Below are 57,671 nucleotides of genomic sequence, written 5' to 3'. Positions count from 1 at the left end.
TCACCGCATCCTCAAGGAGATCGAGATTCCCTTGCTCACGGCCGCGCTCGCCGCAACCCGCGGCAACCAGATCCGCGCCGCCGACCTGCTCGGCCTCAACCGCAACACGCTGCGGAAGAAGATCCGGGATCTCGACATCCAGGTCTATCGCAGCGGGGGCTAGTCCGCCCCGGGCGGTGGCTCAGCTCCCCCTACCAAAGCGGAGCTGAGCCTGTCCGGATCGCGCCCACCTGGATGGTCGGCGCGGTCTGCACAAGTCGGAACCGGCGTAAAATGCGCGGTCGCGCAGGCGATCGCTTATCGGACCAGCCGGCCCGATGCCGGCATGACAATGGCGACGTCCGCTGACGGCTGCTGCGGCGCGGGTCCGTGGACCAAAAGGTCCGAGGCCGCGATCAGCAGCAGAAGGGCGCAGACCATCATCGCGAGAAAAACTCTGTCCATGCCCGGTCAAGCCGGGACACCCGGATTCGTTCCCTGCAACCGCCGGGGGCTAGCGACTCAAACGCGCGCGCCAGATCGGCTTCAGCACTTCGAGGCCGATCAGCACAATGGCGGCCGCAGCAACGGTGACGAGCAGATCGTCGCCATGCAGCGGCCCGAAGCGGAATAGCGATGCCGCAGCCGGCCAGAGCATGATTGCTGCAAGCCCAGCTGCGATCACCAGCAGGATCCAGACGAGCATGGCGTTCCGCCGACGGAACGCCGAAACCAGCGAGGCGCTGAAGGAGCGGTTGACCAGCACCAGGCTGACGACCGTCAGGACGAGCGAGAAGAAACCCAGCGCGCGAGCCTCGTCCTCGGGCAGACCCCGCCAGAGCGCAGCGATGTAGATCAGCGCGATGACGCCGAAAGCAGTCGCGCCCTGGAGCACGCTCCAGGCGATCAGCGGCCACGAGAACAGCGGCGCATCAGGCTTGCGCGGCGGCCGGCTCATGACGTCACGCTCGTCGGTCTCCGCCTCGAACACCAGCGAGCAGACGGGATCGATCACCATCTCCAGGAATGCGATGTGGATCGGGCTGAAGAAGATCGGCAGGCCCAGAACCAGCGGCAACAGCGCCATGCCGGCGATCGGCACGTGCACGGCGAAAATGAATCCCATCGCCTTGCGCAGATTGTCGTAGATGCGCCGGCCGAGCCTGACCGCGGTGACAACCGAGCCGAAATCATCGTCGAGCAGCACGATCGAGGAGGCTTCGCGTGCCACGTCCGTGCCGCGGCCGCCCATGGCAACGCCGATATGAGCGGCCTTCAGGGATGGCGCGTCGTTGACGCCGTCGCCGGTCATGGCGACGATCTCGCCATTGGCTTTCAGCGCTTGCACAATGCGCAGCTTCTGCTCCGGCACGATGCGCGCGAAGATGTTCACGGTTTTGACCGCGTCCGCCAGGGCGGCATCGTCGAGTTTCCGCAGCTCGTCGCCCGTCAGCACGCCGGACATATCGAGCCCGGCAGCCTGCGCTATCGCCTGCGCCGTTGCCGGGTAGTCGCCCGTGATCATGACCACGCGGATGCCGGCCGAACGGCAATCGGCGATCGCCGCGGGCACGCTGTGGCGTAGCGGATCTGCAAGACCGACGAGGCCCAGGAAGCGGAAGGAAAATCCGGTCTGCTCGTCCGGGAGCGGACCATTCTCGTGGCTTGCACCGGCCACCCCCAGCACGCGCAGGCCGCTCGCGGCCATCGCATCGACGGTACGGCGCAAGGCGGCGATCTGCGGCTCTGAAAGCCGGCAGAGGCGGGCGATGGCTTCGGGCGCGCCCTTGCTCGCCACCACGAGCTCGGCGGCATCAGGCCTTTGCCAGACCTGCGTCATCGCCAGAACGTCGGGCCGCAAGCCGTAACCCCGTACGAGGCGCCAGCTTGAATCGGGCAGGCGGTCGCGCGCATCAGGCATCTCGCGCGCGAAGGCATGAAACGCCTTTTCCATGGGATCGAAAGGTTCTGCAGCACTCGCCAGCACGCCGTGCACGGCGATGTCCGTGAAGGCGGCGGCAATTCCGCCAGACGCCGCGTCGGCGCTGCGCAGCGCGGCTCCGTCTGGTGTTCGCAGTTCCGCGATCGTCATCCGGTTCTCGGTGAGGGTACCGGTCTTGTCGGTGCATAACACCGTCGCCGAGCCCAGCGTTTCGATCGACGCGGCACGGCGGGTCAGCACGCGCGCCTTGGAGATGCGCCAGGCACCCATCGCCATGAAGACGGTGAGCACGACCGGAAATTCTTCCGGCAGCATCGACATGCCGATGGCGATGCCGGCGAGCAGTGCATCGAGCCAGCCGCCGCGCAGCGTCCCGTAGAGCAGGACGGCGAGGACGCTGACGGCTGCTCCTCCAAGCGCGCAGAGACGGACGAGGGCGGCGGTCTGGCGCTGCAGCCGCGGCGGTTCGGCATCGAGGCTTTGCAGCGTCTGGCCGATCTTGCCGATTTCGCTGCGCGGCCCGGTCGCGATCACCTCCGCAACACCGCCGCCGCGCACCACCAGCGAGCCCGAATAGACGAAGGGCTGGTCATCGCCGCCGGCATGCCGATCGTCCGCAGTCGTTTCGTTGACGGCCCGTTTGCGCACCGGGACGGACTCGCCCGTCAGCAATGACTCGTCGATTTCGAGGTCCTGGGCATCGAGAAGCGAGGCGTCGGCAGGAACGCGGTCGCCTTCGGCCAGCACGATGAGGTCGCCGCGGACGACGTCACGCCCGGCGATGCGCCGGCGCTCACTGTTTCGGATCACCAGTGCCCGCGGGCTGGTCAGGTCGCGCAGCGCCTCCAGCACGCGCTCAGTGCGGGTCTCCTGGACCACGGTGATGACGACCGACATCGCACCGAAGGCCAGCAGGATCAGCGCTTCCTTGAGATCGCCGAGCAGGAGGTAGATGAACCCGGCGCCCAGCAGCAGCGCCAGCATCGGCTCGCGCAGGACGTCGAGCACGATACGCAGCGGCGTCCGCCGGTCGTGCCGGGGCAGCTCGTTGTAACCCTCGGCCTTGAGCCGGGCCTGGGCTTCCTGGTCGGTGAGGCCGGCGAAGACCCCGACTGAGACGGATGTGGCGGGCATGAGTGCTGCGTTGCTGTTGCGCGTATGGACGGGTCGGCAGCGATCGCTAGTCGATCGTTCCGAATTCTGTCACGGGCAGAATCCAATACACGAGCTTGGTTCCTGCAAGCGAGAGGCGGAGCCGGTCGAGCAGGGGAGCGGCATCGAGCCTGGGAAGAATGATCCGCACCACCACCTGAACGGCGTGTCCCCGGACGCGCTCGGCCGCGGTCTGCAGTCGGACGTCTGCGCCGTGTCCGTCGGCATCGGACGCCGTGAATCCCGTGACAAGGTCGGTCTGCTCGCTGAGATAGTCGAACAACTCGTCGCGGAGCTGGCGCGGCGCGATCAACGTGAGACAGACGGTGTCGCTGGTCATTTGGCCTCCTTCGCAGCCCCGCCGTAGCGGCGATACAGGATCGGCAGCAGGATCAACGTGAGCAGGGTAGAGGACAACAAGCCGCCGATCACGACGATGGCGAGCGGACGCTGGACTTCCGATCCTGGTCCGGAGGCCAACAAGAGCGGGATCAATCCCAGCGCCGTGATGCTGGCCGTCATCAGCACCGGCCGGAGCCTGCGCTTGGCGCCGTCGACGACGATGCGCGCCTCGCTTAGCCCATGGGCGCGCAATTGATTGAAATACGAAACCAGCACGACGCCGTTCAACACGGCGATGCCGAGCAGGGCGATGAAACCGACAGATGCCGGCACCGACAGATATTCGCCGGTCGCGACCAGCGCGAACACGCCGCCGATCAGGGCGAAGGGGATGTTGACCAGCACCAGCAAGGCCTGGCGGACCGAGCCGAATGTGGTGAAGAGCAGGACGAAGATCAGACCGATCGCAATCGGCACCACGACGGACAGGCGCGCAGCGGCGCGCTGCTGGTTCTCGAACTGCCCACCCCAGGTCAATCGATAGCCCTTCGGCAGCGGCAACTCGGTCGCGACCTTCTGCTGGGCTTCCTGCACGAAGCCCACCATGTCCCGGCCGCGGACGTTGGCGCGAACCACGCTCATCCGGTTGCCGTCCTCGCGGTCGATCTTCACCGGACCATCGACGCGCTGGATGCGGGCGACCTGCGACAACGCGACGTGCTGCCCGGAAGCGAGCGTGAGCGGCAGGGTTGCAAGCAGGGTCGGCGCCTCCCGCGTCGTCTCGCTGCCGCGGACCAGGATCGGGGTACGGCGGCCTTCCTCCAGCGCCGTGCCGATGGTCCGGCCTTCGATCTGGGTGCGCAGCGAGTTGGCGATGGAGTCCACCGTCAGGCCGAGACGGCCCGCTTCCATCCGGTTCACGGCGACCGTGTAGTACTGCGCACCCTCGTTGAGCGTCGTGTAGACGTCCTCCGCACCATCGATCCCCGACAGGACCGTAGACAGCTTTGCGGCAATCTCGTTGAGTCTGGCGATATCGGGGCCAAAAATCTTGACCGCGACGTCACCGCGCACGCCGCTGATCATTTCTTGCACGCGCATGTCGATCGGCTGGGTAAAACCGAGCGAGAGGCCGGGAAAATCGGCGAGCACCTCGCGAAGCTTTGCCAGCAGCGCTTCTCTGTCTTCGGTGGTCCGCTGGTCGGCTGGCTTCAACACCAGGAACGTGTCGGTCTGGTTCGGGCCCATGGGATCGAGGCCGAGTTCGTCCGAACCGGTCCGGGCGACGATACCGGCGATATCAGGCACTGTGAGCAGCGCTGCTTGCAGCCTGGCGTTGATTGCCAGGGATTCATCGAGGTTGACGGAGGGAAGCGTCTCCACGCTCACGATGACGTCGCCTTCGTCCATGGTCGGCATGAAGGTCTTGCCGAGTTGGGTATAGGCGTATCCCGCGGCGAAGAGGCCGACGAGGGCCGTTGCGACCACCTTTCGCTCGTTGTTGAGCGCCCAGTCCAGCGCAGGCGCGTAGACGCGCTGCGCTGCGCGGATCAGGACGGGGTCGTCGTGCGGGGCCGATTTCAGGACGAAGGAGGTCGCGACCGGAATGACCGTGAGCGCGAGCAGCAGGGAGGCGGCGAGTGCGAAAATGATGGCGAGTGCGACCGGGATGAAGAGCTTGCCCTCCAGTCCCTGGAGGGCGAGCAGGGGCACAAACACGATAATGATGATCAGGACGCCCGAGGCGACCGGTTGCAGCACCTCGCACACCGAGCGAAACACGATGTGAATCACCGGGGCGGTTCGACCCGGCTCCTGCTTGGCGAGATTGCCGACGATGTTTTCGACCACAACCACCAGCGCGTCGATCAGCATGCCGATGGCGATCGCAAGACCGCCGAGGCTCATCAGATTGGCCGACATGCCGACCGCGCGCATCACGATCAGCGCAATCACGATGGCAAGCGGCAGACTGAGTGCGATGACGAGCGAAGCGCGCCAATTGCCGAGGAACAGCAGCAGCAGGACGATGACGAGCACGGTGGCCTCGCCGAGCGCGCGGACCACAGTGCCGACGGCGCGGTTGACCAGCCGGCTTCGGTCATAGAACACGTTGATGGAAACACTCTTGGGCAGCGAGGGCTGGAGTTCCTCCAGGCGCGCCCGGACATCGCGGACGAGCTGGCCGGCATTGGCGCCGCGCAGGCCGAGCACGAGCCCCTCGACCGTCTCGCCGCGGCCGTCGGCGGTCACGGCACCATAGCGCGTCAGGGCGCCGATCCTGACCCGTGCCACGTCACTGACCCGGATCGGAATGCCGTCGCGGGTGTCGACCACGATGGCGCGGATATCGTCGATGCCGCGAATGCTGCCTTCGATGCGGACCAGCGCGCTGTCCTCACCCTGGTTGACGCGTCCGGCGCCGTCATTGCGGCTGTTGGCTTCGATGGCGCGGCGGAACAGATCGTAGGAGATGCCGCGCGCGGCGAGCGCGTCATTGAGCGGCACGATCTCGAAGGCCCGGACATGGCCGCCGAGCGCGTTGACATCGGCAACGCCCGGAACGGTTCGCAGCGCCGGGCGGATCACCCAGTCAAGCAACGTCCTGCGCTCGGCGAGCGACAGCTCGGGGCTGTCGATCGTGAACATGAACATCTCGCCCAGGGGACTCGTGATCGGCGCAAGCCCGCCGCTCACGCCTTCCGGAAAGTCACGCGCGATGTTGGAAAGCCGCTCCGACACCTGGTTGCGCGCCCAGTAGATGTCGGTGCCGTCCTCGAAATCGACGGTGATGTCAGCCAGCGCGTATTTGGTGGTCGAGCGCAGGATCTTCTTGTTGGGCAGGCCCAAGAGCTCGAGCTCGATTGGAACCGTGATCCGCTGCTCGACTTCCTCCGGGGTGAGGCCCGGTGCCTTCATGATGATCTTCACCTGGACCGGGGAGACGTCCGGAAACGCATCGATGGGCAAGCCCGGCAGGACCACGGCGCCCGCACCGATCAACAGCAGCACGCCGAGGGCGACGAACAGCCGCTGCGACAGCGCGAATGCGACCAGACGCTGGAGCATTACTGTCCGGCTCCGAGGCGCGAGAGGATGCCCCGAAGTGCGGAAATGCCGCTGATCGCAACCTCGTCCTTGTCGGTGATGGCACCCGACACCACGACGTGGTCCTGATCCTCGGCCAGCACGGTGACGGGGATGAGACGAAAGCCGCCGCCATCAATGGCAACGAATACGGCGGTCTGCTCGCCACGCCGGACCAGTCCGCTATAGGGGATTTCCCAGGCACTTTCTCCGGCGGAGAGGTAGCTGATGCGCACAGCAGTGGTCTGGCCCGGATGCAGCTCGCCGCTATTGGGGATTTCCGCGCGCACCAGGATGGTCTGGGTCGCGACATCGGTGGTCTCGGAAACCAGAATGACCTGGCCCGGCGTCGCATATCCCTCGATCTCGACCCTTGCGCCGGTCCGGATGGCGCGGATGTTCGACGCCGGGATCGCGATCTCGGCCCACAATGGCGACAGGCGTGCAAGCTTCACGAGCGGCGCGGACTGCTCCAACCGCTGCCCCGGGGACACAGTGACATCGACAACCGATGCGGCCTGTGGCGCGTTGACCGTCAGGGTCGCGCTGATCAGCGCTTGGGTCGTCAGCCGGGAAATCGCCTCATCCGACAACCCGCTCAGGTGGAGCATTTGCCGCCGCTCGGCGACTGCGATGCCGGCCTGGCGGGCTTCGGTCTGGCTGGTCTCGAGAACGCGTTGCGGGACAGCCTTGCCCTCGAACAGATCCTCGTTCCGCTTGAGCTGCTGGTTGGCGAGAACCTCCTGTGCGAGCGCGTGCAGATAATCCCGCTGCAGCGACACAAAGCTGGGGCTCTCAAGCGTGACGAGCGGCTGACCAGCGGTGATCCGGTCGCCGCGCGCAACCGCGAGCTTGGTGACCATGCCCGCCACGGGCGCGCTGACCACCCATAATTGCGGCGTTGGAATCACGATCTGCGCCGGATAGGGCAGCGTTTGATCGGTCCGACTCGAGACTGGATGCGTCACCCGAACCCCAAGCTTCTGGGCCTGGGCCGGGGTCAGCTTGACCTCTTCTTGTGCCGTTGAAGGCTGGGCGACCGCCATGAGGAGCAGCAAGAGAGCCGGTAGTGCCCAACCGCATCTCAAGGCCGGGAGTGCCGTCTGACGGGATAAGAGCATGGGCACGTACTTCTATGGGGCTTGGATGGTCCCCCCTAGCTATTCCCCGGGCCCAAGAACGCGTTGACGTGGGTCAACTGGAACCGCTCGCTGTGGATGCGCCCCCGCGCCGCGGGGAGGACGCCGCGGAATTGTCGCAATTCGGCAACAATGTGATATGAATGCATCACTGCCCGCCGGCTGGCGGGCCTCGTTTTTCAGCATCACCCATTGCCGGAATGACCAGCGCAGAGACATCGGCCGCATCTTTCGCTACGTCCCCTGCCGACGAGCCGCAGCGCGGGTCGCTGCGCCGTTGGCTGGCGCCGTTTGCGGTGGGCCTGGCGCTGCTGTCGGCCTTCCTGACCTTCGTGGTCCTGACCGGCCTGACCCGGATCGAGCCGACCCGGGAGGTGGTCTCCTCGTTCCTGCTGATCAACGCCGGCACCATCCTGCTGCTGGTCGGAATCATCGTCCGCGAGGTCTGGCAGATGATCCAGGCCCGGCGGAGGGGCCGGGCGGCCGCACGGCTGCACGTGCAAATCGTCGGCCTGTTCTCGATCATCGCGGTGCTGCCGGCCGTGCTGGTGGCCGTGGTCGCCAATGTCACGATCGAGCGCGGTCTCGACCGGCTGTTCTCGGGGCCGACCAAGGAGGTCATCGAGAACTCCCTGATCATCGCGCGCGCCTACACCTACGAACACGCACAGCTGATCCGCGGCGACATTCTCGGGATGGCCAACGACATCGCTCGCGCCAGGCCGCTGTTCGATCAGGACCGCAGCAGCTTCCGCGAATTGCTCACCGGCAGCGCGCAGTCCCGCAACCTGCCGGGCGCGCTAATTATCGACAAGGACCGCAACATCCTGGAGACGGCGCAGACCGGCATCCAGCAGAGCTTCCAGACCCCGCCGCCGGAGTTCCTGAGCAACGTCACCGAGAGCGAGCCGCAGATTGCGGTGTTCCCAGAAGCCAACTACGTCGCCGCCGTGATCCGGCTGCGGGCCTTCAACGACACCTTCCTCTACGTTGCGCGTCTCCTGGATCCGCGCGTGGTGTCTCAGCTCAAGCAGACCGAGCTCAGCGTCGCCGAATACGCGCAGATTGAATCGCGCAGGCTCGGCATCCAGGTCGCCTTCGCGCTGATGTTTGCGGTCATCGCGCTGACGATCCTGATGGCCTCGGTGCTGATCGGGCTGAACTTCGCCAACTGGCTGGTGGCGCCGATCCGGCGGCTGATGAACGCGGCCAATACGGTGTCGACCGGCGACCTCCATGTCCAGGTGCCCGTGCACAAGTCCGAAGGCGACCTCGCGCAACTCGGCGAGACCTTCAACAAGATGACGCAGGAACTGCGTGGCCAGCGCGACGAACTCGTCAACGCGAGCGAGCTGATCGACAGCCGCCGCCGCTTCATCGAGGCGGTGCTCTCATCGGCCTCCGCCGGCATCATCGGCGTCGATTCCTCCGGCAGCGTCGGCATCCTCAACCGCTCCGCCGAGAAGCTGATCGGGCACGCGGAGTCCGAGACGCTCGGCCATCCCTTGTCGGATGTGCTGCCCGAGCTGGACGACATGATGAAGACCGCGCGGGAAGGGACCCAGCGCCTGGTGCAGGGCGAGATCACGATCACGCGCGACGGCGAGGAGCGCAATCTGTCGGTGCGCGTCAGCGCGGAAAAGACCAGCCAGCCGCGCGACAGCTACATCATCACGCTCGACGACATCACCCAGCTCGTCTCGGCGCAGCGCACCTCGGCCTGGGGCGACGTGGCACGGCGCATCGCCCACGAGATCAAGAACCCGCTGACGCCGATCCAGCTTTCGGCCGAGCGCATCCGCCGCAGATTCGGAAAGACCATCACCGAAGAGAAGGACAAGTCGATCTTCGACCAGTGCACCGACACGATCGTGCGCCAGGTCGACGACATCAGACGGATGGTCGACGAGTTCGCACGCTTCGCGCGGATGCCGAAACCTGTCATGGAGGGTGAGGACGTCACCGATACCGTACGCCAGGCTGTGTTCCTCATGAAGGTGGCGCACCCCGAGCTCGATATCGAGACCGAGTTCAGGGAGGACCCGCTGCGGGCGCAGTTCGACCGCCGGCTGATCTCCCAGGCCGTCACCAACATCGTCAAGAACGCCACCGAAGCGATCGAGCAAGTTCCGCCGGAAGAGCTTGGCAAGGGCCGCATCGACGTCGTGGTCTCGCGCGAGGGCGAGGACGTCCTGATCGACGTCATCGACAACGGTATCGGCCTGCCCAAGACGGCGCGCTCGCGTCTGCTCGAGCCCTACGTCACGACGCGCGCGAAGGGCACCGGGCTCGGCCTTGCGATCGTCGGCCGCGTGCTCGAGGACCATGGCGGGCGGATCGAACTGAAGGACGCCTCCGATTTCCGGGAAGGCCAGCGCGGCGCCTGGATGCGGATGCGGTTCGCGATCTCCGGCCATGCGTCGAAGATCGAGGTCAAGGACCAGAATTCCGACACCAAGGATCGGGAAACAAAGCCGCCGGCTGCGGAAACCAAGGAGCCGGCAGAAAAGACTAATGATGCGACAGAAATCGAAGCCTCAACAGGCAACTGACAAGGCGGGCACGACCCATGGCAAGTGAAATTCTGATTGTCGATGATGAGGCCGATATTCGGGATCTCGTTGCGGGCATTCTCGAAGACGAGGGATTTGTCACCAGGACCGCGCGCGACAGCGACTCGGCGCTCGCCGAGATCGCCAACCGCCGGCCGCATCTGGTGTTCCTCGACATCTGGCTGCAGGGATCGAAACTCGACGGCCTGCAACTGCTGGAGCAGGTGAAGAAGGATAATGCCGACCTCCCGGTCGTCATGATCTCCGGCCACGGCAACATCGAGACCGCGGTCGCCGCGATCAAGCGCGGCGCCTATGACTTCATCGAAAAGCCGTTCAAGGCCGACCGCCTGATCCTGGTGGCGACGCGGGCGCTGGAGAACTCGCGCCTCAAGCGCGAGGTGAAGGAATTGAAGCAACTCGCGCCGACCGCGAGCAGCCTGATGGGCCGCTCGCCCAGCATGAACCAGCTCCGCCAGACCATCGAGCGCGCCGCCAAGGCCAACAGCCGCATCCTGATCGTCGGGCCCGCGGGCGCCGGCAAGGAATTGACCGCGCGCACGCTGCATGCGGCATCGGGCCGCGCCGACGGGCCGTTCGTGGTGATCAACGCCGCGGCGATCACGCCGGAGCGCATGGAGCACGAGCTGTTCGGCGTCGAGCAGTCCAATGGCGAGCAGCCGCGCAAGCCGGGCGCGCTCGAAGAGGCCCATGGCGGCACGCTGTTCATCGACGAAATCGCCGACATGCCGCGCGAGACCCAGAACAAGATTTTGCGCGTGCTGGTCGAGCAGTCGTTCCAGCGCGTCGGCGGCACCGCCAAGGTGCAGGTCGACGTGCGCATCATCTCGTCCACCGCGCGCAATCTCGAAGAGGAGATCGCGGCCGGTCATTTCCGCGAGGACCTCTACCATCGCCTGTCGGTGGTGCCGATCCGCGTGCCCGCCCTGTCGGAGCGTCGCGAGGACATTCCGGAATTGATCGACTATTTCATGGAGCAGATTTCAGCCGGCAGCGGCCTGCCCAAGCGCCAGATCGGCCAGGACGCGATGGCGGTGCTGCAATCGCATGTCTGGCCGGGCAACGTACGCCAGCTCCGCAACAACGTTGAGAGAGTCATGATTCTCGCGGCCGGCGGCCCCGAGGTGATCATCACCGCCGACATGCTGCCGCAGGACGTCGGCTCGATGGTGCCGGCGATGCCGACCAGCAACAATGGCGAGCACATCATGGGCCTGCCGCTGCGGGAGGCGCGTGAGGTGTTCGAGCGTGACTACCTCATTGCCCAGATCAGTCGCTTCTCAGGCAATATTTCGCGCACTGCGGAGTTCGTCGGCATGGAGCGGAGCGCGCTGCACCGGAAGTTGAAGGCGCTGGGCGTCGGTTGAGGCCGCGGCATCGCGGCCACAGATTCACAATATCAGAGGAAAATCGTCGAATTCCGTAGTTTTTCGGAGGATCTGGGGGAGGGCTGCCGCCTCAAGCGGCTTGCCTAATATCTCCTCCTGTCCTCTAATCGTGCAGCCGACCCTCCGGAGGGGGATCTCATGAGGGAAGGCAGCCGGGAAGGCCCACACAAGAGGGGCACAACCGGTCCAAACACGAGTCCAAATAAAAAGAAACTCAAAGCGAGATAACAACAATGGCGGCAGACCGCGCACAAAACCTACAAGACACCTTCCTAAATCACGTTCGCAAAACCAAGACGCCGCTGACGATCTTTTTGGTCAACGGAGTGAAGCTGCAGGGAATTGTGACCTGGTTCGACAATTTCTGTTTGCTGCTTCGGCGCGACGGTCACTCGCAGCTTGTCTACAAGCATGCGATCTCGACCATCATGCCGGGCGCTCCGATCCAGCTATTCGAAGGCGGCGAGGACCAGCCGGCTTGAGAGTAACCTGATTGGAACCCCGGAACTTTGACGGGGGCGCCGACCGTCCGCGGTCGGCAGGGGCAAGAGAGACGGGGCGGGTGATCGTCATCGGCCCCTATTTGCGAATGCGCGCCGGCGGGGCCGACGCGCAATCGGAAGCTCATGTCGTGCGCGACGCCGAGGCGCGGCTGGAAGAGGCCGCGGGCCTTGCGTTGGCCATTGACCTCGTGATCGCGGAGAGCCTGATCGCTCCGGTCAGCCAGATCCGGCCCGCGACCTATCTTGGCAAGGGCAAGGTCGAAGAGATCGCCACCCTCATCAAGACCCTCGACGTCGAGCTCGTCGTGATGGATTGCGCGTTGTCGCCGATCCAGCAGCGCAATCTCGAGAAGGAGTGGCACGCCAAGGTGCTCGATCGCACCGGGCTGATCCTCGAAATCTTCGGCCGTCGCGCCAAGACCAAGGAAGGCGCGCTCCAGGTCGAGCTCGCGCATCTCAACTACCAGCGCTCACGCCTGGTGCGGTCCTGGACCCATTTGGAACGCCAGCGCGGCGGTTTCGGCTTCATGGGCGGCCCCGGCGAGACGCAGATCGAGGCCGACCGGCGGCTGATCCAGGAGCGCATCACAAAACTCGAGGGCGAACTCAGGAAGGTGCAGGCCACGCGCCGATTGCATCGCGCCGGCCGCCAGCGCGTGCCGTATCGGGTCGTCGCACTGGTCGGCTACACAAATGCCGGCAAGTCGACGCTGTTCAACCGCCTGACGCGGGCGGACGTGCAGGCCGCCGACATGCTGTTCGCGACGCTCGATCCGACCTTGCGGGCGCTCAACCTGCCGCACGGTGGCAAGGCCATGCTGTCCGATACGGTCGGCTTCATCTCCAACCTGCCGACCCAGCTCGTGGCCGCCTTCCGCGCCACGCTGGAAGAGGTGCTCGAGGCCGACGTCATCCTGCATGTCCGCGACATCGCGCACGAGGACGCCGAGGCGCAGCAGGGCGACGTCGATGCGGTGCTGCGCCAGCTGGGCATCAACCCTGATGACAGCGGCCGCATCATCGAAGTCTGGAACAAGATCGATCGTTTTGACGCCGAGCAGCGCGACGAATTGCGGAACATCGCGGCGCGCCGGCCGCCCGATCATCCGGCGATGCTGGTATCAGCGGTGTCGGGCGAGGGGATCGACGCGCTGCTCAGCGCGATCGAGGAACGCCTCGCCGCCAAGCGCACCACGCTCGATCTCTCGATCGACGCCGCCGACGGCGCCGGCATCTCCTGGCTGCACCGCAATTCGGAGGTGCTGGCGAAAGAGCTGCACGAGGGCCGCTTCGACATGACGGTGCGGGTGGACGAGACCAAGCGCGATATCGTGGTGAACCGGTTCGACGCCGTTCCGCGGGTGGCGTGAACCAAGGCTGACGCGGACGTTCGACCAACCCACGGACCGAGAAGATCAATTGGACAGGTCGAGGCTCATGAACTGGTTGTGTGGGCTACCCGTATAGTCAGCGAATGGCTCACAGGATACGAAGCCGACACTGCGGTAGAGTGAGATGGCCGGAGCGTGCAATTGTGCTGTGCCGGTCTCCAGGCTGAGACGCACATATCCGCGTTTCCGGCCTTCAGCAATGATGTGGTGCAGAAGGGTTCGTCCCACTCCGGTCCGCCGCGCTGTGGGCGCAGCACGCATCGACTTGACTTCGCCGTGCGTCTCATCCAGTTGCTTCAGAGCGCCAAATCCAGCCAGCACATCGCCCTGCCAGGCAGTCCAAAACGTCACGCTGGCTGCCGAAAGACCGCTCGCATCCAGTGCTTGCGCGTGCTCGCCCATGACGCTGCGCAACTCCTCCAGATGATGTGCCAACAAGTCGGCGACATGTGGCGCCCTCGGATCGTCCTGCCTGATTTCCACTTCGCACCCTCGTCACTTTGCTCTACTCAGCAGCGATCTTTGCCTCGTTCCACAACGCGTCCATCTCTTCCAGCGTTGCGTCCTCCAGCGAACGTCCCTTCGCTGCGAGTGTGCGCTCGATATAGCCAAAGCGCCGTTCGAATTTGGCATTGGTGGCCCGTAACGAGGTTTCCGGATCGGCATCGACGTGGCGAGCGAGGTTGACGAGCGCAAACATCAGGTCGCCGGTCTCTTCAGCAATCTCGCTTCTGTCGTTGCGGTCGAGCGCCGCTTCGATCTCGTCGGCCTCTTCGCGGATCTTTTGCAGCACCGCGCGCGGGTCATTCCAGTCGAAGCCGACGGTGGAGGCCTTGCGCTGCAACTCCACGGCGCGGGTGAGCGCCGGCAGGCCGGCCTTCACGCTCGCGAGCAGCGATTTGTGTGAAGCCTCTTCGGGCGGCCGCCGCGCGGCACGCTCGGCCTTCTCCTCGGCCTTGATGCGCTCCCACGCGCTCTTGACGCCGGCGGGCTTGATGTTGCCGTCGCGGTCGGCAAACACGTGCGGATGTCGGCGGATCATCTTCCGCGTGATCGCCTCGACCACGTCGCCGAAGGCGAAGGCGTTTTGCTCCTCGGCCATCTGCGCGTGATAGACGACCTGGAGCAGGAGGTCGCCAAGCTCCTCGCGCAGGTCGTCGAAATCGCCGCGCGTGATCGCATCGGCGACCTCATAGGCCTCCTCGATGGTGTAGGGCGCGATCGTCGCAAAATTCTGCTCGAGGTCCCAGGGGCAGCCGGTCACGGGCGTGCGCAGCGCTGCCATGATCTCGATCAGGCGGGAAATGTCGCGGGAAGGGGTCATGGCAGGCTCCTGGCTCGAAAACCTTATGCAACAAGCTGCGTGCCGTTCCCAGCGTCCCGGGCCGGAACCAACCGATTTTCACCGATTGGCGGCCCCTTCGGGCAGTGCTAAAGCGCGGCCCATGAGTAACCCCCTTTCATCCCAAACCGCCCTGGTGCTGTTTTCCGGCGGCCAGGATTCCACCACCTGCCTTGCCTGGGCGTTGAGCCGCTTTGCGCGCGTGGAAACGCTCGGCTTCGACTACGGCCAGCGCCACGCCATCGAGCTCGACTGCCGCGAGCGGCTGTTCGCGGGGATCAAGGCGCTGAATGCGAATTGGGCTACGAGGCTCGGCGAGAGCCACACGCTGTCGATCCCGACGCTGGCTGACGTCTCCGAGACCGCGCTGACCCGCGACGTCGAGATCGCCATGGGCGCCGACGGCCTGCCCAACACGTTTGTGCCCGGCCGTAACCTCGTGTTCCTGACCTTCGCCGCAGCGCTGGCCTACCGGCGTGGCATCACGCACATCGTCGGCGGCATGTGCGAGACCGATTATTCCGGCTATCCCGATTGCCGCGACGAGACCATCCGCGCCATGCAGGCCGCGCTGTCGCTCGGTATGGCGCGAAAATTCGAGCTGCATACGCCGTTGATGTGGATCGACAAGGCCGCGACCTGGAAGCTTGCGCATGATCTTGGCGGAGCGGGGCTTGTCGACCTCATCCGCGAGCAGTCGCACACCTGCTATCTCGGCGAACGCGGCGCGCAGCACGACTGGGGGTTTGGATGCGGCGAGTGCCCGGCCTGTTCGCTGCGAGCGAAGGGGTGGCGGGAGTATGTGGCGGGGAAGTAGTGCCGACCACTCAGTCGTCATCGCCCGCCTTGTGCGCAATTGCGCACTGGGGCGGGCGATCCAGTATCCCAGAGACCGTGCTTGAGCCGAGAAGCCGCGGCGTACTGGATTTCCCGCCTTCGCGGGGAATGACAGCGGAGGATGGGGCACAAGCGTGCCCGTTCCGAAGGTAGCCTAATCGAAATCCTCCGGCCGCAGTTCGATCGGCTTGCCGTGCGGCGTGCGGTCGGCGGCGTGGTCCCAGGCGTCGCGGTAGCGATGCAGGGTTTCCGTCGATGCAACGCCCTTGCTGGCGACGAGGCCTTCCAGCGTGGCGAGCCAGTGCAGATAGTAGGTCTCGCCTGTATCAGGGTCGCCGGCGGCCTGCGCGCGCTTGATCTCGTCGGCAAGCGCTGCGGCCCATTCCGGCCAGGTAAACACGCCGCGTTCGTGCAGCGTCAGCGCCATCGCAAAGGCATGGGCCTCCCAGGGTGCGCGGAAGACTGGACCGTCGTCATCACGCGGAATACTCGGGATGGCCGCCGTCGCGGCGGCAGCAGCATTGCTGCTCATCACGCCGGGTCCAGATAGGGCTCGAACGCGTCGATCGAGACCTTCAATGTCGGATCACCATCCGCGCCCCAGAGATCGCGGCCCTCGAACACGACCGTGTAGAGCCATTGCGGATTCTCGCCGAGCTCCATCGCCGCCGAATCCGGAAACACGTGACAGCCGTGGTTCAATTCGACGACACCGACATGACCGCGGACATAGCGCGGGAGGCGTGTGTGCGTGGTCGGATGGATGTTCTTCGCGCGCACGCGATCGCCGATGTTGAATTTGGCGGGCGCCGGGGCAGCGCGGGCGAACTTGCCGCGCACCATCACGCGCTCGACATTGGCGAGGCCGAACTTGCCGTGCTTGAGCGCCTTTGCGGGCTGCATAGCATGACCGGCGGCGACCTCCTCGCGGGTGAGGTAGCCCTTCTGGATCAGCATCTCCTCGAGACCGAGGAACCACTTCTTGTAGTAGGAGCTCGAGAGATACACGTGCGGCGGCAGCGTCTCGCGATAGAACCGAGAGGTGTCGATGTTGAAGGCGCCGGCCGCGCCCATCGCACGCACCATCGCGAGGACACGCGATTCCCAATCGGCGTGAAACATCGGCTCGTTCGGCTCAGCCTCGACCTTGCCAAATCCGTCCATACCGCCCATGTCGTGCACGCCGTTCATGAGGGCGCTCCGGGCGTCTTGGGAAAGCCGGTACCGATCATGGAATCACGCGTAACGAGCTCGGCGAGTTGCTCCTCGCTCCAGCCTTCCGTGCCGTCGGGCCGCATCGGCAGCACCAGAAAGCGCGTCTCGGCAGTCGAATCCCAGACGCGGATTTCCATGTCCTTCGGCAGCGTGACGTCGAAATCGGCTAGCACGCCGCGCGGATCCTTCACCGCGCGCGAGCGGTAGGGCGAGGCCTTGTACCAGACCGGCGGCAGCCCAAGCATCTCCCAAGGGTAGCAGGAGCAAAGCGTGCACACGACCATGTTGTGCCGCTGTGCCGTGTTCTCGACCACGACGAGATGGTCGCCGACGCGGCTGACATGACCGAGCGTGCCGATGGCCTTCGAGCCATCCTCCAGCAGCGCTTTTTTGAACGCCGGATCGGCCCAGGCCTTGGCGACGACGCGCGCGCCGTTATGGGGGCCGATCTTGGTCTCATAGGCCTGGATGATGGCATCGAGCGCGGCCGGCTCGACATAGCCTTTTTCAGTCAAAATCGTCTCGAGCGCGCGCACGCGCAGCTCGGTCTCCGACAGCTCGGAATGATCGTGATCGTGGTGGTGATGATGTTCACTCATGGCCGAACACTAGTCCCAGAATCCGGGCGTTGTCGAGGCGAAGACTCTGCTAACATCCCGCCATGGGATGGGCTGAAAAACGAACCGGAATTGCCGTCGCAATCGCGCTATTTGCCGCGCTCGCCGCACCGGAGGCGTACGCCGCGAATGGCGCCTATGCGGTGGATGCAGCCGACATTTCCGAGGTCGGCTCGTGCAAGGTCGAAAGCTGGACGTCGGCGGCGACCAACACCGATTTCTCGGCGGTCGCCAACCCGTCCTGCGTGGTCAATCCGTTCACGCCGATCGAGCTGAGCCTCAACACCAATCGCGCGCGCAGCGACGGCGAGTGGAGCACGACGCTCAGCCCCAAGGCCAAGACCAACTTCGTGCCGACCGGCATCGGGCGGTGGGGATTTTCGGCCTATGCCGGCGGTTCCTTCGGCGCGGCGAGCGGGGAAAACCTGTCCGCCTTCGCCGTCATTCCGGCGACGTATCGTCTCTCCGAGACGATGCGCATCAACCTCAACGGCGGCTGGCTGTGGGACCGGACCGTCGACCGCCACTATCTGACTTACGGCATCGGGTTCGACTGGAAGTTCACGGACACCCTGCAATGGACGATCGAGGCCTTCGGACAAGCCGGCGCGTCGGATACGCCAAGCGTGGTGCAGCCACGATTCCAGACCGGTGTGCGCTACCGGCCGAACGAAATCCTCTCCGTCGACGCGATCTACGGCCGCAACATCACCGGCGAGAACGCCAACTGGATCACGCTCGGCACCACGATCCGCTTTCCGGTGCCAGGAGGCCAGCCCGATCATCGCCGCAGCGGTCACCTGTAGCGGCAAGAACAACAAGAACGGCGAGGTTGCCTTGGTTGCGTATGTCAAGATCGAGAGGGGCCTCGGGCCCGACGGGCGGATCGCGGTCGTGCGGTTCGACCGTGGCGACGGCATTAACGCGCTGTCGCCGGAGGCGTTGCGCCAGCTCACCGCAGCCGCCCGCAGCTTCGAGGATGATGTCGCAACCTCCGTCGTGGTGCTCGCCGGCAGCAATGATGCGCATCGCGGCGGATGAGGCCTATGAGTGGGGGCTGGTTGAGCACGTCGTCGATCCCGGCAAGGCCTTTGACGCTGCCATGGACCTCGCCTGGAAGGTGGCACGCCAGCCACCGCTGTCGGTGGCGATGACAAAGCTCACCGTCAACCGCCTCGCGCACGCGCTCGACGATCTCGCCAGCCACATGGACGTCGACCAGTTCGCGCTGGCGAGCCTCACCGAGGACCACAAGGAGGGCGTGGAAGCATTTTTGGGCCGGCGCAAACCGCAGTTCAGGGGACGATAGGCCTTTTTGCATCGCACAAGGGAATCGGCGGGCCGCGATCCCGGGCCATTGTGTCGCACCCAAACTGTGTCGTATTCCCCTCGGCGCCGACAGCGGTCGGTCAACGAACCGCTGCATGTTGAGGGGGAGTGCCCATGACGTTTCGTTGGAGGTTGTTCGCGCCGCTCGTGGTCTGGCTCGCGATCTACCTGTGGCCGGTGCCTGCGGGCCTCAACGCCAATCAATGGCACTATTTTGCGATTTTCGCCGCCGTCATCACCGGGCTCATCCTCGAATCCATGCCGGTCGGCGCGGTCGGCCTGATCGGGCTGACGGTCGCCGCCGTCGGCGGCTATATCGAATCCGATCCGGGCAAGTCGCTGCGCTGGATGCTGGCAGGCTTTTCCGAAAGCACCGTGTGGCTCATCGTCGGCGCCTTCGTGTTCTCGATCGGCTACCGCAAGAGCCAGCTCGGGCGGCGCATCGCGCTGCTGCTGGTGCGCAGCCTCGGAACAAATACGCTCGGCCTCGGCTACGCGGTTGCGATGTCCGACTTCCTGCTCGCGCCCGCGACGCCGTCGAACACGGCGCGCAGCGGCGGCATCGTCTATCCCATCATCAGCAACATTCCCCGCATCTACGGCTCCGAGCCCGGCCCGACCGCCGGCAAGATCGGCACCTATGTGATGTGGACCGCCTTTGCCGCGACCGCAGTGACGAGCTCGCTGTTCTTCACAGCGCTCGCGCCCAATGCCGCGGCACTTGCGATCGCCAAGAAGACGGTCGGCATCGACGTGAGCTGGGCACAGTGGTTCATCGGTTTTGCTCCGCTCGGCATCCTCTTGATGATCCTGGTTCCGCTCGTCAGCTACGTCGTATGCCGGCCCGAGGTGAAACGAAGCCCGGAGATCGCGGAATGGGCGAGCAAGGAGCTCGCCGCGATGGGGCCGATGTCGCGCAACGAGTGGATCATGTTCGCGCTGATCCTGCTCGCGATGTTCCTGTGGATCACCGGCTCGACGCCGGACATCCGGGTGCCGTTTCTCGGCTCCAACTTCATCAACGCCACGATGGTCGTGTTCATCGTGATCTCGCTGATGCTGGTCACCGGGGTCATCGACTTCCACGACATCGTCAGTGAGAAGAGCGCCTGGGAGGTGTTCTTCTACTTCACCTCGCTGTTGACGCTCGCCTCGGGCCTGAACGAGATCGGCTTCATCAAATGGGTAGCGAACGAATACGCAAAACCGCTGGTCGGGCTGTCGCCGCCGACCGTGATGGTGCTGCTGGTCGCGCTGTTCTTCTGGATCCACTACTTCTTCTCCAGCATCACATCGCATGCGGCGGCCGTGCTGCCGGTCGTGCTCGCGGTGGGATCGGGTATTCCCGACATGCCGGTCGCAACCCTTGCGATGCTCTGCATGTATTCGCTGGGCCTGATGGGCGTCATCTCGCCTTACGCGACGGGACCCGCGCCGATGTATTTCGGCAGCGGCTACATCGGCAAAGGACAGTTTTGGGGCTTTGGGCTGCTGTTCGGGCTGATCTATTTCGCCGGATTGCTGTTCATCGTGCTGCCCTGGCTGATGTGGCGCTGAGCGGCCTGCGCAGCCGGGTGCGGCTTCTCGTCCTAGTTGCCGTCCTGCGCAAGTTCATCCAAGCTTGAGGCCGGGCGAGGATCGCGGCCGTCTGTCCGTTCGTGAACGGGTGCGCCTTTCCCAAGGTCTGGGGGAGGAGCATGCGTAACGTGCGCGGTTCGCGACACAGCCTGGTCAACACACAGAAGCTCACGATCATCGCGCAGGACCCGTCGGTCAAGATCGGCGGCAAGATCCTCGTGTCCGAGGTCGACGTGCCCGCCGAGGAGCTGCTGGCCGGGCCGCGGGGCTACCGCGTCAACGTCATCGATTTCGATACGGCGACCAGCACGCTTTACAGACCGGCCGTGCTCAAGCGCGCCAAGAACGGGCAGTACGAGGATGCGTTCGCCTTGAAGAAGGCAGACGGTACGCCGCGCAAGCGCCCGAAGCGGTACGACCGCAGGCTCGTGTCCGACCCCACGTTTCACGCCCAGAACGTCTATGCCATCGTGATGCGGACGCTCGCGCAGTTCGAATTCGCCCTGGGACGCCGGGTGCCCTGGGGCAGCCAGGGCCATCAGATCCACGTCGCCCCGCACGCTTTCGCCGACGCCAACGCGTTCTATTCCCGCGAGCATCGCGGCATCTTCTTCGGCTATTTCACGGGGCCGTCGAACCGGACGATCTTTACCTGCCTTTCGCACGATATCGTTGCCCATGAGACCACGCATGCGATCCTCGACGGAATCCGCTCCCGATATCTGGAGCCGTCCTCGCCCGATCAGGCGGCCTTCCACGAAGGGTTTGCCGACATCATCGCGCTGCTGTCGATCTTTTCGCTTCCCGATCTCATCGGGCAATTGCTGGATCGCAGCACGCCGCGCGGACGGATGATCTCCAAGGCGCATCTCACTGCCGATGCACTGAAGCAGTCCGTCCTGCTCGGTCTCGCCGAGGAGATGGGGGTGGGCCTGTCGAAAGGACGTGAAAGCGCGCTGCGGCGATCGGTGAAGCTCAGGCCCGGTCGCCCCTACATGTCGATGCCGGAGTTCAGCGAGGAGCACGATCGCGGCGAGCTGCTGGTGGCCGCGATGATGAATGCATTCCTGGAAATCTGGATGTCGCGCCTCGCCAAGATCGGCTTCGTCTCGCCTGGCAAGCGGGACCGCAGCCTGGTGGTCGAGGAGGGGGCGCGCGCCGCCGGCCATCTCCTGACCATGACCATTCGCGCACTCGACTATTGTCCGCCGACCGACATCACATTCGCGGACTATTTGTCGGCGCTGCTCACCGTCGACCGGGAGGTGGTGCCCGACGACAAATATCGTTATCGCGCCGCCTTGCTGAGGCACTTCAACAATTTTGGCATCAGGCACGCGATCGGCGCCGATGCCGACGGCCTCTGGAAGCAGTTCGACGGCGAGCTCGTCTACGCGCGAACCCACTTCGATTCCATGCTCCGCGACAAGGAGGAGGTCTTCCGCTTCATCTGGGAGAACCGCAAGGCGCTCGACATCGACGACAGGGGCTATGTCGAGGTGCAGTCGGTACGCCCGAGCATTCGGATCGGGCCGGACGGTTTTACGCTGCGCGAGACCGTTGCCGAATACGTGCAGATCATGACCTTGCAGGCGAGGGAGCTCAAGGCCGCCCTGAAGATCACGCCGCCGCCCGATCTTCCGCCGACGATGCGCATCCGCATCTTTGGCGGCGGCGCGCTCATCTTCAACGAGTATGGCCAGCTCAAATACAAGATCGCAAACCGCATCGAGGACGCGAAGCGCCAGACGGCGCGATTGAAATACCTGTGGGAAAGCGGCGCTCTCGATGGCGACCAGGAGGGCGGGCTGCGCCTCGCGCGTCTCCACCGCGCGCGCATGGCGAGAGCGGAGCGGAGTGAGTGACATGCCAGCATCGGCTCCGAACAGCCTCAACATCCGGACCTACCAGGTCGGCTTCGGCGACTGCTTCCTGCTGAGCTTCAACTACGACGGCAGCAAGAAGCGGCATGTGCTGATCGACTTCGGCACCAAGGCCTTGCCTCCGGGCGCCCCGAAGGGCCACATGCTTCGGATCGCAAACAACATCAAGGAGACCGTCGGCAACGACCCGTTCGCAGTCGTTGCCACCCATCGGCACCAGGACCACATCTCGGGGTTTCAACGCAGCAGCAACGGCAAGGGGACCGGCGACATCATCCGCGGCATGAAGCCGATGGTCGTGGTCCAGCCATGGACGGAGGAGCCGGGACTGGCGCAGGACGCGAAAGCGCCGGCACTGAAACGATTTGGCGCCGGCGCCAAGCAGCGTGTCGCGGCGCTGTCCGACATCCACGAAATCGCCGCCCGCGTCGTCGATGCCGCCCGACGCGGCCAACTCCCCAGGGAGATGAGGGACCGGCTCACCTTCATCGGCGAAGACAACGTCAAGAATCTCGACGCGGTGAAGAACCTGATGACGATGGGACAGCAGGAACCGGTCTACGTTTTCTCCGGTACGAAATCGGGTCTCGATCAGCTATTGCCGGGCGTCAAGGTTCACGTTCTCGGTCCGCCCACCGTCGATCAGTTCAAGAAGATCAAATCCTACGCCAAGACCTCGGACGAGTATTGGAGCTTTCAGGCCCGCGCCATGCGCGCAGGGGCCTCGTCGGCGACATCCAAAGGCAAGGGCAAGGTGCTGTTTCCGCGTCACGTTGCAAGCACGGGACCGAACTATCCGGTCGAGGCGCGATGGCTCATCTATCACGCCCGGCTGGCGCAGTCCGAGCAACTGCTCTCGATCGTCACGATGCTCGACAAGGTCATGAACAACACCAGCGTGATCCTGGTGTTCGAAGCCGGAGCCAAGAAATTCCTGTTTCCCGGCGACGCTCAGCTGGAGAACTGGCTTTTCGCGCTCGATGGAACGAACGACAAGTACAAGGCGCTGCTGCAGAGTGTCGATCTCTACAAGGTCGGTCATCACGGAAGCTGGAACGCGACGCCGAAAAAGCTTTGGGGTCTCTTCAAGAAGAAATCCGCGAGCTCGGGGTCGGGGCGGTTGAAGACTCTGATGTCGACGCTGGAGGGCGTGTTCCACGAGGAGCACGAGGTGCCGCGCGAGAAGCTGGTCACCGAGCTCAAGGACCAGTCGGAGCTGTTGTCGACCAACAAGCTGCCCCAAAGCGACTTGTTCAGGGACACGCTCGTGCAGCTCTGAGCGGTGCAGGCCAGCCTTGACGCGCGCCGAATATGTGCGACCATAGGTTGTCAATCCTGTGGGAGATCAGCCATGGCACGTAAGCCGGCCAAGAAGCCCAAGATCAGTTTGATTGCCACCGACGACAAGGATGTCAGGGTCAAGGTCCGCCCGGGCGCCAAGCTGAATGTCATGCAGGTCGAGACCGTCACGCCCGACATGAAGAAGGCCGGACGGATCGGTGCCCGCCTTTGCGGCCTCGGTACCAACATGTGCATCGCCATCATCGACGTCGAAAAGTGACGGCGCACCGGAGCCGACTGCGATCCTCGCGCTACAATTTCTGCGTTCCGTTCGGCGAGGGCGACAGCGTCCTCTATAACGCAGGCAGTGGCGCCTCGATCCGGCTTGCCGGAAGCGATGTCGGAGAGATCACCGAGCTCCTGTGCGGACCGCCGCGCGAGGTGGCGACGCGGATCATTCCGCGTCCGCTGCTCGCCTCGTTGCGTCGGGGAGGTTTCCTGATCGAGCAGGCCTTCGACGAGGTGGCCGCGATCCGGGAGAGATACTGGGTCGCACGCGGCCGCACTCCGATGGTCCTTACGCTCACGACGACCCAGGACTGCAACCTCGGCTGCTACTATTGCTACGAAGAACGGTCACGGGCGACGCTCACCGCGGCGAACGTTCCCGCGATCCTCGACTGGACGCGCGAGCGGCTGGCCGCATCGGGCAAGGACAGCCTGCACGTCGACTGGTATGGCGGAGAGCCGTTGCTCAATATCGCGTTCATAGAGGTCGCGTCGGCGGCACTCCAGTCGCTCTGCAACGAGCTGAATGTGAGTTATTCCGCCTCCGTGATCTCGAACGGAACCTGCTGGCCCGACGATGTCGCCGGCTTCATCCGTCGCCACCGCATCCGCCAGGCGCAAATCTCGTTCGACGGGCTGAAAGCCAATCACGACAAGCGGCGGCGGTATCGCAGGGGAAGGGCGCCCGAGCCTTCGGCGTCCTCGTTCGAGCAGGCGGTCGCACTCGTCGACAAGCTTTTAGACGTCGTCCGGGTCGACCTCAGATTCAATGCGGACCGCGGCAACGCCGACGATCTGGAGCCGCTGGTCGCGTTCTGCTTGCAGCGCGGCTGGTTCGACCGGCCGTTCGCTTGCGTCTTTCAGCTCGCGCGCATCTCGGATTATTCCGAACGATCCGGCTTTATGAGCCAGGCCAAATTGTCCGAGGACGAGTTCGAGCGGCTCCGCGAGCGCGCGCGACATCTCGTTCCCAACGAGTCTAACCTGGACGAGACCACCACCCGCTCACTCTACCCGCTCCCGCGGACGTCGGTCTGCGCGGCGCTGGCCGATGATTCAATCGTCGTCGGCGCCGACGGACATCGCTATCGCTGCGGGCTCCAGGTCGGTGAAAAGAACCGCCCGATCGCCATGGTGGGGGCGGGAGGCCAGATGTCACCGGGCCCTGACGCGCCATGGTGGGACACGTTCGATCCGACACGGCAGCCCAATTGCAGCCGCTGCTCGTTTCTTCCGGTGTGCTGGGGTGGATGCCCGAAGAAGCACCTCGAGGGCGACACGGCATCGCTTCACGAGCAAAGCCTGTACTGGCGCAAGGCGCTGCCGCAGAAGATCGCCTGGCAGTTTGGCGTCGCCATGAATGAGAACACATTTGCGTTCTCCGAGAGCGACCAGTTCCGCTGAAAGCGCGGCTCGCTGGCGACCGGGGCCGTGATTTGCCCGCATGTCGCCACGTGGACGAACTCCGTGGGCCTCGATCAAAGTGAAGTGACTGGCAGGGGAAGTTCGCGGACTTCGTGCCTGCGGGTTCCTGATTGACAAGCAATCCCGCTTTGGCAAACTCGCGGGCTTGGGGATGGCGATCTCCCCATGAGGCGGCATGCCCAAGCATCGCGTCCGGATTTTTGCCAAGGACGCGCCATGTCTGCCGTTAGTCTCACTCTCGCTCCAAAGGCCTGTTACGCATCTCAAGCAGGATTCGGCGTGCTCCGGCTTGCGGCGAACTGACTGCAATCGCCCGCCGTTTCCGGACACTCGCAAGACGCACGGCACCTTCGCCGGTGGAGGCGGTCGGCGCATGACAATTCAATCGGGCATGGACGGCAGCGTTGGCCCTTGGCGGGTCCGGAGACCGTCGAACGTCGCGCTGCTCTTTGCGGCGCGCGCGGCGCGGGGGCTGGGCGATGGTTTTGCCGCAATTATTCTTCCCGCCTACCTCGTCGAGCTGGGTTATTCCCCTTTCCAGATCGGCGTGGTTGCGACCGGCGCCCTGCTGGGGACGGCCATCCTCACGCTGGGCGTCGGTTGGCTAGGCGCCCGTCACGCCTTGCGCCATCTCCTGCTTGTCAGCGCGTTCGTCATGGTGCTGACCGGCGCAGCATTTCCGATGGTCGAAGCGTTTCCGCTCGTCGTCGTGCTTGCCTTTGTCGGGACGATCAATCCTTCTCCCGGAGACATCGGCATCTTCGTCCCGCTCGAACACGCGATGCTGGCGAGCGACACCGACGATCGACAACGCACCCAGGTGTTTGCTCGTTACAGCCTCGTCGGCGGCTTGTCGACCGCCGCGGGGGCCCTGCTTGCGACCGTGCCGGACATCCTGGTCTCGCTTGATATGCCGCGCCTTGCCGCCCTGAAGGCCATGTTCTTCGTCTACGCCGGGCTCGGCCTTTTCGGGTCGCTCCTCTACCGGATGCTGCCGGAGACCGGCACCTTGCAACGAAGGCAGTCAACGCCGTCGGTTCTCGGTCCTTCACGCGGGGTTGTCTACCGGCTAGCGGCCCTCTTCAGCATCGATGCGTTTGCCGGCGGATTTGCCGTTCAATCGCTCGTCGCACTGTGGCTTTTCGAACGCTTCGAGATGTCGATCGCCACGGCAAGTCTCTTCTTCTTTTGGTCGAACACACTATCGGCCTTCTCCTATCCCGTCGCGGCCCGGCTCTCCCGGCGCTTCGGCCTGGTGAACACCATGGTGTTCACGCATATCCCGTCGAGCCTCTGCCTGATCGCCGCGGCTTGTCTTCCGAATCTCGCGGGGGTCCTTGTTCTGCTCTCGATCCGGGCAGCGCTCTCGCAAATGGACGTTCCGACGCGGACCTCGTACGTGATGGCAGTCGTTACGCCGGAGGAGCGTCCGGCGGCCGCCAGTGTGACGGCGGTACCGCGCAGTCTCGCTTCTGCGATCAGTCCGGCGCTGGCAGGTGCCATGCTTGGCACGGCATTTTCCGGCCTGCCGCTCGTGATCTGCGGCGTCTTGAAGATCGCCTACGACATCACGCTGTTGCGCTCGTTTCGCCACATCAAGCCGCCGGAAGAAGTGAACAGGGCAATCCAACGACCAGCCGGCAAAGCCGAGGAGCTTGCGGGATAGGGGGCGTTCAAAAGCGGAGACCAGGATGACGATGGATACAGAGCGCCGGACTTTCGATGCGCAGACCTGCAAGCTCTGTGCTGAGCAGCAAAAGGCCAGCATGAAGAACTACGCCGGCCCAGCGTGCAAGACGGAGTACCAGAACGCAGACGTGCAGCCATAGGGGCAAAGGAAAGCGCTGCTTACGCGGACTGTTGGCTTTGTTGTGATGCAGATTGTGTGAAACCGGTCATAAACGCATCAGTTGAGACGAGCTAGCGTGCTGTTTTGGAACAGTTGCAGGAGCGTGCCATGCTGCCTCGCCTCAATCCAGATCCGAACGTTCTCACCAATGTCCAACAGACGGCATTCTCGTACGACGTTCTCGGTCGCTGGGCGTGCAGCAACTGGCAGGAGGTCAGCAGCAACGGAGGCGATCCTTTTGACGTCGTCGTCATCGGCGCCGGCATGTTTGGCGGCTACGCCGCTGAGAAGCTGTACCGGAAGAGCGGGGAAATCGGCCTTCGGGTACTTCTCCTCGATGCCGGGTCCTTTCTCGTCCCGACGCATGTCCAAAATTTGCCCCGGCTCGCTTTGGTCGCGCCGACCGAGCAGGTGGTCAACAGCAATGGAAATGACCCCGGGGCTCAAAACATCGTCTGGGGCCATCCCTGGCACAGCAACCAGGACTTTCCCGGGATGGCCTACTGTATCGGCGGGCGATCGCTTTATTGGGGAGGCTGGGCGCCGCGTCTGACGCCGGCCGATCTCGGTGCGCGACCGGCGGGAGAGGTTGCCTGGCCCGCAGATGCGGTGACCTATCTGCTGGCGAACTACGAGACCACCGAGACCGAAATGGGCGTCAAGCCCACCACGGATTACATCTCCGGATCGTTGTTCGACAAGTTGAGTGCGCGGTTTGCGGGCGTGGTCGGCGCCGGTCAATCGGTCGAGGAGGCTCCGCTAGCGGTTCAGGGAAAATCGCCGGAGTCGGGCCTGTTTCCATTCGACAAGTACAGCAGCGCCTATCTCCTCTTCGACGCCGTCCGCGAAGATATCGGCAAGCGCTGGCGAGACAACATCGATGCCTGGCGGCGTTTGATGATCCTGCCCCGAGCCCAGGTCGTCAAACTGGCAACGTCCGGCAACCGGGTGAGCGAGGTTGAGCTGCTGGTGGATGGACAGCAACAATTCCTGCGCCAGCCTCTCATTTCTTCCAACTGCATCTTCGTGCTGGCCGCCGGCACGATCGAGTCGACCCGCCTGGCGCTGGACTCCTTGCAGGCTCCGGCGATGGGCACGAAGCGCATGGGATCCAATCTGATGGCGCATCTGCGCAGCGACATCACCGCCCAGATCCGCCGCTCCGCGATTCCCGGCCTGCCAGCGCAGCCAACCGAGCTGGAGATGGCTGCGCTGCTTGTCCGTGGAACCACGAGCGACGGGCATGAATATCACTTGCAGGTCACGGCGAGCGCGGGCGGCGCCTCCGATGCCAATCTGTTCACAGCCGTTCCGGATATCGATCTGTTGAATGCGCTTCGCGCCAATCAGGACCCGGGATGGATCGCAGTCACGTTACGCGCCATCGGGCAGATGATCGGTCATCCCGGCGCTCAACCCGGCGATACCAAGCAGAGCTGGATCAATCTCGCCATGCAGAACGATCCCCGGACCGGAACGGCGCGCGCGTGGGTCAATCTCGATCCCTCGGACGCCGACACACGGGCCTGGCAGGAGATGGAGGATGCCGCCGTAGCGCTCGCAAAGCTGGTGGCAGGAAATCCGGCAGATATTCGCAACATCAAGGTCAACCGGAACAAGATTGGTACGACGCACCACGAGGCCGGCACGTTGTGGATGGGGTCGCCCGGTCAATCCGTCACGGATTCGTTCGGCAAGTTTCATCATCTTGACAATGTTTACGTCGCCGGGCCGGCCTTGTTTCCCGTGATCGGTTCGGCCAATCCATCTCTCACTGCAACGACGCTGGCCCGGCGCACGGCCGAGGCGATTGTGAGCAGCCGAACGGCGAGTCCCGATCTCGCATTCAAGCCGCTCTTTACCGGATCCCGCGAGGGTTGGCAGATGTCCGGAGGCGGTGACTTTCTCACCATCTTCGGATCGATCCTTGAGGCCCGGCCAAACGGATTGGGCCTATTGTGGTATACGCGCCAGGTCTTCCGGAATTTTGTGCTCAAGGTCGACTGGCTGTCCTTCAATCCTACGACCAACATCCCCGGCGCCCGCGCCGACAATTCCGGCGTCTTGATCCGCTTCCCTGCGCTCAACGCCAGCGATCCCAACAATGATTGGAAGCTGGCATCGGACAAGGGTTACGAAATTCAGATCGACGACGTGGGCTTCAACGTCGACACCGGGCAAAACTTCAGTCCTCTGCATCAGACGGGTGCCGTCTATGGACTGGCTCCGTCTTCAATGATTGCGTCAAAACCCGCGGGTCAATGGAATACCTTTGAGATTGAGGCGAGCGACGCGGCCATCAGCGTGACTCTGAACGGACAGTTGGTGTCGACCTACGCAATTCCGGCCAACGATGGACGTCGCCGGGAGGGCCATATCGGCTTGCAGTGCCACACCGGCAATGTCCAGTTCAGAAACGTGATGATCCGAGCTCTGCCGGATGCGGGCACTCCGACGGTTTGATGACTGTGGGCGCAGCGCCGGTTATGCCGCCCGTGCCCGCCGTAGCGTCTCCGACGGCAGCTCGCAAAAATGCCGTTTGTAGTCGACCGAGAACTGGCTGAAGTGCCAAAAACCGTGCCGGGCGGCGACGTCGTAGACGCCGGCCCGCGGATCGCTGCAGCGCTTGAGGTCGCTGCGCACGCGGTTCAGCCGCATGGCGCGCCAGTAGTGCATCGGGCTGGTGCCGAGCACCTCCTGGAAGCAATAGCCGAGCTTGCGCGGGCTGGCACCGACCGCCCTGCAGACATCCAGAATTGAAACGGGTCGGTCGTCGTGCGCCAGCATCATCTCGCAGGCCCGCGCTACCGTGCGCTTGCGTGCGGCCGCACTGCGGCCGACATCGCAGGGCCGGGCGGTCGGCAGCATGTCCATGATCTCGACGAGGAGCGCATCCTCCAGCGCGCCGCAGCTTGCCGGATCGGCATACGCGGCAGGCGCGGGATCGTCATGGATCAGCGCGAGCAGGGCGCGCAGCCGCGCAACCGCAGCCTCATCCGTCTCGATCACGCGCAGTTGGTGCCAGACTGCGCGCGGCAGCTCGATGTCGAGCTCGGCCGCGAGCTGCGCGATCAGCCTAGCGCTCATCACGACGCCGCGGAGCTCAAAACCCCTCGGCGTGCACATGTCGACCTCCGCATCGATGCAGGCAATCACCTGGGCACCTGTGACGCTCGCGCCATTGCAGTTCACCTCGCCGCGGGATTGCCAGGGCAGGCCTATGCCAAAACTGTCTGACCCAAGCTGGCCGTATTGGCGGACCTGCTGGCTCGTGACCTCGCGGAACACCTCGACGCGGGGCAGGGACAACTGGGTGAAGCTTCCCTTGAACGCGCCGGCGCTGATCTGGTCGTAGCTCAGCCGCCAGCGGCCGAGATTTTCGCAATGCTCGTCCACGTCCGTGCTGCTGGCGCGCAGCAGATTGGCACCGGATTGCGGTGAAGGATCAGAGCTAAGAGAGGCGCCTAAGGTCATGACACAGCGTCGATTTCTTCGGCCAAGGGCTGAGCAGGAACCAAGCCGGACCAAGGCCGCTTCAGGCAAAATATTGCCGTATCTCGATAACGCTGGGAAGCCGTCAGGCGCACTTTGGATGCTCCATCACGTGGAGGAGGGACGATGCGACCGAGCGAGATCATGCGCGGCAGCCCAGCAGCGCCAGAGGCACAGGTGACCCGGGCCAACTGGCGAACATTCCCCGCCATTCGCTGGGGCTTTACGCATGTCCGGGAGGTACTGCCGACGGCCGAGGTCCGCCGTTCCGCGATGCCGACCACGATCACGAGCGCGCCCCGCGATCTCTCCAAGCTCGGCTTCGCGATGCCCGATGGCAAGCCGACCACGGTGGAGGCCACGCTGCACGAGACCTTTGGCGATGCGCTCCTCGTCATGCATCGCGGCACACTGATCCATGAATGGTACGGCGACGGCATGAGCGCGACGACGCCGCATCTGATCTGCTCGGTCAGCAAGTCGATCGCGGGAACGCTGGGCGGCATCCTGTTCGCACGCGGCCTGATCGACCCGGAGGCGAGGCTGGTCAAATACATCCCCGAGCTGGAAGCCTCCGTCTACGGCACCTGCACCGTCCGCAACCTCCTGGACATGGCGGTCGCGATCAAGTTCGAGGAGGACTATGAGGATCCCGCAGGCGACGTCGCGCGCTACCGCTTCTCCTCCGGATGGGATGTGCCGCCGCCGGGCGTCGAGGCCGGTCACCAGCGGACTTATCTGGCCACGCTGCGGCCCACGGGAAAACCGCACGGAAAAGTCTTTCACTACGTCTCGCCCAACACCGAAGTGCTGGGCTGGGTCTATGAGCGCGCCTGCGGCCAGCCCTATGCGCGCATCCTGTCCGAGTATCTCTGGCAGCCGATGGGGGCGGAGGACGATGGCTCCATGACGCTCGACAGCCACGGCATGGGGCGCATCGCCGGCGGCCTCTCGGTCACCGCGCGCGACCTGATCCGCTTCGGCGAGATGATCCGCTGCCGCGGCGTCGTGGAGGGCAGGCAGGTGGTGCCGGGCTGGTGGATCGACGACATCCACGAGAACGGCGATCCGCAGGCATGGGCCGACGGCGACCTCGCCGACATCTTCCCGGGCGCGCGCTACCGCAGCAAGTGGTACACGATCGATCCGTCGCGTAATGATCTCGCCGCGATCGGCATTCACGGCCAGTGGCTCTACATCGATGCGGCGACTGACACCGTCATCGTCAAGCTCGCGACCCAACCCAAGGCGATGGACGTGCCGCTCGACCATCGCTGGCTCACCGGCTTCCGTGCCATCACCGCACTCCTTGCACCGCGCTGACATTCGGAGACGATCATGCTGGATACCACCAGGACCAAGCCGCGGGTCGCGAGCGCGGCGCCTCATCCGCTGGATCCGCTGACCGCCGAGGAGATCACTGCGGCCTGCGCGCTGGTGCGCGCCGCAGCCGCGTCGTCCGAAAACTGCCGCTTCCCGATGGTGCGTCTGGAAGAGCCGACCAAGCAGGAGCTGGCCGCCGGCGTCGACCTGCCGCGCCGCGCCTTCGTGCTGACGCTCGAGGTCGTGAGCGGCGAGTCGGTCGAGCACATCGTCGATCTCGGCCAGCGCGAGATCGTGGCGCGCAAGGTCGTGCCGAACCGCGAGGCGCCCTATGGCCAGCCGCCCGTCATGCTCGAGGAATTCTTCAAGTGTGAGGCCGTCGTCAAAGCAGATTCCGGCTGGCGTGCGGCCATGCATCGGCGCGGGCTCACTGACAAGGATATCGGGCTGGTCCAGGTCGATCCGTTCTCATCGGGCTTCTTCGACATGGAATTCGAGCGCGGCGCGCGCATCGTCCGCGCTGTCAGCTATTTTCGCGAACATCCGCAGGACAACGGCTACGCTCATCCGATCGAGGGCGTGGTTGCCGTGGTCGATCTCATCGGCGGCAGGGTCATCGACCTCACCGACGAGGACCCGATCGTGCCGATCCCGCGCAAGAAGCGGAACTACGGCGCGCATGAGACCAAAAACCCGCGCACCGACATCAAGCCGCTCCACATCGAACAGCCGGAAGGCGCGAGCTTTCGCGTCGATGGCTGGAAGGTCGACTGGCAGAAGTGGAGCTTTCGCGTCGGCTTCACGCCGCGCGAGGGACTGGTGCTGCATCAGTTCGCCTATCAGGACGGCGAGCGCAAGCGCTCGCTGATCCATCGCGCCAGCGTCACCGAGATGGTGGTGCCTTACGCCGACCCGACCGCGAACCATTTCTGGAAGTCGGCGTTCGATGCCGGCGAATATGGGCTCGGCATGCTCGCGAATGCGCTAGAGCTCGGCTGCGACTGCCTCGGCAACATCCATTATTTCGACGTGCCGGCGGCCGACAGCAAGGGCGAGCCTTATCTCATGCAGAACGCCATCTGCATGCATGAAGAAGACTGCGGAATTGCCTGGAAACACTACGAATTCCGCAACGGCCTGTTTGAGGTCAGGCGCTCGCGCCGGCTCGTCATCTCGTTCTTTGCAACCGTCGGCAACTACGACTACGGCTTCTACTGGTATCTCTACCAGGACGGCACGATCCAGCTCGAGACAAAACTCACCGGCATCATCCAGACCGCCGCCGTGCAGCCGGGCGCGACATACAAATGGGGCGGCATGGTCGACGACAATCTCGGCGGCCCCACGCATCAGCACTTCTTCAACGTGCGCCTGCACATGGATCTCGACGGCGGCGGCAATACCGTCAGCGAACACGATTTTGTCCCGCGGCCCTGGGGGGCGGACAACCCCCATGGCAACGTGTTCGACACGACGACGCGCGTGCTGTCGCGCGAGCGCGACGCGGCGGCGATCGCCAATGGCGAGACCGGACGCTTCTGGAAGATCAGCAATCCCAACCAGACCAACTCGGTGGGCAGCGCGCCGGCCTACAAGCTCGTCGTCAACCCGAGCCCGTTGATGCTGGCGCAGGAGGGCAGCTACGTGCGCAAGCGAGGCGGCTTTGCGACCAAACATGTCTGGGTCACGGCCTTCGACAGGAGCGAGAAATACGCCAGCGGCGACTATCCCAACGTCCATGCCGGCGGCGACGGCCTGCCGCGTTACGCCGCCCAGAACCGCAACATCGAAAACGCCGACATCGTGGTCTGGCACTCCTTTGGCCATACCCATGTCTGCAAGCCCGAGGACTTTCCGATCATGCCGGTCGAGTATGCCGGCTTCGTGCTGAAGCCGACCGGGTTCTTCGCGGCCAATGCAGCCGGCGATATCCCGCCGGACCGCAACAGCCGCAGCGTCCGGGCGGGCGATCGTGAGGACGCCGGCGGCGGCGCATGCTGTCGCGGAAGCTGAGCGGCGGCCGCCTTGGTCAGCACGGATAATGCCGCGGCCCGGTCTGCACCGTGATCCAGCGCAGCTCGGTGAACTCGTCGATGGCGGCCCTGCCGCCGAAGCGACCATAGCCCGAAGCCTTGGTGCCGCCGAACGGCACCTGCGGCTCGTCATGCACGGTCGGTGCGTTGACGTGGCAGATGCCGGACTCGATCCGCTTGGCGACGCCAAGGGCACGCGCGATGTCGCGGCCGAACACGGCGGCGGAGAGACCGTATTCCGTATCGTTGGCGACCCTCACGGCTTCATCGACGCCGCTGACCCGAACGACGGTCACGACAGGACCAAAGCTCTCCTCGCCATAGATGCGCATCGCCGGCGTGACGTGGTCGACGATCGTGGCGGGCATGATCGTGCCGGTGCCCTTGCCGCCGGCGGCGAGCACCGCGCCCTTGGCAACCGCGTCATCGATCAGGCCGCCGACGCGGTCGCAGGCCGCGCCTGATACCAACGAACCCAGCACGACATTGCCCTTGCGGGGATCGCCGAAGGGCAGGCTCTTCGCCTTGGCGGCGAACTTTTCGATGAAGGCATCGGCGACCGCATCGTCGACCACGATCCGCTCGGTCGACATGCAGATCTGGCCCTGGTTCATGAAGGCGCCGAACGCGGCGGCGTTCACGGCGGCATCGAGGTCGGCATCGTCAAGGATGACAAGCGGCGCCTTGCCGCCAAGCTCGAGCAGCGCACGCTTCAGATGTTTTGCGCAGGCGAGCGCAATGAGGCGGCCGACCCGGGTTGAACCCGTGAAGTTGACGCGCCGCACCGCCGGATGGGCGATCAGCGCCTCGACCACGGCCTGCGCATCCTCCGGCGCATTGGTGACGACGTTGACGACGCCGTCGCCGAGGCCGGCTTCCGCAAGGCAGCTTCCGATCAGCCGATGCACGCCCGGGCTCATCTCGGAGGCCTTCAGCACCACGGTGTTGCCGCAGGCGAGCGGCATCGCGACAGCGCGGACGCCGAGGATGATCGGCGCGTTCCACGGCGCGATCCCCAGCACGACACCGACGGGCTGCCGGAAGGCCATGGCGAGGTTGTCAGGCTTGTCGGTCGGGATGATCTCGCCCGAGATCTGCGTCGTCATGGCGGCAGCTTCGCGCAGCATGCCCTCGGCGAGGTGCACGTTGAAGCCGGCCCAACCCGCGGTCGCGCCGGTCTCGGCAACCATCAGCGCCGAAAACTCCGGCGCGCGCTTGGCAAGGATGTCGGCTGCAGCGCTGAGGCGCTTGCGGCGCTCGGAGGGACCGAGCTGCGACCAGGCCGGGAATGCTGCCGCAGCAGCATCGACCGCGCGCATCGCGTCGTCGATCGAGGCCGCCGCCACGATGCTGGCGATCTCGCCGCTGATCGGATTGTGACGCTGGAACGTGCGCTGGTTGCTGGCCGACAGGTCCTTGCCGCCGATGAGAAGGTCGATTGCGTTCATGGGGCTCTCCTTGGGCTTTACGGTTATGGCTGCGATGGACTGGACGGCGCGCGTGCCTTGCCGAGATAGGCGCGCTGGATATCGGGATTGTTCTTCATCTCGCCGGCGGAGCCGGAGCCTGCGTTACGGCCGGACTCGATCAGGTAAACGCGGTCGGCGATGTCGAGGCTGGCGCGGGCGTTCTGCTCCACCAGCAGCACGCTGACACCACTTTCGCGGATCTGCTTCAACGCCCGGAATACTTCGCGGCTGAGCAGCGGCGAGAGGCCGAGGGAGGGTTCGTCGAGCAGCAGCAGCGTGGGGTTGGACATCAGCGCGCGGCCGATCGCGACCATCTGCTGCTCACCGCCGCTCATGGTCCGCACCGCCTGCGTCATCCGTTCGGTGAGGCGCGGAAACAACGCCAGCACCTTTGCCAGCCGGTCCGCTTCGCTGGCACGGGCGCGGGCAGGGTAGGCGCCGAGCTGCAGGTTCTCGGCGACCGTCAGTTCGCCAAAAATGCCACGGCCTTCCGGCACCAGCGCGATGCCGCGCTCGACGATGAGATGCGCCGGTAGCTCGGCGATATCAGCGCCCTCAAATCGCAGCGTCAGGCCCGGTGCGGGCTTGATGAGGCCGGCGATCATCTTCAGCAACGTCGACTTGCCCGCACCGTTGGCGCCGAGGATCGCGACGATCTCGCCGCTGGCGATGTCGAGCGCGATTTCGGCAAGCGCCTGGTGCTTGCCGTAGAAATGGGAGAGGGCTGATATCTCAAGCATCGGCCTCTCCAAGGTAGGCCGTGATGACCGTCGGGTCGGACAGCACCGCATCCGGCGCGCCGCGTGCGATCACGCTGCCGGCGTTCATCACGATGCAATGGCTGCACAGCGCGCGGATCGCGTCCATCACGTGCTCGACCATGATGATGGTCGTGCCGCGGTCGCGCAGTTTTGCGATCAGGGCAATGCCGGTCTCGAGCTCGCTGGGGTTGAGACCTGCGAGCCATTCGTCGAGCAGCACGAGCTGGGGACTAAGCGCCAGCGCGCGCGCAAGCTCCAGGCGCTTCTGGTCGATATAGGTCAGGTCTCCGGCCGGAATGTCCTGCATCTTGCCGAGCCCGACGAGATCGAGCAGCTCGACGGTCGTCTCTCCGCCGCCGGCGGCCGCGCTCCTGAATAGCGCCGCAGCCGCGACGTTCTCCGCAACCGTCAGGTCCGCCATCACGCGCACCAATTGGAAGGTGCGGGCAAGGCCGAGGCGTGCGATCCGATGCGGCTTCACTCCGCCGATCATGACGCCGCCGAACCGGATCGATCCCCCGGACGGCACCAGTGCGCCGGAGAGCATGTTGAGCAGCGTCGTCTTGCCGGAGCCATTCGGGCCAATGATCCCGACGATCTGGCCGCGCGTCACCTCAAAGCTGACCTGATCGACCGCGCGCAGGCCGCCAAACGACTTGCCGACGTCGTCGACCCGCAAGAGCTGTCCACTCTGCTCACGCGTCGACGGCTTGGCCGCGACAGCATCGCTTGCCGGCGCCTTGCGCTGCACCGGCCCGATCAGCCCGATCACGCCCCTGGGCAGCAGCATGACGATCATCACGAAGATCGCGCCGAGCACGATGCTGAAATGGTTCGGCAGCGTTGCGGTCAGGACCTCGAACAGCAGCACCAGCGGGATCACGCCGAGCACGGGGCCGAACAGCGAGCCGGCGCCGCCGAGCAGGGCCATGATGACGACCTGGAACGAGATCATCGGGTTGAAGGCGATCGACGGATCGATATAGGTCCAGCGTGGCGCCATCACTGCGCCGGTCACCGACATGAAGACGGCGCTCACGACGAATATCGCGAGCTTGATGCGGGTTGCGTCGATACCCGAATGGCTGGCCGCCGTTTCGTCCGCCCCGATCGCGCGCAGCGCCAGGCCGTAACGCGAGCGTCCCAGCAGGAAGCCGGTCAGGAAGACGAGGGCGGCAAGCCCGAGCAGCTGCCAGTAGAGAACATCCTGCGTCACGGCGCTGAAGAGATAGCGGCCGACCGATTTGTGGATGTTGACCTCGTACCAGATCACGAGCTGGCGGATGAGCTCGGCGAGACCAAAGGAGAAGATCACGAAGTAGATGCCGGACAGACGCAGCGTCGACAGGCCGGTGATCCCAGCCACGAGCGCGCCGATGGCGGCGGCTGCGAGCAGCACGGCCGGCCAGGGCCAGGTCTCGCCGAGGACCGCTGCCGTATAGGCGCCGATGCCAAAGAAGGCGACGGTCGCCAGCGAAATGTAACGCGTCGGGCCGGAGAACATCGCCCACGCCGTCGCAAGGATCGTGAAGTAGAGGATGCTGATGCCGAGCGCGAGGTAGTAGCCGTTGACGTAGAGCGGAAACGCGATGATGGCGGCTCCGAGCACAAGAGCGACGCACCACAAACCTGTTCTGGTGGTAGCAGACATCACGATGCCGCCCTTCCGAACAGGCCGGTCGGCTTGATGAGCAGGACGCCCAGGAACAGCGCATAGGTGGCCGCAAGCGTCAGGCCGGGATCGACGAGCCGCGCCACCGCGGTCTCGACCACGCCGAGCATCAGCCCGGCGACGAGCGCGCCCAGGACATTCCCGACCCCGCCCATGATCACGACGACGAGCGCCTTCATGGTGAAGATCACGCCCATCGAGGCATTGAACGTCAGGAACATGCTGATGAGCACGCCGCCGATGGCGACGAGGCCGCCGCCAAAGGCAAAGGTCAGGCCCGACATCGCTGCAACGTCGATGCCGACGAGACGCGCGGCATTGGCGTCGACCGCAACGGCGCGGACCGCGGTTCCGACGCGGGTGCGCGTCAGCGCCAGATAGACGGCGATGCCGATCGCGGCCGCGAACAGTAGTGCAACCAGCCGGTTGACGGCCAGCGTCGTGCCCAGCACGACGACGGGAATGGAGAGGTAGCTGTAACTGTAATACTGACCGCCAAAGGCGATCAGCATGATGCCCTGGATGACGAACAGTACGCCGAAGGTGACGAGGATGCTGTCGATCTCCTGCGCGCCCCTGTCCTTGCCGCGACGCATCAGTCGTTCGAGCAGGAAGCGGTAGAGCAGCCAGTTGATCAGGACCGCGCAGGGAACGGCGAGCAACAGCGCCATCAGCGGGCTCAATCCGAGCCCGGTGTAGAGCGACAGCGCCCCGAAGGCGGCCGCGACGAGCGACTCGCCATAGGAGAGGTTCATGATGCGCGCGACGCCGTATTGCAGCGTCAGGCCGAGCGCGATGAGGGCGTACATGCCTCCCAGCACGAGGCCGGGCAGGGCAATATCGAACAGCAACATGAACCGGTGTCCCACGGGCCGCGCGGCGTGCAGGCGCTCAACTGCGAGCGCCCGCACACCGGACGAGCCTCACTGCCACTGCGGCTTCGGCACGACGGGCGCGCGCGCCCCCGGCAGCGACGTCGGCGCGAGCGCATAGAACTCGCCGTTCTGCCACTGGCCGACGCTCCAGACCTCTTGGAGCAGGCCGTCCTTCAGCTTCACCTTGCCGATGACGGTGTCGAACGTGCCGGAGCGGATCTCGGCCGCAACAGCCGCGCGGTCGAGCTTGCCGACCTTCTCGATCGCCTGCTGCAGCACCTGGAGGCTCGCATAGGTGATCGAGCTCGCCCAGCGATCCGGCTCCTTGCCGGTCGCCGCCTTGTGGCGGGCGAGGTAGTCCTTCAGTTGCGGTGAGTCCGCGTTCCAGCCGCCGATCCCCATCACGCCGTCGCTGTTGGCGGCGAACTTGCCCTTGTAGAGCGGGAAGGCGGTGCCGACGCCGACATAGAAGATCTTTGGATTGAACTTGAGGAGCTGCGCCTGCTCGGTGAGCGCGATGGTATCCGGCGGATAGCTGAAGGCGATGAACGCGTCGGGCTTGGCGGCGATCGCGTCATTCAGCAGCGGCTGAAGGTCCTGCGACCCCATCGGATAGGTCTTGTCGTAAGCGAGCGTGAAGCCGGCCTTCTTGAAGGCCTCGCGGCCGGCGGCCGAAAGCTCGATGCCGAACTGGTCGGCGACGCTCACCATGGCGATGTTGCCACCGATCTTGCCTTCACTCTTCAGCTTGCCGAGCAACCCGGCGAGCGCCTCGGAGATCTGCGCTGACGTGCCGAGCCAGAACGTGGCATTCGACCAGCGTTTCGCCAGCTCCGGCGCCTTGTCGGTGACCGAGGTGACGGCGAGGTGGGGGTAGCCGAGCCGGTTCAGGGTCGGACCGACGGCCAGATTGAGGCCGGTGCCCCAGGGCGAGAGGATGAAATCGACCTTGTCCTGGTTGGCGAGGCGCTCGATCGCCTTCACCGCCTCTTCGGAGCTGCTGCGGTCGTCATACTCGACGACCTCGATCGGCAGCTTCTTGTCGCCGACCTTGATGCCGCCAGCTGCATTCACGTCCTTCACCCACAATTCGTAATTGGGCAGCGTGGTGATGCTGGCGCCGCCGGCATAGGGGCCGGTCTTCGAAATCGCGTAGCCGATGCGGATCTTCTCCTGTGCCTCGGCCGCGAATGTGAAGCTTCCGAGTGCAGCGGCTGCAGCCACAAGACTCATGATGCGCAGCAACGTTCGACGGTTCGCCGAAATCATGTCGATCCTCCCTCCGAATTGAATACAGGGCGTTTCCTGCCGGTCCCGGCATCTTTCAGCGGGCTTGCGCACCGCCGTGGCCGGACTTGACCTAGCAAGCACCCTCGGCTTTGCTCGCGCAATGGATAATTCTGGCGATTGGTTGGACGATTCTGGCGAACCGGCCCAAATGCGTCGAGGGGTCGCGGGGGCGGGTCGGGGTCCGATGGTCGTCCGGATCGGCGGGCCCGCCGCGATCGGCGCCGAAATCATCGCGTCACACTACGAGGCGCGGCGCTGGTCGCTGGCCTCGCGGGCGGCACGCCCCTTCATCCACCTGCTCTGCCTGCACAGTGGCGGCGCCGCAGAGGTCTCGGGCGAGGGCGAGACCGTCGCCCTTTCGGGTCCAGCGCTCGTCTGGCTGCCGCCGGAATGTGCCGCGCATCTGGACCTGGCGGCGGGTTCGCCAGCCGCGCTGCTCCGCCTGCGGCCGGGCGCGTGGCATCGCTATCTGCCGCCTTCGGCCGAGCCGGCCTATCTGGCCCTCGACGGCGCGCGCGGAATCCTCGCGCTCCCGGTCGAGCCCGACCTCGTCACCGCGGTGTCGCGCTCGATCGCGGCCATCGCCAGCGAGATCGCGGCGCCGGCGCGCAATGGCGCGGCCTCGATCATGTCGGCCGAGCTGACGCTCTGCGTGCTGCGTTTCTGGCGTCTGTTCGCCTCCGACAGCGAGCCGCAGGAGGAGGGCAGCAGCGCCGAGATCCTCAGTCGCTTCCGCCGCCTGCTCGAGGAGCGCTATCACCAGCAATTGCGGGTGGCCGACTATGCCGGCCTGCTCGGCATGACACCGGATCGCCTGCACGCGCTGTGCAGCCGCGAACTGAAGCGCTCGCCGAGCGCGCTGATCCAGCAGCGCGTGGTCAAGGAAGCCGCGACCCGGCTGGAGGCGGGCACGGCGACGGTGAAGCAGATCGCCTTCGCGCTGGGCTTCAAGGACACCGCCTATTTCAGCCGCTTCTTCCGCAAGCATACGGGCGAGGCACCGGGCGCATGGCGCAAGCGCGTCGCCGCGCGCATCCGGAGCGGACGGTCGCGACCGATGCTGAATTTTGCCGACTGGCCGTAGGTCCGGCCGTCGCTCCTGTCCGCAACGCTGACGTGGTCACCTTGTGACATGCGGGCGTTGATCTGGATCAAGGGCCCGGCGAACTGAAGGATGCGAGCAATCGGCACGGGAAACTGCAAGGTCTCCCGTTGGGCGAAAGGCAACAGGCGCTATGGATGACCTGTCGAGACTTCGCATTGATAGCGCGAGGCTGCCGAGTTGGCTTCGCATCATCGTCGTACTGGCACTGGCAACGCTGGCCGGAGGCGCAAGCCTGTTCGCGTACCGCTGGTACGTCCGGCCTGTGACGCTGTCGATCGCGGTCGGATCGCTGGATGGCGACGCTCCCAGAATCGTATCGGCGCTCGCGAGCAGGCTCGTCGTCAGCAACGCCCCGGTCCGGCTGCAAGTGGTGGAAACGTCAGGCGCAATTGAATCCGCAGAAGCGTTCTCGTCCGGCAAGACGGACCTTGCCGTCGTCCGCGGAGATGTCGGCGACCTTTCCCAGGCGCAAGCCATCGTCGTGCTGGCTGAGGCCGTCGCGCTGCTGGTTGTACCACCGGGATCTGCGATCACTGACATGGCTGGCTTGAAGCGCACGACAGTGGGGGTGGTTGCGGGCGAGACCAATCAGAAGATCGTCAGCGCATTGACCAAGGCATATGACCTTGACCGCGCCAACACTGCTTTCAAGAGTATTGCGGTCGACCAGGTCCGCCGTGCGCTCGAAACCAAGGAGATCCGCGCCGTCCTCTTCGTGGTGCCGCTGAGCGAAAAATACGTATCGCTCGTGCGAGGCCTATTCCCGCAGAGCCCGAAGAGCGCTCCGGTGCTGCTTCCGATCGAGAACGCCGGCGCGATTGCCGAGACGGAGCGGGCCTACGAGAGCTTCGACATTCCGAAGGGAACCCTGCGCGGATCGCCCCCCGTTCCCGCGGATGACGTCACCACGCTGAAGGTTTCCTTCTACATCGTCGGCAAGAAGAGCCTGGACAACGATATGATCGCCGGCTTCACGCAAGCCATTACGAGCGCGCGTAGAGACGTCCTCGCCGAGTTTCCGGTGCTGGCACAGTTCAAGGCGCCAGATACCGATGCCGGCGCCTATCTCCCGGTGCATCCGGGCGCCGCGGAGTTCTACAACGGCAGCCAAGTGTCCTTCCTGGACAAATGGAGTAACGCCATTTTTCTGGCACCAATGGCGCTTGGCGCCCTTGCCACAGTCGTTGCGGCGGCCTGGAAGTTTCTGCGAACTGGCGAATTGAAGCCAAGGGAACCGGCGCTGGATTCACTCTATGCGCTGGGACGAAGAATACGGCACGCAGAAAATGAAGCGGAATTGCTGCAGATCGCCGATCAGATCGACGAAGTCTTGTCCGCACAGCGCGCCCGCGCGGACGAAGATGAATCCAAGCTCGACGCGGCCACGCTGAACGTTGCCGCCCATCGCCTGGAGAACCTGATTCATGATCGTAGGGCCGCGCTCGCCGCACCAAACTCCAGGGCGCGCTGAATACGCAAGTCAGGGCAGGGTGAAGGAGCTCGGCGCCATGAACCTTCTTGCGCGGCCAGCGCACAAACCCGTCAGATATATCTGACCTTCCGGACCTCGCGATGAAATGGCTCGCCGCACTGCTCCTGCTCGCCTTTGCCACGACGGCCAACGCAGCCTCGCCCGAGCAGCATTACCTGGAGATGCGCGACCGCTACATCGCAAAGTTCTCGAAGTCCGAGACTAACGAGGAGAGCTCCAGGCAGCACACCGCGGCGCTCGAACAGCTCGCGACCGCCCTGCGTGCCGTGACCGGGCCGGTGTCGATCAAGGGGATGCCGGCCGACGCCGCGTCCAACGTCGATACGCTCGACAAGCGGGACTCTGGGTTCGGCCATCTCGACGGGCTCGCTTTCGCCTCGGAAGGCGACAAGACCCGCGTCGTGGTGACGACGACCTCGCTGCTCAAGCAGTGGCTGCGCCAACGTCGCGAGGACGGCCTGCCGCAGGCGATCGACGCGGCGCTCAAATCCAGCGAGTTTTACTATTGGGCGATCTACGATTCCGCCTTTGCCAAGTATGCCGACCTGCCGATCACGAAGCCTGCAGCCGCAACCGCCGCCGTTGCGGTGCTGGGCGTCCGCGGCAATGGCGACCTGAAGGGCAACCCCGACGAAATCGGCGTCGTCGTGATCCAGGGCGAGAAGGTCTTCTACGTCGCCGCGCGCGATGCGTTGAAGACGGAACCGATCCCGGCCTGCGAAAAGGTCTACAAGCAGATGATGGCAAAGCCCGTCGACAAGAAGGACCCGCGGGGCGATCTCAAGCACGAAGACGAGGCGATGGCCGCGCACACAAAGTGTTTCGCCAGAGAGGCGCCGCAACAGCGATGGTTCGCGGCAGCCGTCAAGAAGGCGCAAAGCCAGCTCGACCTGCTGCCGCTGCGCTGAGGCAGGGGTTCAGCGCGTGCGCATCGACAGTTCGACGTCTTCGGCAAACGGTACGGACATATAGCCGTTCGCGGCAGAGCGCACATAGCTGAGATATTCCGGACTGTCGTCGGCATTGTCGGCGACAACGAGTGCGCCCGGCTTCAAACGGCTCTCCAGCAGGCGCAAAATGTCCGGATAGAGCGCCTTGGCGCCGTCGAGCAGGACGAGGTCGATCGTCTCGGGGAGGCCGGTGCGCAGCGTGGTCAGCGCGTCGCCCTCGCGGATCTCGACGAGGTCGCTGAACCCACCAGCGGCCAGGTTCTCGCGGGCCCGCGCTACCTTGGACGGCTCGAATTCGGTGCTGATCAAGCGGCCGCCGCCATTGTCGCGCAAGGCGGCCGCCAAGTGCAGCGTCGAGATGCCGAACGAGGTTCCGAACTCGACGATGGCCTGCGCACTGCTGCTTCGCGCCAGGATGTAGAGAAGCCCGCCCGTCTCGCGGGAGACCGGCAGCGGAAACGCCTTCAGGCGACTGTAGAGATCGATGTACTCGGTCCTGCTTCGCACCATGCGCGCCTGCTCAGCGCTGGGAATGTCGGCCACGAAGCGATTCAGTTCGCCCGACGATGCGGCGGCATCCGCGAACAGGCGATCGAGCAGGGGCGCCAATGGAGTCGAGGTGAGGGTGGTCATGGGGGCTCCGTTCCAGGTTCAAACGCGCTCTTGCGCTCGCCCCATAAATACGAATAATTCGTCGCATTTCCTATTCGCATTCCCCGTGAGCGCCATGCCGACCCGCCGAAAGCCCCAGATCGCATCGCGAAAACAGCCCAAACAGGCGCGCTCGACCGAGCTCGTGGCAACGATCCTGGAGGCCGCTATTCAGGTTTTGGCGAAGGAAGGCGCGACCCGTTTCACCACCGCCCGGGTCGCCGAGAAGGCCGGCGTCAGCGTCGGCTCGCTGTACCAGTATTTCCCCAACAAGGCGGCCATCCTGTTCCGTCTCCAGAGCGACGAATGGCGCCAGACCACGGAAATGCTCCGTGGCATCCTCGAGGACGTCAGCAAGCCGCCGCCGGAACGCCTGCGGACGCTGGTCCATGCCTTCATCCGCTCGGAATGTGATGAAGCCACAATGCGCGGCGCGCTCGACGACGCGGCGCCGCTTTACCGGGACGCGCCCGAGGCTCGGGCGGCCAGGGCGTCAGGGGACAGGATCGTCTGCGCCTTCATGCAAGATGCGCTACCCAAGGCATCAACGGCGACCCGCACGCTGGCCGGCGATCTCATCAAGACGACGCTCGCCGAAGTCGGCAAACGCTTCTCGGAATCCCAGCGAACCCCGGCGGAGATCAAGGCCTACGCTGACGCCATGGCCGACATGTTCTGCGCCTATCTTGGGGACCTCGAACGGCGCTGAGCGTGAGCTAACGATAGCTCCCCTCGCATGGCACGCGACGACCGCGCAGATTCAATCAGAAATTGCTTCACGACAGAATGATGTTCTCGCGCGGCATTAACTCCTAGATTGATTTCTCTACCTTATTCTCGCTTTTGCATAGCTGGAACAACAATCTTTCCGACGCTGTCGGTCCCTATCACAGGTTCCTGACTTGTTTTCGGCTTCTCACCGACAAACGACAGTGATAATACTTGTAGTTGTATTTCTAAAAAAGGGAGATTTCCGTGACCCACGCACTCAATCTCACCTTGCCCATCAAGCAAGACGCCGAAACCCTGCAGAAGCTGAGAGGTCTGGAGGCGATCTTCGCCGACAAGGTCCAGCCCGCCATCGATGCGGCGCTGAGAAAGTCGAAACTGGTGCATTTCGCGCGTGTCGTCGTCATCGACGACAAGTACATCCAGGTCATTACGGAGTACGAAGGCTCGCATCAGGAGTATACCGAATTCTTCCGGCGCGAACTGACTCCGGTGTTTGCCGCAATATTCTCACTGACGGACGGTTTGCCTGATGTCAGTGATCCCAACGCATTCTTCGAGTTTTCGAAGAACCACAATCTCCGGTCGCTGGGCAAGGCAGCCGACGGGTCGACCGACATCTCCGGCAACCCATCCGGCTGGCTGTTTTCGGCCTACAACCACATGACGGTCGAGGAAATACTCGCGAAGCTCGGGACATAGTTTCGCCGGGGCAGGGTTCGCTTCTCTCGGAAACGCCACGCCTGGTTGGCTGTCGGTTCAACCTTACTTGCGGACGGATGCGATGGTGGATCTCGGCAATGTGCAGGCGATTGTTGCCCGAAGCTCCACGAAGCCGCTGCTCGCAGTTTTGCTATTCAGGTTCGGCGATCCCGCGTCTGCACGAGCATTTCTAAAGCAATGGATCCCGCATGCCGCTGCGGGCATGGCACCGGATGTCGACGGTCCTACGTTTCACTTCATGTTCAGTTGGAATGGCATCGAAGCGCTGATGTCGGGCCGAGCCGGCCATGATGTGGCGCAAGGGCGCCGGGAGTTCGATATCTTCTTTGTCGACCCGACGCAGGCGCCGGGCGGAGGTATCGCCCCTCAACTTGGTTTCCTCGGCGCCAGCGCTCCGGAGACTTGGTGGAATCGCAAGTTCAAGTCGAGCCAGGTGGATCTCGCCATTCATATTGGCTTCGACAACCCTGAACAAAAGGCCGATTGCCTCGCGGAAGTTCGGCAATCTGCGGCAAGCTCAGGTGTGGAGGAGTTGGCGCTCGACGGTTGGGATGATCGCGCGCTCTCCGGCTGCCGCCCGCCCGACGGGCGACTCCACTTCGGCTATCGCGACGGCATTACCGCGCCCGATGTGGACTGGCAGGACACCGGGGCTGCGGGGAGGGTCGACTTCCGAGAGATCGTCGTGGGCTATCCGACCGAGGACTACCCGACGGCGCCACTCAGGCCAGGCATCTGGCAAGACTTCGCCCGCGACGGCTCGTTCGTCGGTCTGTCATGGGTCTACCAGGACGTCGCGACTTTCAACCAGTTCCTCAAGGACAACGCACCGCTGGCGCCGGCGAACGCCGATCCGGCATTCGCCGAAGAGTGGGTAGCCGCCAAATTGATGGGGCGCTGGCGGCACGGATCGCCGCTGTCGAGGTTTCCGGACGGGCCGCCGCCGCAGCCTGAACTAGACGACGGATTTGGGTACGGCGACGATCCCTCCGGCATCAAATGTCCGCTCGGGGCGCACATCCGGATTGTGAATTGCCGCGATCAACCGATGAAGTTTGCCAACCAGGTCCGGTTCCCCAAGGGACCCCCGCGCGTCGTACGCCGTGGCTTTTCTTACGGGCCCCGTCTTGAAGGCACGCAAGATGACGGTAAGGACCGCGGTGTCATCGGTCTGTTCTATTTCGCTCGGATCAACGAACAGTTTTACACCCTGCTGCGGTGGATGCAGAAGACCGACTTCAGCGACGCGTACGCGACCGTTCCAAACGGATTGAACGCGCAGGATTCCTTGATCGGCAATCGGGAAGGGCCCAGGGCAGAGACGACCTTTCATGTCCCGCTTGCCGGCAAGCGGGCATTGACGCTCCGGCTCAAGGATTTCGTTCGTTACAAGGGAGTCGCCATTCTGTTCTCACCCAGCATCACGGCCCTGCGCCTGATGACATCGTGAGGCCCGGAGGCTCTGACGGTTCACCGAAGAGTGCGATCTCCACGAGTCAACGCCGTCGCTTTGTCGACACGGCCAGCCATTTGGCTCCAAACAAATGCTCAAACTGTGCTGAGGGCACTTTGCCGAGGTAGTCGCGAAGGTGCATCTCAGAAGAGCTCAGCCCATATAGCGAATTCGCATAAGGTATATTATGGAATATTTTTATGTCGAATTGGATCAAATGTTTAGGCGAGACTCCTGCCACGCTGCATTCGATTCCGGGCCCGTTTTGGTTCGGTGATCGAGCTGCGCCACAGCCGTTGACGGGTTGTTTTGCGACTTTTTGGAGCGAGCCGCGACCTCGTCGCATCCCCGCGAAAGCCGATATTGCGGCAGCCGGGTTCGGCTGCAATAAGCGTGGCTTCGCGAGATCGCAGATGGCCTGACGTTCGGATAGGTTTGCATCTCACAAGAACAACAATCCTTAGAGGGAGCAAACCCAATGAGCTTTTCCCGTCGTACGCTTCTGAAGGCCTCAGCGGCGACCGCCGTCCTGGGCGGCATCAGTGCGCCCCATGTGGCCCGCGCCCAGAGCGCCGAGTTCACCTACAAATATGCCAACAACCTGCCCGACACCCATCCGCTGAATGTCCGCGCCAAGGAGATGGCGGCAGCGATCAAGAGCGAGACCAACGGCAAGTTCGACCTCCAGATCTTTCCGAACAACCAGCTTGGCTCCGACACGGACATGCTGAGCCAGATCCGCTCCGGCGGCGTCGAGTTCTTCACGCTGTCCGGCCTGATCCTGGCGACGCTGGTGCCGGCCGCATCGATCAACGGCATCGGCTTCGCATTCCCGGACTACGACACGGTCTGGAAGGCCATGGACGGCGACCTCGGCGCCTACGTGCGCGGCGAGATCAAAAAGGCCGGGCTCGAGGTCATGGACAAGATCTGGGACAACGGCTTCCGCCAGACCACGTCCTCGACCAAGCCGATCACCGGTCCGGACGATTTGAAGGGTTTCAAGATCCGCGTGCCGGTCTCGCCGCTGTGGACCTCGATGTTCAAGGCGTTCGATGCGGCGCCCGCTTCGATCAATTTCAGCGAGGTCTATTCGGCGCTCCAAACCAAGATCGTCGAGGGCCAGGAGAACCCGCTGGCGATCATCTCGACCGCAAAGCTGTACGAGGTGCAAAAGTACTGCTCGCTGACCAACCACATGTGGGACGGTTTCTGGTTCCTGGCCAACCGCCGCGCGTGGGAAAAGCTGCCTGAGGACGTTCGCAAAATCGTCGCCAAGCACATCAATGCCGCGGCCGTTAACGAACGCGCCGATACCGCCAAGCTGAATGCCAATCTGCAGCAGGATCTGGCGGGCAAGGGCCTGACCTTCAATCAGCCCAACACCGGGCCGTTCCGCGACAAGCTGCGCTCCGCGGGCTTCTACGCCGAGTGGAAGGGCAAGTACGGCGATCAGGCCTGGGATCTGCTGGAAAAGGCCGTCGGCAAGCTGTCGTAACGCGTTGGGGCCGTCATGGCTCATATCGAGGTGCAGGTGACCGAAGTGGTGGGCGAGGTGACGTTCGAGTCCCCTCGCCGACCTTCGTTGCTGGCGTCGCTGGAACGGATTCTCGGTCTCCTCGTCGAAATCCCGGCGGCCATCCTGGTGGTCGCCGAGATCGTCATCCTGTTTGCCGGCGTGGTCGCGCGCTACGGCCTGCACCGGCCGCTGATCTGGTCGGACGAGCTCGCCTCGATCCTGTTCCTGTGGCTGGCGATGCTGGGCGCGGCCGTGGCCTTCCGGCGCTCCGAGCACATGCGCATGACCGCGATCGTCGCGAGCGCAAAACCTGCGATGCGGGCCTATCTCGACCTGGTCGCAACCTGCGCGGCGCTGGCGTTTCTGGTGCTGATCGTCTGGCCGTCCTACGACTACGCCTACGAGGAAAGTTTCATCACCACGCCGGCGCTGCAGATCTCGAACTCCTGGCGCGCGGCGGCGCTGCCGGTCGGCATTTGCCTGATGGCGCTGTTTGCATTTTTGCGCCTGCTGCGGGCGGCCGATTACCGGATGGTCGCGGCGGCCGTGATCTCCGTGGCCGTCGTCATCGCTTTGTTCTGGCTGGCGCAGCCTTACCTGCGGCCGCTCGGCAATCTCAACCTCGTCATCTTCTTCGTCGGCGTCGCCGGCTTCTGCGTGTTCGCGGGCGTTCCCATTGCGTTCGGGTTCGGGCTGGCGATCTTCGGCTATCTGGCGCTGACCACGCATACGCCGGTCATGGTGCTGGTCGGGCGGATGGACGAGGGCATGAGCCACCTCATCCTGCTCTCGGTCCCACTGTTCGTGTTCCTGGGGCTGCTGATCGAGATGACCGGCATGGCGCGGGCCATGGTGGCGTTCCTGGCGAGCCTGCTCGGCCACGTCCGCGGCGGCCTGCACTATGTGCTTGTCGGCGCCATGTACCTCGTCTCCGGCATCTCCGGCGCCAAGGCGGCCGACATGGCGGCGGTGGCGCCGGTGCTGTTTCCCGAGATGAAGCAGCGCGGCGCCCGCCCCGGCGATCTCGTCGCGCTTCTTGCGGCCACGGGTGCCCAAACCGAAACCATTCCGCCGAGCCTCGTGCTGATCACCATCGGCTCGGTGACGGGCGTGTCGATCGCCGCCCTGTTCACCGGCGGGCTATTGCCCGGCGTGGTGCTTGCAGTCACGCTCTGCATGCTGGTCTGGTGGCGCTACCGCCACGAGGACATGAGCCATGTCAGCCGCGCCAAGGCCTCCGAGATCGGCAAGACCTTCGTCATCGCCCTGCCCGCGCTCGCGCTGCCCTTCGTGATCCGTTACGCCGTGGTCGAGGGCATCGCGACGGCCACAGAAGTCTCCACGATCGGCATCGTCTATGGCGCCCTCGTCGGGCTCCTGATCTATCGCCGCTTCGACTGGCGGCGGCTGTTTCCGATGCTGGTCGAGACGGCCGCGCTGTCCGGCGCGATCCTCCTGATCATCGGGACCGCGACCGGCATGGCCTGGGGCCTGACGCAATCAGGATTCTCGCGCTCGCTGGCAGCCGCCATGACCGGCCTGCCAGGCGGTCAGGCGACTTTCATCGCTGTGTCAATCGTCGCCTTCACCATCCTCGGCAGCGTGCTGGAAGGCATTCCGGCGATCGTGCTGTTCGGGCCGCTGCTGTTTCCGATCGCCCGCGCCGTCGGCGTGCACGAGGTGCACTACGCCATGGTCATCATCCTGGCGATGGGTATCGGACTATTCGCGCCGCCCTTTGGCGTCGGCTATTATGCCGCCTGCGCCATCGGGCGTGTTGACCCGGCGGAGGGTATCCGGCCAATCTGGGGCTATCTGCTGGCTCTGCTCGCAGGCTTGATCATCGTTGCGATATTTCCGTGGATCTCGATCGGGTTCCTTTGACGGTTTGAAGGAGGGTGTCGATGAGTGAGAACCAGTACAACATCGGCCTGGACAAGACGCCCGCCAACTACGTGCCGCTGACGCCGCTCTCCTTCCTCGCCCGCAGCGCCGCCGTCTATCCCGACCACACCAGCACCGTCTATGAGGGCCGCAGCTACACCTGGCGCCAGACCTACGAGCGCTGCCAGCGCTTTGCCGCATATCTCGCGGGCAAGGGCATCGGCGTCGGCGACACCGTCGCTGCGATGCTGCCGAACATCCCGGCGATGAACGAGGTGCATTTTGCCGTCCCGATGGCGGGCGCCGTGCTCAACGCGCTCAACATCCGGCTCGATGCACCGTCGATCGCGTTCCAGCTCGACCATGGCGGAGCAAAAATCATTCTGGTCGATCCGGAGTTTGCAGGCGTCATCACGGATGCGCTGGCCCAGATGACGGGCCCAAAGCCGTTGGTGATCGATGTCGATGACGCCTCCTTCAAGGGCGGCAAGCGCATCGGCGAGATCGAATATGAGGCGGCGGTTGCGCAAGGCGATCCCGGCTTCACGACTGTCGCTCTCAAGGACGAGTGGGACGCGATCGCGCTGAGCTACACGTCGGGCACCACGGGCAATCCCAAGGGCGTCGTCACCCATCATCGCGGCGCATATTTGAATGCCGTGAGCAACATCCTCGCGGGCAATCTCGGCCAGCATCCGGTCTATCTCTGGACGCTGCCGATGTTCCACTGCAACGGCTGGTGCTTTCCCTGGACCATCGCGGCGTCCGCCGGCATCAATGTCTGCCTGCGCAAGGTCGAGCCGACCAAGATTTTCGAGCTGATCAGGCAACACGGCGTCACCCACATGTGCGGCGCGCCGATCGTCTACAACACGCTGATCAACGCGCCCGATGCGCCGAAAGGCAACGCGGCCCGCCGCGTCGTGGGTCTGATCGCGGGCGCAGCCCCGCCGGTCGCGGTGCTCGAAGGCGCCGAAAGCATCGGCATCAAGCTCACCCATGTCTATGGCCTGACCGAAGTCTACGGCCCCGCCTCCGTCTGCGCCGAGCAGCCGGGCTGGGACGATCTGCCTGCCGCCGATCGCGCGCGTATGAAGCGCCGGCAGGGCGTGCCCTACCCGCTGGAGGAAGCCGTCACCGTCCTCAATCCGCAGACCATGCAGGAGGTGCCGCGCGACGGCGAGACCATCGGCGAGGTCATGTTCCGCGGCAACATCGTGATGAAGGGCTATCTGAGGAACGAGAAAGCCACCAAGGAAGCCTTTGAAGGCGGCTGGTTTCACACCGGCGATCTCGGCGTGCTCGACGAGCGCGGCTACGTCATCATCAAGGATCGCTCCAAGGACATCATCATCTCCGGCGGCGAGAACATCTCCTCCGTCGAGGTCGAGGACATCCTCTACAAGCACCCGGCCGTGCTGTTCGCAGCCGTGGTTGCAAAACCCGACCCGAAATGGGGCGAGGTGCCCTGCGCCTTCGTCGAGCTGAAGGACGGCGCGAGCGCGACGGAAGCCGAGATCATCGCCTTCTGCCGCAACCACCTGAGCGGCTTCAAGACGCCGAAGGCCATCGTGTTCGGACTGATCCCGAAGACCTCGACCGGAAAAATCCAGAAATTCCTTCTGCGCAATGAGGTGGGCTCGGCGAAGGCAATCTCGGCCTGACGCCAGCGGAATCTAACGGGCGAATGCCGATATTTCCCATTACGCCGGGTTACGCAATCAGTGTTTGATGCGCCGGCGCGACTGCGCCTTAGCGTTGCAAAATCCGCCTGGAAACTGCACCAAGAAGTAGAATGAGGGTCGCGACCTAACCAGCATTTGCAATCCACACTGCAACTTTTTCCCGATAGTTAATATTTGCACGACCGATTTCAGATGGGTTTAAGCCGCGCGGTTTCACGGTGGCGCTCAGAGCCAACCAAACGCCAGTGAGACCATGAGCATTCGGGGGAAATGCCAAGCCAATTCCAGGAAATTCCAGACCAGTTCGGCAGCCTGGCTGTCGAACGCGCGGCAGGCCGCCGAACACGAGCTCCGACGTTTCGCATCCGAGGAGTCCGGCAGCTATGCCGTCATCCTCGCACTGGTGATGCCCGTTCTCGTTGGCACTGCGGGTCTCGGTACCGAAGTCGGCTGGTGGCTTTACCTGCACAAGAACATGCAGAGCGCGGCGGACTCCGGTGCCGTCAGCGCGGCGACAGCTGGATCCAACCTGCAAGTCGAAGCCAATGCGGTCACCGCAGCCTATGGCTATACCAACGGTGCAAACAACGTGACGGTAACGGTCAATCAACCGCCGTCCACGGGAAGCTACGCAACGGTGGCACAGGCGGTCGAGGTTATCGTCAGCCAGCAGCGACCGCGTCTGCTGAGCGCGCTTTTCGGTAGCAACCCCATCACCATCACGGCTCGGTCGGTCGCCGTGCCGAACAACGGCCAAGGCTGCGTGCTCGCGCTCGATCCGACCTACAGCCCCGCCGCCAAGGCGTCAGGCAACGCCAACATCAATCTGATCGGCTGCAATCTCTACGACAATTCGGGCGGTGGTCCCGCACTCGACGTCACCGGCACGACATCGGTTTCTGCCAACATGGTGGGAGTCGTCGGCAGCATCTCCGGCGCGAGCAATATCACGGCGGCGAACGGCATCCGGACGGGCATGCGACCGGTGGCAGATCCGTACGCGGACTTCACCCCACCCTCTTGCACCTCCTACGTCTCCGGCAAGATCACGATCAACAGCAGCGGGAAGAGCAAGTCGCTTACGCCTGGCACCTGTTATGCCGGCGGCGTCTCGGTGCAAGCCGGATATGAGTTGAACCTCGACCCTGGCGTCTACTACTTCTACGGTTCGAAGGGCGATCTGTCGGTCCAGGGCAATGCGACGATCACCGGGACCGGCGTGACGCTCATCTTCACGGGGTCGACGGCCGATGGCTGGGCGAGTGGGGGCATCGGAAGCAACGCGACCGTCAACTTGACGGCTCCGACCTCGGGGTCGACCAAGGCCATCGTCATGTATGCCGACCGCAGGATGCCGACCCGCCAGACGACCTTCAATCTGACCGGCGGCGCCACGCAGTATTTCGGCGGCGCGATCTACTTGCCGACCCAGGACTTGAATTTCGCTGGCGGTACGAGTTCGACGACGTCCTGTACGCAAATCATTGCGGATACCGTGACGCTGTCGGGAAGCTCCAATCTTACGGTCAATTGCAGCTCGTTCGGCACGACCGCGATCGGAGTCCAAACTGCTCAACTCGTTGAATAGGGAGCAAGCCAATGGCCGTCGGCGCGCAATGCTCACGTCGTAACCGCATTCCATCCCTGCTCCGGCGACCTCTTGGCCGAGCGGTGACCGACTGTCGCGGTGCCGCCGCCGTCGAGTTCGCCATCTTTGTGCCGCTTCTGACTCTTGCGGTGATCTCGGTGACTGACATCGGCCTCGCAGTGCTTCGAAAGATGCAGGTCGAAGACGCCGCGCAGGCCGGCGCTCAATATGCCATCAGGAATGGCTTCGACTCCGCCGCCATCACCAGCGCCGTGACAAGTGCGACAAGTTCAACCGCGATCAGCGCCTCGCCTGCTCCGGCGAAATTCTGCGGCTGCGCCACGGGATCAAGCATCACCACAGCGACGTGCGGTACGACCTGCACCGGTGGAACGACGGCGGGCACCTACGTCAAGGTCTCGGCTCAGGCCAATTACTATACGATCATTGATTACCAGATTGTCTCAACCTACGCGTTCAGCGCGGAGTCGACGGCGAGGCTGCAGTGATGTCCGTCTCGTTGCCCTTCTGGCGGGATCGGCGCGGCACGACTGCGCTCGAATTCGGGCTGACCGCTCCCGCCTTCTTCCTCTTCCTGTTCGGCGTGATCGAATTTGGCCTGCTGCTGTGGACGCAGATCGGCCTTCAGCACGGCGTCGAAATGGCCGCGCGATGCGCAAGCGTCAACAGCGTTCTCTGTACCGGATCGGATGCGATCACGCGTTACGCGAGTCAGCAGGCGCTCGGCCTCGGGCTGCCGTCCTCCACATTCAGCTACAGCTCGACGGCCTGTGGCAACCAGGTCAACGCCAGCTACGCCTTCCAGCTTCCCGCGATCTTTGGACTGTCGCCACTGACGGTGACGGCTCAGGCCTGCTTTCCAAGTTGACGCCCGTGTGGGTCGCTGACGATTCGCAGCGCGAGGCGCGGAATATGTCAACCTGCGTCGAATCCGGGATCAGAAATACCCGGAAAGGATTTGAAAAGGACGGCGGCCGGCCTACCGTCGCTCCAGGCTGGATTTGCCGATTCTGGATGACGCGCTGTGCAGCGCGCGACGCTGGCGATCGGCGCGGTTGGGGCGCTTCATGCGGTGTGTCTCTTGAGCGCAGGCGCGTGGGCGCGCCTGGCGCCGCTGATATTGATGGTCGGAGGGCTGCCCGGGATCGCTTACGCCCAGGCGGTGCCGGCTGCGCAGACCCATCAGCCGCTTGCGCAGAATTCCAAGCCGGCCGGCCAGTCCAGCGACAATGCCGTCGTCGGCACGACCCAACCCATCACCTCAGGCGCCAGCCCTGCGGCGACCACCGCCAACGGTCCGACGCCGTCCGGCGCGGCATCGACCGGCCAGATGAATGTCGCACCTGCGCCGACGGCGGCCGTGGCTCCAATGCCCGCCGCCGTCACCGTGAACGTCGGCCCGGCGCCAGCCGGCGGCCCAATTGCGATCTCACAGGCCGAGACAGCGCAGGCCACGTTTCTCGCCATGACGCAGTTCACGCAAACCCTGCTCGACCCCTATGTTGATGGACGCAGGTTCGACGCCTCGCCTGCCCCCTCGGTCGCAGCGCAATGGAACGTTTGGGCCTCGGCATTTGGCGGCTCGCAAACCTCCGTCAGCAACACGGGCTCGGCAAGCCGGAGCTTTGGGACTGTGGTCGGGGCGGACTACGCGCTCTCGTCGCACACCACGATGGGCTTTGCCATGGCCGGCGGCGGCACCAGCTTCGCCGGCAACTTTTCCAGCGGCCGTTCCGATCTGTTCCAAAGCGGCGCGTTCGTCCGGCATACGGCCGGCCGGGCCTACATTGTTGGAGCGATGGCCTATGGCTGGCAGGCCATCAGCAGCGACCGACTGGGCTCCGCCGCGCTGAACGCTGCGGCCGATGCCAACGCCTATTCGGGCCGCATCGAGGGCGGCTACCACGTCTCGACGCCCTGGCTCGGCGTCACGGCCTATGCGGCGGGCCAGTCCACCACTTTCAGCCTGCCCGCGAACACGGGCCAGCCGTCGTTTGCGGCCAACGCGTTCGCGGCCGCCTTCGGCGCGGACCACGTCACCGACAGCCGCAGCGAGCTCGGCCTGCGCACCAACACATCCTTCGCGCTTGAGAGCGGCATACTGAACCTGCGCGGCCGGCTGGCCTGGGCGCACGACTTCAGCGCCGCGCGCGCGATGCCGGCGGCCTTCCAGGCCCTGCCCGGCCTTGGCTTCGTTGCAAGCGGAGCAGCACTCGCGCCGGAATCCGCGCTGCTCGGTGGCGCGGTTGAGCTGAAGCTGCAAAATGGCTGGAGCGCGGCGGCAACCGCCGACGGCGAGTTCTCGCAAGCCGTGCGATCTTATACCGGCCGAGCCGTGATCCACTATGCCTGGTAGAAATCACCTAGACTGATCCGGGGACGCCGGCCAGGCGCACCAGTGCGTCGCGCCTGGCGCGCTTCAGATCCCAGGCGAGCATCCAGGCACGCCCCGGTCGCGTGATCAGCCGTTCGCCAAGGCCGGCAAACAGCGCGGCAACATCATGATTGGTCTCGCCGACGACCTTCCGGATCAGCGCAGCCGTGTCGTCCGCGAGATGCATCTTGAGCCTGGCGTAAAGCGCAGCGAATGTCTTGTACCTGCCGAGCAAGAAATAAGTCACCAGCAGGTTGGCGTAATGGTGCGAAGCAAACACATGGGGCGACAAGCGATCCGCCATCGCGATCATCTCGGCATCATCGACATAGCGCCACATGTTGCCCATGCCGTGAAAGCCAAAGGTCGGCGGCCGCGCGTCGGTAAACTCCCGGACCCGCAATGTTTCGTAAGAGAACCTTTCTGCGACGACTTCCGAGGCAAAGCGAAGGCCGAACTCGCTTTCGAGCTGCGTGCGAAAATCGCGACAGACCTGCCAGTCGGAATTCACGTCCTTGCGCAGCAAGAACCTGTCGTCGAGCATCGCTCGCAGGAGCTCTTGTGATTGCAACGAGAAGCCGCCATTGCCGACCGAGAGGCCGTCGCTGACGAAGGGCCAGGGCGCGCCGATATAGTCGTATTGCCGGAAGTCGGGCCTCCAGGCGGGCGGATCGATCACAAAGCCATCCCACTGCACGACCAGCACGAAGGGCGTCGCGATCAGGCGCGGCATGTGCTTGTAGAGGAATTCCGAATACGCGGCCGCCGAGCCAACCGGCGCGATCTTGACGCACCGGAACGGTCCGTCCGCCTGTTCATGCGAGAACAGGATTGCGTCGCCGAAAGCGCACGATCTGATCGACCGGCCGAGCGCGGCCGCGGTGGCCAAAACGTTGACGGAATCGATGGCGCAGATCGTGACGTCGGTGAGGTCGAGCTTGGAGGTCGTCGTTGCGGCGGCCGCGGGATGCATTGCCAGCACAGCTTAGCAGAATGCATCGTGGGTTCCACAGGGTGCGATCAGGCTGAGACGTCAATCCGCATGTCGTCATAGGCGGGCTCGACCCCTGCGGGCAGGCTTTGCCGCAGCACTTCATAGTCGACATCGGCGGTCATGTTGGTGATGACGGCCCGCTTCGGCCTGAAGCGGTCGATCCAGGTCAGCGCGTCTTTGATGCTGAAATGGCTGGGGTGGCCGGTGTAGCGCAGGCCGTCCACGATCCAGACATCGAGACCTTCGAGCGCGCCCCAGCTTTCGCGCGGGATGTCGTTGAGGTCCGGCGTGTAGGCGGCATTGCCAATACGGTAACCGAGTGCGGGGATATTGCCGTGCTGCACCAGGAAGGCGGTCATCGTCACTTCCCCGCCCCTGCCCCTGACCGCCTGGCTGTGGCCGGCCTCGATCGAATGGCGGTCGAGGATCGGCGGATAGTCGCTGCCTT

Annotated in this window: 48 protein-coding genes and 1 pseudogene (2 of these 49 cut by a window edge); 31 read left to right on the top strand and 18 right to left on the bottom strand. The window is 64.3% G+C overall.

Annotated features, from left to right (window positions below; genetic code table 11):
• Positions 1–163, top strand: partial view of a nitrogen regulation protein NR(I) gene (ntrC, locus tag JQ632_RS02725; RefSeq protein WP_212400728.1) — the end only. 1,280 nt of this gene lie to the left of the window's left edge; only the last 163 of its 1,443 coding nucleotides appear in the window; the start codon falls outside the window, past its left edge; the stop codon is at positions 161–163.
• Positions 164–493: 330 nt separating this feature from the next.
• On the opposite strand, the gene JQ632_RS02720 is transcribed toward ntrC, so the two are convergent.
• Genes JQ632_RS02720 through JQ632_RS02705 form a run of 4 tightly spaced genes read right to left on the bottom strand, consistent with a single transcriptional unit; the run spans position 494 to position 7,548 of the window.
• Positions 494–3,055, bottom strand: coding sequence for a cation-translocating P-type ATPase (locus tag JQ632_RS02720; RefSeq protein WP_212400727.1), 2,562 nt, complete (start codon positions 3,053–3,055; stop codon positions 494–496).
• 46 nt (positions 3,056–3,101) lie between these two features.
• Positions 3,102–3,413 carry a DUF3240 family protein gene (locus tag JQ632_RS02715; protein ID WP_212400726.1) on the bottom strand — a complete coding sequence of 104 codons (312 nt, stop codon included), beginning with the start codon at positions 3,411–3,413 and terminating at the stop codon, positions 3,102–3,104.
• On the bottom strand, positions 3,410–6,484 hold the full coding sequence (locus tag JQ632_RS02710) for an efflux RND transporter permease subunit (RefSeq protein WP_212400725.1): 3,075 nt from the start codon (positions 6,482–6,484) through the stop codon (positions 3,410–3,412). Before JQ632_RS02710 ends, JQ632_RS02715 begins: the two co-directional genes overlap by 4 nt.
• On the bottom strand, positions 6,484–7,548 hold the full coding sequence (locus JQ632_RS02705) for an efflux RND transporter periplasmic adaptor subunit (protein WP_249151254.1): 1,065 nt from the start codon (positions 7,546–7,548) through the stop codon (positions 6,484–6,486). Before JQ632_RS02705 ends, JQ632_RS02710 begins: the two co-directional genes overlap by 1 nt.
• A 293-nt stretch (positions 7,549–7,841) precedes the next feature.
• Between JQ632_RS02705 and JQ632_RS02700 the strand changes: the two genes are divergently transcribed.
• The 4 genes from JQ632_RS02700 to hflX all read left to right on the top strand — a co-directional run bounded on the left by JQ632_RS02700 (position 7,842) and on the right by hflX (position 13,475).
• Positions 7,842–10,193: a PAS domain-containing sensor histidine kinase gene (locus JQ632_RS02700; protein ID WP_212400723.1), complete on the top strand. Its 2,352-nt coding sequence runs from the start codon at positions 7,842–7,844 to the stop codon at positions 10,191–10,193.
• Between the two features lie 17 nt (positions 10,194–10,210).
• Positions 10,211–11,581, top strand: coding sequence for a sigma-54 dependent transcriptional regulator (locus JQ632_RS02695; RefSeq protein ID WP_212400722.1), 1,371 nt, complete (start codon positions 10,211–10,213; stop codon positions 11,579–11,581).
• 254 nt (positions 11,582–11,835) lie between these two features.
• A complete protein-coding gene (gene hfq / locus JQ632_RS02690) occupies positions 11,836–12,084 on the top strand; it encodes an RNA chaperone Hfq (RefSeq protein ID WP_007591126.1) in 249 nt (82 codons plus the stop codon).
• A gap of 11 nt (positions 12,085–12,095) precedes the next feature.
• Positions 12,096–13,475, top strand: coding sequence for a GTPase HflX (hflX, locus tag JQ632_RS02685; RefSeq protein ID WP_212400721.1), 1,380 nt, complete (start codon positions 12,096–12,098; stop codon positions 13,473–13,475).
• A 45-nt stretch (positions 13,476–13,520) separates the two neighbouring features.
• On the opposite strand, the gene JQ632_RS02680 is transcribed toward hflX, so the two are convergent.
• Complete coding sequence (locus JQ632_RS02680) at positions 13,521–13,979, bottom strand: GNAT family N-acetyltransferase (protein ID WP_212400720.1); 459 nt, start codon at positions 13,977–13,979, stop codon at positions 13,521–13,523.
• 22 nt (positions 13,980–14,001) lie between these two features.
• Complete coding sequence (mazG, locus tag JQ632_RS02675; RefSeq protein WP_212400719.1) at positions 14,002–14,820, bottom strand: nucleoside triphosphate pyrophosphohydrolase; 819 nt, start codon at positions 14,818–14,820, stop codon at positions 14,002–14,004.
• A 121-nt stretch (positions 14,821–14,941) separates the two neighbouring features.
• Here mazG and queC point away from each other — a divergent pair, with 121 nt between their 5' ends.
• On the top strand, positions 14,942–15,655 hold the full coding sequence (gene queC / locus JQ632_RS02670; protein WP_212400718.1) for a 7-cyano-7-deazaguanine synthase QueC: 714 nt from the start codon (positions 14,942–14,944) through the stop codon (positions 15,653–15,655).
• A 174-nt stretch (positions 15,656–15,829) separates the two neighbouring features.
• Here queC and JQ632_RS02665 read toward each other — a convergent pair whose 3' ends face one another.
• From JQ632_RS02665 to nthA, 3 genes are read right to left on the bottom strand one after another with little or no spacing between them, the layout of a single operon-like run.
• On the bottom strand, positions 15,830–16,207 hold the full coding sequence (locus JQ632_RS02665) for a nitrile hydratase accessory protein (protein ID WP_212400717.1): 378 nt from the start codon (positions 16,205–16,207) through the stop codon (positions 15,830–15,832).
• Positions 16,207–16,866 carry a nitrile hydratase subunit beta gene (gene nthB, locus JQ632_RS02660; protein WP_212400716.1) on the bottom strand — a complete coding sequence of 220 codons (660 nt, stop codon included), beginning with the start codon at positions 16,864–16,866 and terminating at the stop codon, positions 16,207–16,209. The genes JQ632_RS02665 and nthB overlap by 1 nt, the downstream gene beginning before the upstream one ends.
• Entirely contained in the window at positions 16,863–17,489 is a 627-nt protein-coding gene (gene nthA, locus JQ632_RS02655) for a nitrile hydratase subunit alpha (RefSeq protein WP_212400715.1), read from the bottom strand. Before nthA ends, nthB begins: the two co-directional genes overlap by 4 nt.
• Positions 17,490–17,551: 62 nt before the next feature.
• Here nthA and JQ632_RS02650 point away from each other — a divergent pair, with 62 nt between their 5' ends.
• The 10 genes and pseudogenes from JQ632_RS02650 to JQ632_RS02605 all read left to right on the top strand — a co-directional run bounded on the left by JQ632_RS02650 (position 17,552) and on the right by JQ632_RS02605 (position 29,603).
• Positions 17,552–18,313 carry a hypothetical protein gene (locus tag JQ632_RS02650; RefSeq protein ID WP_212400714.1) on the top strand — a complete coding sequence of 254 codons (762 nt, stop codon included), beginning with the start codon at positions 17,552–17,554 and terminating at the stop codon, positions 18,311–18,313.
• 31 nt (positions 18,314–18,344) lie between these two features.
• Positions 18,345–18,816, top strand: a pseudogene (locus tag JQ632_RS02645) (enoyl-CoA hydratase-related protein).
• 134 nt (positions 18,817–18,950) lie between these two features.
• Positions 18,951–20,393 (top strand): DASS family sodium-coupled anion symporter, encoded by a 1,443-nt coding sequence (locus JQ632_RS02640; RefSeq protein WP_212400713.1) that lies wholly within the window; start codon positions 18,951–18,953, stop codon positions 20,391–20,393.
• A 140-nt stretch (positions 20,394–20,533) separates the two neighbouring features.
• The gene (locus JQ632_RS02635) at positions 20,534–22,279 is read left to right on the top strand and encodes a hypothetical protein (RefSeq protein ID WP_212400712.1); all 1,746 of its coding nucleotides are present in this window, start codon (positions 20,534–20,536) and stop codon (positions 22,277–22,279) included.
• Position 22,280: 1 nt separating this feature from the next.
• Entirely contained in the window at positions 22,281–23,576 is a 1,296-nt protein-coding gene (locus tag JQ632_RS02630) for a hypothetical protein (RefSeq protein WP_212400711.1), read from the top strand.
• Between the two features lie 72 nt (positions 23,577–23,648).
• On the top strand, positions 23,649–23,858 hold the full coding sequence (locus tag JQ632_RS02625) for a hypothetical protein (protein ID WP_212400710.1): 210 nt from the start codon (positions 23,649–23,651) through the stop codon (positions 23,856–23,858).
• Positions 23,855–25,270 (top strand): radical SAM/SPASM domain-containing protein, encoded by a 1,416-nt coding sequence (locus JQ632_RS40215; protein ID WP_212400709.1) that lies wholly within the window; start codon positions 23,855–23,857, stop codon positions 25,268–25,270. The genes JQ632_RS02625 and JQ632_RS40215 overlap by 4 nt, the downstream gene beginning before the upstream one ends.
• 412 nt (positions 25,271–25,682) lie before the next feature.
• Positions 25,683–26,957 (top strand): MFS transporter, encoded by a 1,275-nt coding sequence (locus tag JQ632_RS02615; protein WP_212400793.1) that lies wholly within the window; start codon positions 25,683–25,685, stop codon positions 26,955–26,957.
• Positions 26,958–26,982: 25 nt separating this feature from the next.
• Positions 26,983–27,120 carry a hypothetical protein gene (locus tag JQ632_RS02610; RefSeq protein WP_212400798.1) on the top strand — a complete coding sequence of 46 codons (138 nt, stop codon included), beginning with the start codon at positions 26,983–26,985 and terminating at the stop codon, positions 27,118–27,120.
• Positions 27,121–27,248: 128 nt separating this feature from the next.
• The gene (locus JQ632_RS02605) at positions 27,249–29,603 is read left to right on the top strand and encodes a family 16 glycoside hydrolase (protein ID WP_212400708.1); all 2,355 of its coding nucleotides are present in this window, start codon (positions 27,249–27,251) and stop codon (positions 29,601–29,603) included.
• 21 nt (positions 29,604–29,624) lie between these two features.
• Here the strand turns inward: JQ632_RS02605 and JQ632_RS02600 are convergent, their stop codons facing one another.
• Positions 29,625–30,614 carry a helix-turn-helix domain-containing protein gene (locus JQ632_RS02600; RefSeq protein WP_212400707.1) on the bottom strand — a complete coding sequence of 330 codons (990 nt, stop codon included), beginning with the start codon at positions 30,612–30,614 and terminating at the stop codon, positions 29,625–29,627.
• 144 nt (positions 30,615–30,758) lie between these two features.
• Between JQ632_RS02600 and JQ632_RS02595 the strand changes: the two genes are divergently transcribed.
• Together JQ632_RS02595 and JQ632_RS02590 are read left to right on the top strand one after the other, a co-directional pair.
• Positions 30,759–31,955, top strand: coding sequence for a serine hydrolase (locus tag JQ632_RS02595; protein ID WP_212400706.1), 1,197 nt, complete (start codon positions 30,759–30,761; stop codon positions 31,953–31,955).
• Positions 31,956–31,970: 15 nt separating this feature from the next.
• Entirely contained in the window at positions 31,971–33,968 is a 1,998-nt protein-coding gene (locus tag JQ632_RS02590; RefSeq protein WP_212400705.1) for a primary-amine oxidase, read from the top strand.
• Positions 33,969–33,984: 16 nt separating this feature from the next.
• Here the strand turns inward: JQ632_RS02590 and JQ632_RS02585 are convergent, their stop codons facing one another.
• The 5 genes from JQ632_RS02585 to JQ632_RS02565 form a co-directional block, all read right to left on the bottom strand.
• Positions 33,985–35,436 carry an aldehyde dehydrogenase gene (locus JQ632_RS02585; RefSeq protein ID WP_212400704.1) on the bottom strand — a complete coding sequence of 484 codons (1,452 nt, stop codon included), beginning with the start codon at positions 35,434–35,436 and terminating at the stop codon, positions 33,985–33,987.
• Positions 35,437–35,459: 23 nt separating this feature from the next.
• Positions 35,460–36,197: an ABC transporter ATP-binding protein gene (locus JQ632_RS02580; protein WP_212400703.1), complete on the bottom strand. Its 738-nt coding sequence runs from the start codon at positions 36,195–36,197 to the stop codon at positions 35,460–35,462.
• Positions 36,190–37,869 carry an ABC transporter permease subunit gene (locus JQ632_RS02575; RefSeq protein ID WP_212400702.1) on the bottom strand — a complete coding sequence of 560 codons (1,680 nt, stop codon included), beginning with the start codon at positions 37,867–37,869 and terminating at the stop codon, positions 36,190–36,192. The genes JQ632_RS02580 and JQ632_RS02575 overlap by 8 nt, the downstream gene beginning before the upstream one ends.
• Positions 37,869–38,744 (bottom strand): branched-chain amino acid ABC transporter permease, encoded by an 876-nt coding sequence (locus tag JQ632_RS02570; protein ID WP_212400701.1) that lies wholly within the window; start codon positions 38,742–38,744, stop codon positions 37,869–37,871. The genes JQ632_RS02575 and JQ632_RS02570 overlap by 1 nt, the downstream gene beginning before the upstream one ends.
• Positions 38,745–38,813: 69 nt before the next feature.
• Positions 38,814–40,034, bottom strand: a complete 1,221-nt coding sequence (locus JQ632_RS02565; RefSeq protein WP_212400700.1) for an amino acid ABC transporter substrate-binding protein — start codon at positions 40,032–40,034, stop codon at positions 38,814–38,816.
• Positions 40,035–40,239: 205 nt separating this feature from the next.
• Between JQ632_RS02565 and JQ632_RS02560 the strand changes: the two genes are divergently transcribed.
• The 3 genes from JQ632_RS02560 (at position 40,240) to JQ632_RS02550 (ending at position 43,560) form a co-directional block, all read left to right on the top strand.
• Positions 40,240–41,139, top strand: a complete 900-nt coding sequence (locus JQ632_RS02560) for a helix-turn-helix domain-containing protein (protein WP_249151250.1) — start codon at positions 40,240–40,242, stop codon at positions 41,137–41,139.
• A gap of 151 nt (positions 41,140–41,290) precedes the next feature.
• Positions 41,291–42,631, top strand: coding sequence for a TAXI family TRAP transporter solute-binding subunit (locus JQ632_RS02555; protein ID WP_212400698.1), 1,341 nt, complete (start codon positions 41,291–41,293; stop codon positions 42,629–42,631).
• Between the two features lie 101 nt (positions 42,632–42,732).
• A complete protein-coding gene (locus JQ632_RS02550; RefSeq protein WP_212400697.1) occupies positions 42,733–43,560 on the top strand; it encodes a hypothetical protein in 828 nt (275 codons plus the stop codon).
• 9 nt (positions 43,561–43,569) lie between these two features.
• Here JQ632_RS02550 and JQ632_RS02545 read toward each other — a convergent pair whose 3' ends face one another.
• On the bottom strand, positions 43,570–44,235 hold the full coding sequence (locus JQ632_RS02545; RefSeq protein WP_212400696.1) for an O-methyltransferase: 666 nt from the start codon (positions 44,233–44,235) through the stop codon (positions 43,570–43,572).
• Between the two features lie 94 nt (positions 44,236–44,329).
• Between JQ632_RS02545 and JQ632_RS02540 the strand changes: the two genes are divergently transcribed.
• The 10 genes from JQ632_RS02540 (at position 44,330) to JQ632_RS02495 (ending at position 56,211) form a co-directional block, all read left to right on the top strand.
• On the top strand, positions 44,330–44,962 hold the full coding sequence (locus JQ632_RS02540) for a TetR family transcriptional regulator (protein WP_212400695.1): 633 nt from the start codon (positions 44,330–44,332) through the stop codon (positions 44,960–44,962).
• A gap of 266 nt (positions 44,963–45,228) precedes the next feature.
• Positions 45,229–45,684, top strand: coding sequence for a hypothetical protein (locus tag JQ632_RS02535; protein ID WP_212400694.1), 456 nt, complete (start codon positions 45,229–45,231; stop codon positions 45,682–45,684).
• 82 nt (positions 45,685–45,766) lie between these two features.
• On the top strand, positions 45,767–47,155 hold the full coding sequence (locus tag JQ632_RS02530; RefSeq protein ID WP_212400693.1) for a hypothetical protein: 1,389 nt from the start codon (positions 45,767–45,769) through the stop codon (positions 47,153–47,155).
• Positions 47,156–47,636: 481 nt separating this feature from the next.
• Positions 47,637–48,656, top strand: a complete 1,020-nt coding sequence (locus JQ632_RS02525; RefSeq protein WP_212400692.1) for a TRAP transporter substrate-binding protein — start codon at positions 47,637–47,639, stop codon at positions 48,654–48,656.
• Between the two features lie 15 nt (positions 48,657–48,671).
• Positions 48,672–50,561 carry a TRAP transporter large permease subunit gene (locus JQ632_RS02520; RefSeq protein WP_212400691.1) on the top strand — a complete coding sequence of 630 codons (1,890 nt, stop codon included), beginning with the start codon at positions 48,672–48,674 and terminating at the stop codon, positions 50,559–50,561.
• Positions 50,562–50,581: 20 nt separating this feature from the next.
• Complete coding sequence (locus JQ632_RS02515; protein ID WP_212400690.1) at positions 50,582–52,225, top strand: acyl-CoA synthetase; 1,644 nt, start codon at positions 50,582–50,584, stop codon at positions 52,223–52,225.
• Between the two features lie 274 nt (positions 52,226–52,499).
• A complete protein-coding gene (locus tag JQ632_RS02510; protein ID WP_212400689.1) occupies positions 52,500–53,834 on the top strand; it encodes a TadE/TadG family type IV pilus assembly protein in 1,335 nt (444 codons plus the stop codon).
• 11 nt (positions 53,835–53,845) lie between these two features.
• A complete protein-coding gene (locus JQ632_RS02505) occupies positions 53,846–54,343 on the top strand; it encodes a TadE/TadG family type IV pilus assembly protein (protein WP_212400688.1) in 498 nt (165 codons plus the stop codon).
• Positions 54,343–54,723 (top strand): TadE/TadG family type IV pilus assembly protein, encoded by a 381-nt coding sequence (locus JQ632_RS02500; RefSeq protein ID WP_212400687.1) that lies wholly within the window; start codon positions 54,343–54,345, stop codon positions 54,721–54,723. The genes JQ632_RS02505 and JQ632_RS02500 overlap by 1 nt, the downstream gene beginning before the upstream one ends.
• Before the next feature lie 156 nt (positions 54,724–54,879).
• Positions 54,880–56,211 carry an autotransporter outer membrane beta-barrel domain-containing protein gene (locus JQ632_RS02495; RefSeq protein WP_212400686.1) on the top strand — a complete coding sequence of 444 codons (1,332 nt, stop codon included), beginning with the start codon at positions 54,880–54,882 and terminating at the stop codon, positions 56,209–56,211.
• Between the two features lie 7 nt (positions 56,212–56,218).
• Here JQ632_RS02495 and JQ632_RS02490 read toward each other — a convergent pair whose 3' ends face one another.
• Together JQ632_RS02490 and JQ632_RS02485 are read right to left on the bottom strand one after the other, a co-directional pair.
• Entirely contained in the window at positions 56,219–57,202 is a 984-nt protein-coding gene (locus JQ632_RS02490) for a DUF5672 family protein (protein ID WP_212400685.1), read from the bottom strand.
• A 47-nt stretch (positions 57,203–57,249) separates the two neighbouring features.
• Positions 57,250–57,671: the 3' portion of an MBL fold metallo-hydrolase gene (locus JQ632_RS02485; protein WP_212400684.1), read on the bottom strand. It continues 379 nt past the right edge of the window; 422 of the gene's 801 nt are visible here — the last part of the coding sequence; the start codon falls outside the window, past its right edge — the gene reads right to left on this strand; its stop codon occupies positions 57,250–57,252.

The organism is Bradyrhizobium liaoningense, from assembly GCF_018130955.1.
GTDB classification, from domain to species: Bacteria; Pseudomonadota; Alphaproteobacteria; order Rhizobiales; family Xanthobacteraceae; genus Bradyrhizobium; species Bradyrhizobium liaoningense_C.
Note: the sequence above shows the minus strand (reverse complement) of the source record. Positions and strands in the feature narration are given on the sequence as shown.

Excerpts from the sequence above, each read along its gene's own strand:
- JQ632_RS02720 (WP_212400727.1), bottom strand. The coding sequence starts at position 3,055 with ATGCCCGCCACATCCGTCTCAGTCGGGGTCTTCGCCGGCCTCACCGAC.
- JQ632_RS02565 (WP_212400700.1), bottom strand. The coding sequence starts at position 40,034 with ATGATTTCGGCGAACCGTCGAACGTTGCTGCGCATCATGAGTCTTGTG.
- JQ632_RS02625 (WP_212400710.1), top strand. The coding sequence starts at position 23,649 with ATGGCACGTAAGCCGGCCAAGAAGCCCAAGATCAGTTTGATTGCCACC.
- nthA (WP_212400715.1), bottom strand. The coding sequence starts at position 17,489 with ATGAGTGAACATCATCACCACCACGATCACGATCATTCCGAGCTGTCG.
- JQ632_RS02600 (WP_212400707.1), bottom strand. The coding sequence starts at position 30,614 with ATGACCTTAGGCGCCTCTCTTAGCTCTGATCCTTCACCGCAATCCGGT.
- JQ632_RS02525 (WP_212400692.1), top strand. The coding sequence starts at position 47,637 with ATGAGCTTTTCCCGTCGTACGCTTCTGAAGGCCTCAGCGGCGACCGCC.
- JQ632_RS02705 (WP_249151254.1), bottom strand. The coding sequence starts at position 7,548 with ATGGCGGTCGCCCAGCCTTCAACGGCACAAGAAGAGGTCAAGCTGACC.
- JQ632_RS02560 (WP_249151250.1), top strand. The coding sequence starts at position 40,240 with ATGGTCGTCCGGATCGGCGGGCCCGCCGCGATCGGCGCCGAAATCATC.
- JQ632_RS02490 (WP_212400685.1), bottom strand. The coding sequence starts at position 57,202 with ATGCATCCCGCGGCCGCCGCAACGACGACCTCCAAGCTCGACCTCACC.
- JQ632_RS02575 (WP_212400702.1), bottom strand. The coding sequence starts at position 37,869 with ATGTCTGCTACCACCAGAACAGGTTTGTGGTGCGTCGCTCTTGTGCTC.
- JQ632_RS02590 (WP_212400705.1), top strand. The coding sequence starts at position 31,971 with ATGCTGGATACCACCAGGACCAAGCCGCGGGTCGCGAGCGCGGCGCCT.
- JQ632_RS02510 (WP_212400689.1), top strand. The coding sequence starts at position 52,500 with ATGAGCATTCGGGGGAAATGCCAAGCCAATTCCAGGAAATTCCAGACC.
- JQ632_RS02715 (WP_212400726.1), bottom strand. The coding sequence starts at position 3,413 with ATGACCAGCGACACCGTCTGTCTCACGTTGATCGCGCCGCGCCAGCTC.
- JQ632_RS02585 (WP_212400704.1), bottom strand. The coding sequence starts at position 35,436 with ATGAACGCAATCGACCTTCTCATCGGCGGCAAGGACCTGTCGGCCAGC.
- JQ632_RS02615 (WP_212400793.1), top strand. The coding sequence starts at position 25,683 with ATGGACGGCAGCGTTGGCCCTTGGCGGGTCCGGAGACCGTCGAACGTC.
- JQ632_RS02550 (WP_212400697.1), top strand. The coding sequence starts at position 42,733 with ATGAAATGGCTCGCCGCACTGCTCCTGCTCGCCTTTGCCACGACGGCC.
- JQ632_RS02545 (WP_212400696.1), bottom strand. The coding sequence starts at position 44,235 with ATGACCACCCTCACCTCGACTCCATTGGCGCCCCTGCTCGATCGCCTG.
- JQ632_RS02530 (WP_212400693.1), top strand. The coding sequence starts at position 45,767 with ATGGTGGATCTCGGCAATGTGCAGGCGATTGTTGCCCGAAGCTCCACG.
- queC (WP_212400718.1), top strand. The coding sequence starts at position 14,942 with ATGAGTAACCCCCTTTCATCCCAAACCGCCCTGGTGCTGTTTTCCGGC.
- JQ632_RS02610 (WP_212400798.1), top strand. The coding sequence starts at position 26,983 with ATGACGATGGATACAGAGCGCCGGACTTTCGATGCGCAGACCTGCAAG.
- hfq (WP_007591126.1), top strand. The coding sequence starts at position 11,836 with ATGGCGGCAGACCGCGCACAAAACCTACAAGACACCTTCCTAAATCAC.
- JQ632_RS02540 (WP_212400695.1), top strand. The coding sequence starts at position 44,330 with ATGCCGACCCGCCGAAAGCCCCAGATCGCATCGCGAAAACAGCCCAAA.
- JQ632_RS02640 (WP_212400713.1), top strand. The coding sequence starts at position 18,951 with ATGACGTTTCGTTGGAGGTTGTTCGCGCCGCTCGTGGTCTGGCTCGCG.
- JQ632_RS02555 (WP_212400698.1), top strand. The coding sequence starts at position 41,291 with ATGGATGACCTGTCGAGACTTCGCATTGATAGCGCGAGGCTGCCGAGT.
- JQ632_RS02520 (WP_212400691.1), top strand. The coding sequence starts at position 48,672 with ATGGCTCATATCGAGGTGCAGGTGACCGAAGTGGTGGGCGAGGTGACG.
- JQ632_RS02630 (WP_212400711.1), top strand. The coding sequence starts at position 22,281 with ATGCCAGCATCGGCTCCGAACAGCCTCAACATCCGGACCTACCAGGTC.
- JQ632_RS02515 (WP_212400690.1), top strand. The coding sequence starts at position 50,582 with ATGAGTGAGAACCAGTACAACATCGGCCTGGACAAGACGCCCGCCAAC.
- JQ632_RS02710 (WP_212400725.1), bottom strand. The coding sequence starts at position 6,484 with ATGCTCCAGCGTCTGGTCGCATTCGCGCTGTCGCAGCGGCTGTTCGTC.
- JQ632_RS02500 (WP_212400687.1), top strand. The coding sequence starts at position 54,343 with ATGTCCGTCTCGTTGCCCTTCTGGCGGGATCGGCGCGGCACGACTGCG.
- JQ632_RS02605 (WP_212400708.1), top strand. The coding sequence starts at position 27,249 with ATGCTGCCTCGCCTCAATCCAGATCCGAACGTTCTCACCAATGTCCAA.
- JQ632_RS02695 (WP_212400722.1), top strand. The coding sequence starts at position 10,211 with ATGGCAAGTGAAATTCTGATTGTCGATGATGAGGCCGATATTCGGGAT.
- mazG (WP_212400719.1), bottom strand. The coding sequence starts at position 14,820 with ATGACCCCTTCCCGCGACATTTCCCGCCTGATCGAGATCATGGCAGCG.
- JQ632_RS02650 (WP_212400714.1), top strand. The coding sequence starts at position 17,552 with ATGGGATGGGCTGAAAAACGAACCGGAATTGCCGTCGCAATCGCGCTA.
- JQ632_RS02595 (WP_212400706.1), top strand. The coding sequence starts at position 30,759 with ATGCGACCGAGCGAGATCATGCGCGGCAGCCCAGCAGCGCCAGAGGCA.
- JQ632_RS02580 (WP_212400703.1), bottom strand. The coding sequence starts at position 36,197 with ATGCTTGAGATATCAGCCCTCTCCCATTTCTACGGCAAGCACCAGGCG.
- nthB (WP_212400716.1), bottom strand. The coding sequence starts at position 16,866 with ATGAACGGCGTGCACGACATGGGCGGTATGGACGGATTTGGCAAGGTC.
- JQ632_RS02570 (WP_212400701.1), bottom strand. The coding sequence starts at position 38,744 with ATGTTGCTGTTCGATATTGCCCTGCCCGGCCTCGTGCTGGGAGGCATG.
- JQ632_RS02635 (WP_212400712.1), top strand. The coding sequence starts at position 20,534 with ATGCGTAACGTGCGCGGTTCGCGACACAGCCTGGTCAACACACAGAAG.
- JQ632_RS02665 (WP_212400717.1), bottom strand. The coding sequence starts at position 16,207 with ATGAGCAGCAATGCTGCTGCCGCCGCGACGGCGGCCATCCCGAGTATT.
- JQ632_RS02505 (WP_212400688.1), top strand. The coding sequence starts at position 53,846 with ATGGCCGTCGGCGCGCAATGCTCACGTCGTAACCGCATTCCATCCCTG.
- JQ632_RS02700 (WP_212400723.1), top strand. The coding sequence starts at position 7,842 with ATGACCAGCGCAGAGACATCGGCCGCATCTTTCGCTACGTCCCCTGCC.